Source organism: Marinobacter gelidimuriae (assembly GCF_000372805.1).
Lineage (GTDB): Bacteria > Pseudomonadota > Gammaproteobacteria > Pseudomonadales > Oleiphilaceae > Marinobacter > Marinobacter gelidimuriae.
This window is the reverse complement of the sequence record NZ_KB889877.1, coordinates 1-52,972: the sequence shown is the minus strand read 5'-3', so window position 1 is coordinate 52,972 and position 52,972 is coordinate 1. Positions and strand designations below refer to the sequence as shown.

Here is a 52,972-nt window from a genome sequence, read left to right as displayed (position 1 = left end):
TCGCGGCCTTCGGGTTCAATCACAATGGCACCGTAGGCGCCATCGGGCTCCTGAAAACCAGCGTGACTGTGATACCAGAAGGTGCCCGACTGAGTGATGGGAAACTTATAGGTGAAGGTCTCTCCGGGCTCGATACCCGGAAAGCTGATACCGGGCACGCCGTCCTGAGTAAAAGGCAGGATCATGCCATGCCAGTGAATGGACGTCATTTCATTCAGGTTGTTGGTCACGTTAATCGAGACCTCTTCGCCTTCCTTGAAGCGCATAACCGGCCCGGGGGACGCGCCATTGTAGCCGATGCCCTCTTTGACAAAGTCGCCGGTGTCGATCTGAACTCGGTCGACCGTCAGGTTGTATTCACCCGCCAGGCCAATAGCCGGTAGAAGCAAGCCTAAAGCGCCTGCCAGAAGGGTTGTCTTCATCGTTAAAAGCTCCTAACTACGTGACTGTTTTTGGGGTTTGCCCGCCACGGCGAGCACCCCGTTAATTCAGAATGGGATCAGTTAAAATTAACTTCACCGTACATGCCGGCCTGGTAGTGCCCCGGAACGTTGCAAGCGAATTCAATATTGCCCTTCTCCGAGAACTTCCAAACAACCTCTTGGCTCTCGCCCGCCTCTAACAGCACACTGTTGGGGTCATCATGTTTCATGGACATGCCATTTCCCATGTCCATCTCCATCATGTCGCGATTCAGCTTGCCGCCCTGAATAACGCCGTGCTCTACCATCATCGTCATTTCCTTCTGATGGGATTCATGCATGGCAGGCGTACCAATATTAAATTCGTGCACCAGGCTGCCTTTGTTTTCAACGACAAAGCGCACCGTTTCTCCTGGTTTGACCTCGATAGACTCAGGCTCGTAGTAGTTGTCGTACATCTGCACAGTAATACTGCGCCCGGCGTCCGAGGCTTTACCCGGTTCGCCGCTCTTCGCACCTTGACCGTGCCCGTGCCCGTCTCCGTGAGCACCAGCCCCAAGAGCTACTGCTGAAACTGACATGGCTAATGCTGCGACTACGAACTTTGATACGCTCATCAAACTTTCTCCTGTGATGTGTCATGGCGTGCGTTCAAAACCCACTGGGTTTATCCGGCAACGTGAGCATTCGGCTAAAACGCTTGATACCATCGCTCATCAACCTGAATTCTTTCTGAAAATGCTGAAATATTTTTAGTTCAGGCTGAATTCAGGTTAATAGCGGACACTGCATTAGCCGGTTTAGCCTGAGGAAAGGAACGACAGATGAGATTACTGCTTGTAGAGGATGACCGTTTGTTGGCCGAAGGGCTCGCCAGCCAACTTGAGAAGGCCGGCTTCAGTGTCGATGTCACCGGCACGGCCAAAGAAGCGATGCTTTTGGGCGTGCAGGAAGACTACCGGGCAGCGGTGTTGGATCTCGGACTGCCCGACGGGAATGGTTTAGACGTGTTACGGAAATGGCGGCAGGACAACGCAAACTTTGCGGTATTGATTCTAACGGCGCGAGGCGACTGGCAAGACAAAGTCAGCGGCCTGAAAGCCGGCGCCGACGATTATCTCGGCAAACCCTTTCAGGCTGAAGAACTGATTGCCAGGCTGAACGCCATCGTGCGCCGCAGCGAAGGGCGGGTTCTCTCCTCAGTGAAAGCGGGTCACTTTGAGCTTGACGAGAACCGGCAGTGCCTGAAAATCGACGGTGGTCCGGAACACAGTTTAACCGGCACCGAATTCCGACTGCTCAGGTGTTTGATGAGTCGCCCCGGGCACATTTTCTCCAAAGAACAACTCATGGAGCAGCTCTACAATCTTAATGAGAGCCCAAATGAAAACGTCATCGAAGCTTATATCCGGCGCCTGCGAAAATTAGTGGGCGCGGAGACCATCGCAACGCGTCGCGGTCAGGGGTACGTATTCAATGACGCCGTTTAAAAAACCGGTGTCGGTAAAAGGTGCGCTTCTGACCCTGTTGTTACCCGCGGGCATTGCTCTTATGGCTATCGCCTGGTTTGTTCACGGATTACTTCTGGAGAGGATGTCCCGGGAATTCGTCGAAAGTCGACTGAAAGACGAAGTCGCGTTCCTGGAGCTCAATATCCGGCAAGCCGAAGGCAAGATAGACATGCTGAAAACCGGTGACTATTTTGAGAAGGTATTTCATCATGCTTTTGCCATCCAATCCCCAGATCAAACGGTCATATCGCCGCAATCCTGGCAACCGCTGTTAAACCCTTTGCTGCAATTTGATGGCGACGAAAGTATCCGAGTACACAATGCAAAAATAGCCAACGTACCTTCCGACATTCTCGCTTATCGGAAATCATTTGTTGTAAACGGCGTTCCTATCAAGGTTATCGTTTCAGAAGACATGGGAGCACTGAAAAACAGCCAGGCAGAACTGCATGCGTGGACGGCGATCGTGTCGATCTTGCTGATCATTTTGCTTGTGGGAATTATCTGGTTTGGTATTAACCTGTCAATGCGCCCCGTTGTCTCGCTTCAGGCCGCTCTCAAACGATTACAGAGCGGCGAAATATCGCGGATCAACGCAGACGCCCCGGAAGAGTTTCAACCACTGGTGCAACAGCTCAACCAACTGCTTGATTCCCTGGATCAACGGCTTGAGCGCTCCCGGGAAGCGCTGGCGAACCTGTCTCACAGCGTTAAAACGCCCATTGCGGCGGTTAGACAGGTTCTCGAAGATACCAGCCGACCTCTGGATAACGGCCTGAGGCATGAAATGGGATCGCGCCTGGGCGACATTGACAGGCAATTAGAAGCAGAAATGCGGCGCAGTCGGTTTGCCGGGCCCCAGGTTGGCAAAAGTGCCTTCCCCGTCACGCAAGCCCGCGATCTTTTGTGGATGCTGGGCCGACTTTACCCCGAAAAGTCATTTGAACTGTCCACCTCACTCACCGAGGAATTTCGCTGGCCGATTGAGGAGCATGATCTAAACGAGATATTGGGAAATTTACTCGATAATGCCGGGAAATGGTCTGCAGAATGCGTTGAACTCTCTTTAGAACAGCGTGATGGTTTGGCGCTGATTGTCGTAACAGATGATGGGTCTGGCGTATCAGAAGATGATCAGGTGCACTTGGGTCAGAGAGGGCGACGGCTCGATGAACAAACTCCAGGACATGGACTTGGGCTTGCTATCGTTCGCGAAATAGTCGCTCGGTATGGAGGTGAGACCTGTTTTTCAAATGGGTCAAAAGGAGGTTTGAAAGTACTGATCGAAATCTCTATTTGATGCCTTTCTCAAAGACGAGACTCCGCCCCTGAGCTGCATTCTGGCCTTATGCATTATGGCCTTGAGATACAATCTTAACCTTAACGTTGAAAAATGTCAGGCCGAATTATACCCGTCGCATTCCGCTGTTAACACTGACACAAGCCCACATCGGGTGCCATCAGGCTGGCAGGGCAACCCGTGTGTGCTCTACCATAGAGTCATGACAAACTCCTCAACACCCAAACAACCCTGCGCCATTACCCACCCTGGTGATCCCAGGCCCCAGGAGGCTCTGCAAAGCCACATAGCCCACCTGCAAGTTGCTCTGGAGCACGAGCTGCGCCAAGCACCTGGCGGGCTGAGTGAATATGCCCTGATCAAAAAACTGCAGCAGCCACCCTGGCAACTTCTGGGTGAGGTGCGCTTTGATCAACCCGAGCTGTTATACCAGGTTCACTTCTTGCTGTTTCACACCCTGTATACGCTGCGCGATCAATTGGCCGAAGACGGTCAAACCCTGGCGATATCACCCATGCTGACCCGCCTTGAAAACCGCCCCGAAGAGCCTCGGCATGAGCTGTCTAACCAGAGCCTGCCGGCCCAGGCAGATTCCTTGCGGGCATTCTATCTGGATCTGAACCAATACCGGCTATCCACGGCGCAGATCCACACCATGCTTGACAATTTCTACGCCGGTCATCGGGGTGCCAATAATCATCACGACACATCGGAGGTTGCCGCAGCAGCGAACTGTCTGGGCTATAGCGACAAGCGTTTGCCGGACTGTTTTCACGAGGTAAAACAGCGTTTTCGGCGTGCCGTCATGCAGGCGCACCCCGACAGGGGCGGCAGCACCGAGCAAATCCAGAAACTTAACGCAGCCTTTGCCGTTATCAGAAACCACTATCGCGGGCGCTACTAAGTGCTGCTGTAAGCAACGTGAAGGCAACCCCCTAAAACGAAGGAATTTTACATGCGCCGACAGGATTTTGTAGCCGCCACGCTGGCTATCGCACTGGCATTGCCTGCGGGCGCCAGCGCAGATCTGGCCATATTGCAATACCACCACATCAGCAATAACACGCCGGGCGCCACCAGTACGTCGCCGGCACTGTTTCAAGCCCAACTGCAACTGATTGACCAACTCGGGCTGGCGGTTGAACCACTGTACGAGGCAACACAAAAAGCCTTGGCGGGTAATGGCGGCGATGCCGTTGCCCTGAGTTTTGATGACGCCTACAGTTCCGTGTATTCCAACGCGGCACCCATATTGGCGCGACTAAACTATCCCTACACCCTGTTTGTGAACACTGACACCATCGGCAACAGCGGTTTTATGACGTTACAGCAGCTGCGGGAACTGGCGTCTACGGGCCTGGCGACCATCGCCAACCACAGCGCCGGCCACGGGCACCTGGCCAAAACACCCAACGAGAAAGAAGAGCAGTGGCAAGAGCGTGTTCATCGAGGCCTTGATGGCGCGCAAACGTTGCTTGAACAAGAGTTTGGCAATGCTCCTCCAATGTTCGCCTACCCCTATGGCGAATTTGATACAGCACTGGAACAGCAAATGAACCAGCGCGGCTGGCTGGCCTTCGGGCAGCAATCCGGGCCCGTCGGCGCAACCTCAAGCCGCACCCGACTGCCACGATTTCCCATGGCCAACGCCTATGGGCAGCTACAAGGCCTGGACAACAAGTTGCTGAGCAAAGCTTTACCCGTGCCGGCCAAGGATCTTCCAGACGGTATTGTAAGCGCTAACCCGCCGCACCTGCGGATGACTCTGCCAAGTGGATTCACCCCAGATAAACTGACCTGCTTCGGCTCTGGCCAGGGCCGAATCAAGGTAACCGCCAACGCACAGCAGGCGAATGTTCAGGCGCCCGCTGCATTTAGCAGCCGCCGCTTTCGCTATAACTGCACCTACCCCGCAGGCGACGGACGCTTTTACTGGCTGTCCCAACCCTGGCTGGATTTATCCCGACCAGAAGATTGAGTGCTACGTGCAGGCAAGATGACTATCTGGACATCACAAGCCAAACACCCACCCCATTAGCCAATAACTGGCCACCGTAACCACCACCACACCAGCAACAACATCACCACCGAAACCGGCAGTCCCAACAGCATCCACTGGGCAAAGCCCACCTCAATGCCCTGGGTATCCAGCAGATAAGCCGCCAGCAGGGCGTTGGGAGGCGTACCAATAACGTGGCAATACCACCAGCAGCGCTGTGCCGAAGCGGCGCAGGCCGTCTTCGTTGTCGCTCTGGGTCATGGCGATGATAGACAGGCCGATGGGCAACATCATGCCGCCAGCGGCCCAGGCTTCGACCGACATACCACCAGGCGGCGGTATAATCAGGCACGCCAAAAAGCCCGCCAAACCGACCACCAATCCGATTACCTGACTTCGCGGCAAACCTTCCGGCGGCTCCACTGACAACGGCTGATTGCTCATATCATCTGTTCCATTTTGTTAAGACACCGATGTAAAACCAAACACTGTATACACAACACAAATAGCGACACGTGCTATTGGCAGATCACCCCGTATTGGAGCATACTCGGTCAAATTCTTCTGTAAATTCATGCCTTCAGCATGGCACCGCAAACAGGATTCTATTCGTATGGCACCGCAACTTCTTGTCTCCCGACTGATGCACAGCGGCGCCCTTCTACATTGCGATCCTGATACCACTATAGCCACTGCCGCCGCGATGATGGCGGAGCGAAGTGTCAGTTCCATTCTGGTTATTCGCAATGACGACGTGTTGGGCATCTGGACAGAGCGCGATGCCCTGGCCATTGATTTTGCATCCTCTTCTATCTTTGCCCAGCCAGTCAGTTCGGTAATGAGCTCACCGGTTATCTCCGTGCCCACCTACATGCCCATGCAGGAAGCCGCGGTTAAATTCCGCGAAACCGGCAAACGTCACTTTCTGGTGGTCGACGCCGACGGCAAAGCGGCCGGTATTCTCTCGCAAACCGACATGGCGATAAACCAGGGTATTGAACCCTATCTGCGTTTGCGTGACGTGCGCTCCGCCACCGCCACAATGCCACTGTCTATAGACGGTGATAAGACCCTGGCGGAAGCAGCGGCTAGCATGTACAAAAACCGCGCTCATGCGGCGATTATTGATTGTAAAAAACTGGGATTGGGGATTCTTACCGAGCGCGACATAGTCCGTCTTATCAGCCGCAATACCGGTAATAAAGTAGTCGGCCCCCTGGCCAGCCGCCCATTGAGAACCGTGCACGAGGAAGAGCCGCTTATTCACGCCCGTGATCGCCTTCTGAACCTGCGCATCCATAACTTGGCGGTGGTCAATGACAATAACCAGGTGATCGGCCTGGTGGGCTACGGTCAGATGCTTGCCGGTGTAGACCAGCTGTATATGCAGGATTTGCGCGCCGCGCTGGAGCGGCGTGACTCGGCCCTGGCCCAGTCACGGCGAACCCTGCAACTGGCTGAGCGGGTGATTGCCTCTTCACTGGAAGGCATCATGATTACCGATGCCAAATCGCGCATAGAATTCACTAACCCCATGTTTACCCAACTGACCGGTTACAGCGCGGAAGATGTAATCGGTAAAACGCCGGCGCTGCTTTCATCTGGTCGCCATGACAAAGCCTTTTACGACCAGATGTGGCAAGCCCTGGCGCGGGAAAGCGTATGGCGCGGCGAAATCTGGAATCGGCGCAAAACCGGCGAGCTGTATCTGGAATTGCTGACCATTACTGCGGTAACCGATGATAACGACATCATAACCCACTACGCTGCCCTGTTTACCGACATCACCCAGAACCGCCGCAACGAGGAGCGCATTCGCCAGCTGGCCTATTACGATGCGCTCACCGGTATTCCCAACCGCCGGCTGATGGAAGACCGCCTGGAACACGCCATCCACCAGGCCCACCGCAACCGACTGGGGCTAGCCGTGCTGTTCATTGACCTGGATCATTTCAAACAGATTAACGACACTCTGGGGCATCACGTAGGCGATTCTTTGCTACTTCAGTTCACCGAAAGAGCACAGACCTGCCTTCGCGAGGGCGACACATTAGCTCGCCTTGGCGGCGATGAATTTGTGGTGATACTGCCAGAATTGAACGGTCCCGAAGCGGCAAAAACGATTGCGCAGCGCTTGCTGGACAAGCACCGCGAGGACTATCAAATTGATGGCCATACCCTGAGTGCCGGCGCCAGCGTAGGCATAAGCCTGTATTCGAACGAAGTCGACACCACCCGGCAGCTGCTGGAACGGGCCGACGCGGCCATGTATACGGCCAAACGCGCCGGCCGTAACGCCATTTGCTTATTTACAGACGCCGAAAGCCAAAAAAACGAAACTAGTGGGCAGACAGCGCCTGCTCATGGGCCAACAGCGCTTTTTTGATAGCAACCCCGCCATTGTAGCCACCCAGGTCGCCGTTGCTGCGCAGCACCCGATGGCAGGGCACCAGCACGACCACCGGGTTGGCCCCGCAGGCGCTGGCAGCGGCGCGAACGGCCCTTGGCCGCCCTGCCCTCCGCGCCAGCTCGGCGTAGCTGATGACTTCACCACTGGGGATGCTTTGTAACGCTTGCCAGACTTGCTGCTGAAACTCCGTGCCGCGCACATCCAGAGCCAGGGGTTCCGCGCTGCGGCCGTCTGTCAGCTGGGTTTTCACTTTGCCCAGCCAGCTTGGGCAAGCACTCTCTGCCTGGCATAATTGAGCACGTGGGAAGCGACTGCGCAATCGTTCCATTAGCGGTGGCAGTGTCTGCCCGGTCAGCAGAGCGCACACACCCGTGTCACTGCAGGCCACAAGCACCTGGCCCAGATAGCATTGCGCGGATTGCCAGGTGATGTGCTCTGTGACTTGAGATGATGACATAGCGAACTCCTCTTCTTACGCCAGCGTAGAAACGCAGTATGGCGCAAAATTCGGTCGTCGCGTAATCAGAACAGATAATCCGTGGTCAGAGTTCTGGAATGACGCTCGCGCACAATGTTCGTCAATTTCATCAAGGCTGGCGTTAGCGGAGTTGCTGATTTCGTTTACCTGGCGAGCAACCGACTTACTTACGCTTTCCTGTTCATCCATCCCCAAACGGGTTTGATCGGCTCCCTGATGAATTCGCGCCATGGCACTGCGAATCTTTTCGGCGCCTTCGGAAACACTGGCCATCAGCGTTCTGACCGCCGCCAATTGCGAAAAGTTATTGTTCATTGAACGGACGGATTCCGACGCTTCACCCTGAAGACGCTCTACCAACGTGCGGATGGTCTCGGTGCTTTCAGTAGTTTTCCGGGCCAGGCCCCGAACCTCGTCGGCGACCACCGCAAAGCCCCGCCCGAGATTTTATTCATGTTTTTGTACTCTCACCACTAGCCCAAAATGAACTGAGCAAAAGAGCAGATAAGGCCGACAGGAAAACACGTAGGCCAGAAGAGATAATTTGAATTAATGTAATTGGGGGAAAATAAGAAATCAACCAGACTCACCATGGTAACGGTGAAATGCCTGCCGCAATCGAGAGGTTCGACTACGGCAGGCATCGGTCTTCAGGAATTAGCCCTTACGAGCGTCTTCCCAGGTTTTGAGCAGTTCGTTGTAAGGTACGGTTTCACCTTGTACTTTCTCGTTGGCCAGCTTGGGTTTGGGTGCGCCCGGCTGATCCAACCAGTATTGCGGGTCACGCGGCTCGTTAAGCTTAGGACCACAATTAGAAAGTACGTTGGCACGCTCCAGGCGCTCCATTACGCGATCCTGGGCATCGGCCAGGCCATCCAAAGCTTCCTGAGGAGTCGCTTCGCCACTGGCTGCCCGGGAAACGTACTGCCACCACAGTGCGGCCAGCTTCGGGTAATCAGGAACGTTGGTGCCAGTCGGCGTCCATAGATCACGTGCCGGGCTGCGATAGAACTCAACCAGGCCACCAAGCCTAGGCGCCATTTCCAACATCACGTCAGAGTTAAGGTCAGAATCGCGAATCGGCGTCAGGCCAGCGACGGTTTTTTCCAGAGACACAGTCTTGGAAACCGTGAACTGAGCGTACAACCAAGCCGCCAGGCGGCGCTTCTCAGGAGTGGACTTCATGAACGTCCAGGAACCTACGTCCTGGTAGCCAAGCTTCATGCCTTCTTCCCAGTAAGGACCATGGGGTGAAGGCGCCATACGCCATTTCGGAGTACCGTCTTCATTTACAACCGGCAGTCCTTCTTCAATCATGCTGGCGGTGAAGGCCGTGTACCAGAAAATCTGCTGGGCGATTTCGCCCTGGGCAGGCACTGGGCCAGATTCAGAGAAGGTCATACCCGTTGCTTCGGGCGGCGCGTACTTTTGCATCCATTCAACGTACTTGGTGGTCGCGTAAACCGCTGCCGGGCTGTTAGTTGCACCGCCGCGGGACATGTTAGACCCGACCGGACGACACTCTTCAACCCGAATGCCCCACTCGTCTACCGGCAAGCCGTTAGGTAGGCCTTTGTCGCCGGCACCCGCCATCGAGAACCAGGCATCAGTGAAGCGCCAGCCCAGAGAAGGGTCTTTTTTGCCGTAATCCATGTGGCCGTATACTTTCACGCCATCGATCTCTTTAACGTGAACCGAAAAGAACTCCGCGATGTCTTCGTACGCAGACCAGTTCACCGGAACACCAAGATCATATCCGTAAATTTCTTTGAACTGCTTTTTCAGATCTTCACGCTCAAACCAGTCCGCACGGAACCAGTAAAGGTTTGCAAACTGCTGGGTCGGAAGCTGATAAAGCACACCATCAGGCCCTGTGGTAAAGTCCAGGCCAATGAAGTCTTCAAGATCCAGAGTCGGCAGAGTAAGGTCTTTACCCGCGCCATTCATGATTGCGTCAATGGACTCCACTTTTCCGTAACGGAAATGCGTACCAATGAGGTCTGAATCGTTTACATACGCGTCATAGATGTTACGGCCAGACTGCATCTGGGTCTGCAGCTTCTCGATAACGTCGCCTTCCTGGAGCAGGTTATGGGTCAGTTTGATACCGGTAATTTCGGAGAATGCTTTAGCCAGAACGTTGGATTCATACTCGTGAGTGGCAAGGGTTTCTGAAACCACGTTGATTTCCATTCCGCGGAACTCTTCCGCAGCCTGGGTAAACCAAGCCATTTCCTTCATCTGCTCTTCTTTGCTTAGAGTCGACCTCTTGAATGACTCACTTACCCACTTTTCAGCTGCGTCCGAATATTGATCGGCGTAGGCTTGCAGGCTCAAACTCATACTGGCGGCGGCAATAGCGACACTGAGTATAAGAGTCTTAGGATGTTTGTTATTTTTGAACATACCCAACCTCATTTGCTTTCTTATGGATGGAGCGGGACCAGACTACGCTCCGTTTTACATCAACATCACTTACAGCACTCGAGTCATTAAACGTTATATTCGAGAACCGTTTAATGATCGCTTTCGATCATTAACTTAAATTTAGTTCGTTTCCGAATTCTTTACAACCTTTTTGGCCAACAATTTTCACTATTTCACATCAGGTCATGCTCTCGTCTCATTAGCCCCAGCGTAACAACACCGCCGCCCAGGCCACAGACACCGCCAACGCAACCCATAAGCTGACATCGCTTATTGCCAGAAAAGTCAGATGAATGTAAGCAGTCGACAGCAAGCTAATAAATAGCCTGTCGCCGCGAGTGGTTTCGATAGGCAGAAATCCTTTGCGCTCACGGCAGGGCGAAACAATTTCGTAAACGGTCATAAACGCGAGAATCGAAGCGATCACCGCAAAAAAGATTACGACCGTGGGGGTCCAGTTCATCCAGTCAATCATCAGTGTTCTCCTTATACGCGTCCGAGAGCGAAGCCTTTGGCCACATGGTTACGAACAAACCAAATCACCAATATGCCGGGAATAATCGTCAGAGCACCCGCTGCCGACAGCACACCCCAGTCAATACCGCTGGCCCCTATGGTCCGCGTCATGATGGCGCCAATAGGCTGAGCGTCCACAGATGTCAGAGTGCGGGCAAGCAAGAGTTCTACCCACGAAAACATAAAGGTAAAGAATGCGGTTACGCCGATGCCAGAACGAATCATCGGCAGGAACACTTTGATAAAGAACCTTGGAAAGCTGTAACCGTCAATAAAGGCCATCTCGTCGTATTCACGGGGTACACCTTTCATAAAACCTTCCAGAATCCACACCGCCAGAGGTACGGTGAACAAACAGTGCGCCAGTGCAACGGCAATGTGTGTATCAAACAGACCAATTGACGAGTACAGCTGGAAGAATGGCATCAGGAATACCGCAGGCGGCGCCATCCGGTTACTCAGCAGCCAGAAAAACAGATGCTTGTCGCCCAGGAACTTGTAGCGGCTGAATGCGTATGCCGCGGGCAGCGCCACCAGCAACGTGATGACCACGTTCATGGCCACATACGTCATCGAGTTCAGATAACCGTTGTACCAACTAGGATCACTAAAAATGACCGCATAATTGTCAAGGGTGAACGTTTTTGGAAACAGTGTAAGGCCGCCCAGAATTTCCTGGTTCGTTTTGAACGACATGTTCAACAACCAGTAAACCGGAGTTAGTACAAACGCTATAAAAAGGGTGATCCCTACGTTTTTGGAACGACTTTGTTTCATCTCACTCTCCTTATTGTTCTTTGTCATCTTGAGTGATGGCGGTAAAAAACAGCCACGAAATCACCAGCACAATCAGGAAGTAGATCAGCGAGAAAGCAGATGCGCGCCCCAGGTCGAACTGTTTGATGGCCATGGTGGTCAATGTTTGGCTCAAGAAAGTGGTCGAGCTACCAGGCCCGCCGCCGGTCAATACAAACGGCTCAGTGTAAATCATAAAGCTGTCCATAAAGCGCAACAGCACCGCAATGATCAACACGCTTTTCAACCGTGGCAGCTGGATGTAACGGAACACTGCCCATTTAGAGGCGCGGTCAATTTCAGCTGCTTGATAAAAGGCTTCCGGGATGGCGCGCAGGCCCGAATAGCAAAGCAGCGCTACCAGCGGAGTCCAGTGCCACACATCCATCAACAGAACCGTTAACCAGGCATCAACGGTGTTGCCGGTGTAGTTGTAGTCAAAGCCGAGCTCGTTAAGACCCCAACCAAACAGGCCAATGTCGCCACGGGCGAAGACCTGCCAGATGGTACCCACCACGTTCCAGGGAATCAGCAGCGGAATAGCGATCAGAATCAGACACAAAGAACCTTTAATGCCAGACTTCGGCATCATCAGCGCAACGCCGATACCGAAAGGGATCTGAATCAGCAGCACAGCGCCGGAAAACATGAACTGGCGAATCAGGGAATCCTGCAAACGCTCGTCACCCAGAACCCCTTTGAACCACTCGGTGCCGACAAAAAATGTCTGTCCGGGGCCAAAAATATCCTGCACTGAATAGTTCACAACGGTCATCAGCGGAATCAACGCTGAAAAAGCGACCAGCAAAAATACCGGCAGCACCAGCCACCAGGCGCGATTATTATGGATTTTTTTCATTATTGTTGCTCCTGTACCAGGAATTCATCGACATACAGCTTCAGCCACTGTTGCGGGAACGAAAGGTACGTGCGGCTGCCAATGGCACCCTCAAACTCTTCGTTCATCCGCACTTTCATCTCCTGCTGATCTAACTGCACGGTGATAATTTTGTAGGTACCGAGGTCTTCCATATCCAGGATCTCGGCCTCGTAGGTGTCGTCCGAAGCAGTCGGAGACAACTCGATAAATTCCGGACGGATCCCGATTTTGATGTTTTTGGATTTGAGGCGTTTCAACAGCTCGACCTGCCACGGCGCCAGGTCCACCTGAGTAGACCTGAAACGAACCCCTGCGGCGCTGCGCTCTACTTCAACCAAGTTCATGCCCGGGCTGCCAATAAAGTAACCAACAAAGGTATGGTTGGGCTGCTCGAACAACTCGGTGGGCGTACCGAACTGAACAATCTGGCCGCCGTACATCACCGCAATCTTGTCGGCAAATGTAGACGCTTCCAGCTGATCGTGGGTCACGTACACCATGGTGATCTCAAACTGCTCGTGAATCTGCTTCAGTTTACGCCGCAACTTCCACTTCAACTGGGGATCAATCACCGTAAGCGGTTCATCAAATAGAATGGCCGACACGTCTTCCCGCACCAGGCCGCGCCCCATGGACACTTTCTGCTTTTCGTCGGCGGTCAGATTTTTAGCCTTCTTGTACAGTTTGTCTTCAATTTCCAGCACTTCGGCAATTTCTTGCACCCGCGCCTTGATGCGTGACTTCGGTATTTTGTTGTTCTTTAACGGAAATGCCAGGTTATCAAACACGGTCATGGAGTCGTAAACAACCGGAAACTGGAACACTTGGGCGATGTTACGATCCCGCGGCGACAGCTCGTTGACCCGCTTACCGTCAAACAGCACTTCACCTTCAGAGGGCTGAACCAGGCCGGAAATGATATTCAGCATGGTGCTTTTGCCACAACCAGATGGCCCTAGCAGAGCGTAGGCACCGCCTTCATGCCAAACGTGGTTGAGATGGCGAATCGCATAGTCTTCCGGCCCGCCAGGCGTCTCGCTGTAGCTGTGAGCCAGTGATTTTAATTGAATTTCAGCCATTAGACAGCCCCTCCTGATATCCGCGAGGGTGTGTGCACCAACTTTTCGGCGCTATCGAAAACGAACAGCTTGTTGACTGGCAGGTAAACCTTAACCGGGGCACCGGTGTGGTATTGGTGAACACCCATCAGCTGCATCACCATTTCAAAATGGCTGTTTTCGATGTGTATAAACGTTTCCGAACCGCTGATTTCGCTCAGCGCTACTTCCATCGACATTTCAAGATCGTCGTTGTTGGCCGGCACCAGAGCAATGTGGCTAGGGCGAACCCCGAACCAGTAATCTCCTGGCGTCAGTTTAGACAACTCCTGAGTCAAAGCATGATGGGAGTATTCATCAAACGTTACTTCGGTGTCTGTCACGCGTCCGCGGATCATATTCATCGGCGGTTCACTGAACAGCTGCGCGGCCAGGGTATTCACCGGTGACCGGTAGACATCCATAACCGGACCGTTCTGAATCACACTGCCTTCATGCAACAGCGTGGTTGTGCCGCCCAACGCCAAGGCTTCGTTGGCTTCCGTGGTGGCGTATACCGCAATACACTGGCGTTCACGGAACAGGTCGCGCAGTTCGGTCCGCAGTTCTTCCCGCAGCTTATAATCAAGGTTGACCAAGGGTTCATCGAACAGCACCAATGTGGCATCTTTAACCAACGCCCGCGCCATCGCCGTACGCTGTTGCTGGCCGCCCGAAAGCTCAAGGGGGTAGCGCTTCAGAAGGGGGCTAATCTGCAGCATGGCCGCGGTTTCTTTCACCCGACGGTCAATCTCAGACTCAGCCATTTTCGCCAGGCGCAAAGGCGACGCAATGTTTTCATACACCGTTATGCCTGGGTAATTGATGAACTGTTGGTAGATCATCGAGACGTTCCGGGCTTGCACGCTCTGTCCGGTTACATCCTGGCCGTTGAAGATCAACCGGCCTTCGTTGGGTTTATCAAGTCCGGCCATCAAGCGCATCATCGAGGTCTTACCCGAGAGCGTTCGACCTAGCAGCACATTAAAAGAGCCCGCCTGAAAGGTGAGATTGGCATCCCGGATAAAGTCGACACCGTCGACCCTATGGGAGAGGTTTTCCAGAGTTAAGGACATATCCATTCCTTGTTGTTCTTGTGGAAACACATCTGGGCAAATGATCGCGCCCGATCTTTTGATTGCGAATCAGACAACGCAAAGGCTATACCAGCTTTTCGTAATCCTACGTAAAAATACTTATATTTTTGATTTATATAGAATTTTTTTATACCTGTTCTTTCTAAATCGAAATTAACCATGTTCGTTTAACACTACTTTGTTCAACTTGAACATTGACCTCAACAAAAATTACACAGATGATTGAACAGTATTTCATGCAATAATGAACAATCCGCTTCGCACATCGGCACCGAATAACTACAAAACGAACACAGAGATGCGGCTTAATGAAAAATACCGAATACGAAAATGAACGCAGCCTGGTCGAACAATCCTGGGATCGCTGCATCGCCTGGGGCCTTGATCACGACTTCGAACCCACACCACCGGCACCCGGTGCGGCACAGGTAGAAGAGCTGGAACGCCAATATCACGAACTACTCACCAGTACCGAAGCCGAAGTGCTGCCTTACTATCGCAACGTGCTTTCCAGTAGCCGCTGCCTGATTCTGCTGGCAAACCGACACGCAACGGTGCTTAAAAGCTGGGGTGACGAGCGCATTACTGAGGCACAGTTAAAACCCTGGTTCCAGCAAGGCTCAAACTGGCAGGAAGAGCGCTGTGGTACAAACGCCATAGGCACTGCGATTGCCGCCAACAAAGCGGTGCAGATTCAGCGCAACGAACACTTTCTAAAACTCAATCGCAGCATGATTGGCTCGGCCGCGCCTATTTTTGACGCACACAAGCAGTTGGTCGGTGTACTCAGCGTATTCAGTGACGCCTACCTGCCCCAGGCTCACACTCTGGGCGTGGTTCGGTTGCTGGCGCAGTCGGTAGACAATCGCCTGCTAAAGCGGCAATTTGAGCGCGACCATTTCATGCTGACACTCAGTACCACCGCAGACAACTTCGACAGCCCCTGGTCCGGCATACTGATTTGCGATGACTTGGGACGTGTCGTGGCCAGCAATCAACGTGCCGACCAACTGTTAAGTAAAACGACCGTTGGGGTTCGGCTGGATGACCTGTTTACGACCCATCGCAACCACATTCTTGGGCACCCACCGCAATCTGCATTGCAGCTCAGCACTAAAAATCGGGTGCGCCTGAGTGCAAAGGTCCAGCGACCCACTGTTGCTCAGGTACGTCCGCCCGCCGGGGCTCCTTCAGCAGTAGCACGTCAGACCAAGGCGACAAATACGAACAGCACCGATTTTTCAACACTCGAATACGGCGACGCTACCGTTCGCCGCTGCGCCGAACAAAGCCTGAAAGTGCTGGAGCGCGGCGTGCCAGTGCTGATTACCGGGGAAACCGGGGTTGGCAAAGAAGTGCTGGTTAAAGCGCTGCATCAGGCCACACAGCGCAAAGAGCAGGCGTTGGTTGCGGTTAATTGCGCGGCTATTCCGCTGGAGCTGGTGGAATCGGAACTGTTCGGCTACGAAGCCGGCGCCTTTACCGGAGCACGGGCGCAAGGTTCATTGGGGTTCATTCGTAAAGCTCACAAAGGCATTTTGTTTCTGGATGAAATTGGCGAAATGCCATTATCGGCACAATCCAGGTTATTGCGGGTGCTTCAGGAACGAGTGGTAACACCGGTTGGCGCCACCGACAGTATTGCGGTAGATATTCTGCTGATAACAGCCACAAACCGTGCACCGGCCTTGCACGTTGAGTCGGGGCAATTACGCGCAGACCTTTACTATCGCATCAACGGATTGTGTGTCGAGCTGCCAGCACTTCGTGATCGCACGGACAAACACAAGCTGGTGCAACATATTTACAGCCAATACCGCGACCCCGTGCAAAGCGAGGCGCTGCCGCCTCGGATTCTGGCAGCACTGACCAATCACCCGTGGCCCGGAAATATCCGCCAACTGGTCAATGTGGTCAGGGTAGCTGTTGCCATTGCCGACGGCGAAGATCTCCAGATATGGCATCTGCCCGCCGATTTTCTGGCACAGCTTGATTCCACCGCTACCGGCAACCTGTCAGACGCCGTTAAATCCGCCACCGACGAGAGCGGCTCGGAGGCCACGTTTGGCAAACTGAAAAAAGCCGCGCCAGAACCCCTTGCTCACACATTGCAGGTCTATCAAAAATGCATGGGCAACATTTCCAGCGCAGCGCGGGAGCTATCAATCAGCCGCAACACACTCTATAAGCGCCTGCGGGAACTGGGGGTGCGCTAGCGCGCGCAACCCAGGTTTATAATTTCCGCTTCGTTTAAAGCTTGTGCACCGCCTGAATCCAGCCTGCGTATAATCGGTCGCGATCTGCTTTCGACATCATCGGTTCAAAGCGGCGTTCGCAGCGCCATAAATCGGCGAGCTCTTCCAGCGAACCGTATACACCGGCTTTTAAACCCGCCAAATAGGCTACGCCTAGAGCCGTGGTCTCCACCAACGACGGCCGATCGACGGTAGCGCCCAGAATATCTGCCAAGAACTGCAGAACCCAGTTATTTTTGACCATGCCGCCATCTACCCGCAAAGTGATCGGACGAATACCGTCTTTCTCCATAGCTTTCTGCAGATCTTTGGTCTGATAACACACCGACTGCAATCCGGCGGTCACAATTTCCTTGATGCCGGTGTCGCGGGTCAGGCCAAAAATGGCACCGCGGGCGTCAGGGTCCCAGTAAGGTGCACCCAGCCCGGTAAACGCCGGTACCAGATAAACGCCGTGATCTACCGGCGTGCCTTCCGCCAGCGGTTCAGCCTCGGATGCGTTATTGATCAGTTGCAAACCATCGCGCAGCCACTGAATCGTTGCCCCGGCAATAAAGATACTGCCCTCTATCGCATAGGTCGGTTTACCATTCAGACGGTAGGCGACCGTTGTCAGCAAGCGATGCTCGGATTGCAGCGCTTTATCACCGGTATTGAGCATGAGAAAACAACCGGTGCCGTAGGTGCTCTTCGCCATGCCAACCTCGAAGCAGGTCTGGCCGAACAACGCCGCCTGCTGGTCGCCGGCAATACCTAAAACAGACACGCCGTTCAGCGCACCGCCTTCCGTAATTTTGCCAAAATCGTCTGACGAGTCCATCACCTCGGGCAGCAAGGACGCGGGAACGTCGAATAATTCCAGTAGCTCTTCATCCCACTGCTGGGTATGAATATTAAACAGCAACGTGCGACTGGCGTTGGTAGCGTCGGTGCGGTGTACCTGCCCCCCTGTGAGCTTCCACAACAGAAAACTGTCAACGGTTCCAAAAGCCAGTTCACCACATTCCGCCCGCTCTCGCGTGCCTGGAACATTTTCCAGTATCCAACGGATTTTTGTGGCGGAAAAATAGGGGTCAATCAATAATCCGGTTTTGCTATGCACTGCGTGCTCATGGTTGGACGACTTCATTGTTTTGCAGTAAGCGGCGGTTCGCCGATCCTGCCAGACAATCGCATTAAAAACCGGCTCGCCGGTTTTCCGATCCCATATAATGGTGGTCTCACGCTGATTGGTAATACCCACCGCGACCACTTCGTCATCTACACCGAACTCTTCTGCCATCACTTCGTCGCAGGTACTTTTCACCGTTGACCAGATGTCTGCCGGCTTATGCTCTACCCAGCCACTGTCAGGAAAATACTGGGGAAACTCCTGCTGCCGTACCGCATGAATATTGCCGTGCAAATCAAAAAGAATGGCGCGGGAACTGGTGGTTCCCTGATCTATGGAAAGTATGTATTGACTCATTTTTTGTAGGCCTCGTTTTCTTATTTGTTCGTATTTTTACTTTTTTGAACATGAATGCCAAGAAGTTTCGCCTATATCCGCACGCTACTCACTTCTATTGGACCCGAACAGCTGCATAAACCATCGAAAACGACTAAACTTTCGTAGTATTTTCAATTAAACACACAGTCATATAAAAAGAACCCCAAGTGGAGGATGTTGAATGGCACAGCGGCGCCGACAGGATTTGATTATGGAACTGATCCAGCACAACGGGTTTGTAACCACCGAACAGCTCGTAGACCAGTTCAAAGTAACGCCGCAAACCATTCGCCGGGACTTGAACGAGCTAGCCAAACATAAAAAGCTAAGGCGCCATCACGGCGGTGCGGGCATAGACTCAAGCACCGTCAACACCGATTATCAGGCCCGCAAGATTATGGACCTGGAGGCCAAAGAACGCATCGCCGAAGCTATGGTCAAGCTGATTCCCGACAATTCCTCGATGTTCATCAACATTGGCACCACCACCGAAACCATTGCTAAAGCCTTGCTTAAAAAGAACAACTTACAGATTGTAACCAACAATTTGCATGTCGCCTCTATTCTATCCGCCAAAGACGACTTTCACGTTATTATCGCCGGTGGCGAAGTACGCAGTCGCGATGGCGGCATTGTAGGCGAAGCCACCCGAGATTTTATCAATCAGTTCAAGATGGATTTTGGCATTATCGGCATCAGCGGCATTCACAACGACGGCTCGCTACTGGATTTTGATTACCGCGAAGTTCGAGTCGCCCAGGCAATTATTGCCAATTCCGGTCAAATTTTACTGGCAGCGGACCACTCCAAGTTTGGCCGCAATGCCATGGTTCGGTTGGGCAACATCACCCAGGCCGATCACGTGTTCACTGACCAGACACCACCCCCGGAAATCTCCCGACTGCTCACCGAGCACGATGTCACCCTTCATTTAGTCTGATTTTGGTCGACGAGTTCGCTTGAGGATACATATCTTTTTTTATTTTCGCTTTTTTTCTATTTTTTCCTTTACGAATATATCTCGCTTTCGCATAATACTATTTTTAGCGCGTATGAACTCTGAAAAGTGCGCATAACAAGAAAGCGTCTTTTCCAATGGCATCAGGAGATGACCGACAATGACTGTAGATCACCAACGTTATAACGTCGTCGTAGTTGGCGGCGGTGTAAATGGTACAGGCATCGCAATGGACGCCGCCGGCCGAGGCTTAAAAGTACTGCTTTGCGAAATGAATGATTTGGCTTCGGCGACGTCATCCAGCAGCAGCAAGCTTATTCACGGCGGACTGCGTTACCTGGAACACTATGAATTTCGCCTGGTGCAAAAAGCACTGGCCGAGCGCGAGTCTCTTTTGCGCAATTCTCCTCACATCATGTGGCCCATGCGCTTTCGTTTGCCACACCGGTCGCACTTACGCCCGGCGTGGATGATTCGCGCAGGTTTGTTTCTGTATGACCATTTGGCCAAGCGGGAAATTTTGCCCGGCTCCAAATCCATCCGTTTTGATGAGTCCGGTCCGTTAAAACCGGATATTACCCGCGGCTTTGAATATTCCGATGGCTGGGTAGACGACGCACGACTGGTGATACTGACCGCTAAAAAAGCCCAGCAATCCGGCGCCACCATTTTGACTCGCACCAAGTGCGTGCACGCAGAACGCGGTCGCGACGAATGGCAAATTACCCTTCGTGACACCGACACAAACGCAGATCAGATAATTTCTGCCAAGTGTATCGTGAACGCCTCTGGCCCCTGGGTAAGCTCGTTGTTTGGCGAGAGCCTGTCAATGCCGGCGCCGAAGATGATTCGCATGGTAAAAGGCAGCCACATTGTTGTGCCCCGCCTGAACCAGGAAGAAGAAGCGTATATTCTGCAGAATGAAGACGATCGCATTGTGTTTGTGATTCCTTACGAAGATAACTTCTCGTTGATCGGCACCACCGACGTGGAATACGAAGGTGACCCGAAGAAAGCCAAAATCTCTCCGGAAGAAACCACTTACCTGCTGGACATTGTGAATTCGCACTTCAAGCGACAGCTGGAACCGTCTGACGTGGTCTGGTCTTATTCGGGCGTGCGCCCGCTGATGGACGGTGAAGAAGAGAACGCACAGAAAGCCTCCCGCGACTACACCTTTGAAGTCAGCGAAGAGAAAGACAAAGCGCCGTTGATTTCGGTGTTTGGTGGCAAAATCACCACCTATCGCAAACTGGCGGAAGCGGCCACCGATAAAATTTGCCACTTCTTCAAAAACACCCGGGGCCATTGGACCAAAACGGCCGTGCTTCCGGGTGGCGACTTTGACAACCAGATTAATCTGGCCGCTTCACTCAATCAGGCCTACCCCTGGTTGCCGGAAAAACTGGTCAGCCGGTACGTGCGCACCTACGGCACAACGTCGCGGGATATTCTGAACAACTGCGCTAGCGTCGACGACCTTGGCAAGCACTTCGTGGGCACGCTCTATGAGAAAGAAGTAGAGCACCTGATCAGAAACGAATGGGCCGTGACCTCCGAAGACATCCTATGGCGCCGCACCAAGCAAGGACTTTACGCCTCAGACAGCGAAGTTGAGGCATTGGACAGCTACCTGGCAGACAAGGCAGACAAGGCAGAAGCGTAACGCATTACGGACCCTCACCATCGCCGGCTATGATGTCGTCTTCGCCCTCACCGTAGCTTACGCCCAGCGTGGTCTTGTTGATCTTATACGTTGTCTCAACGTACCACTGTTTCGCTTCTTCTTCATTTTCGTTAAAGCCAATTTCAGACACCCGGCTACGAACGTAGTTTTACGTTCGATTTCTAACATTTTATGGGTTTCAGTGTTCATTTGTTTGCGTTTTGTTGATACATTTACTACATCAGGTGTATTTCCGAATAAAAACCATCCGTTCAGGAGTAAGAGTATGACCATCTTAATCGCAATTAACGGGTTTGGCCGCATTGGCCGCAACACGCTTCGTGCTCTTTATGAGAACAATTATCGCGGGCAAATGCAGGTAGTCGCTATCAATGACCTGGGCGATGCCGAAACCAACGCCCACCTGCTCAAGTATGACAGTGTTCACGGGCGTTTTGCGGCCGACGTAAGCCACGATGCCGACTCCCTCAGCGTGAACGGCGACCGCATTGCCATCAGCGCTATCCGTAATCCGGCCGACCTGCCGTGGAAAGATCTGGGCGTAGACGTGGTGCTGGAATGCACGGGCCTGTTCACGACACGTGAAAAAGCCGCGGACCATTTACAGGCGGGTGCCCGCAAAGTGATTATTTCTGCACCCAGCCCAGACGCAGACGCCATGGTGGTTTCCGGTGTAAACGACCAGATTCTGAACGCCGACCATCACATTATTTCCAACGCCTCCTGCACCACGAACTGCCTGGCACCGATCGCCGAAGCTTTGAACAATGCGGTCGGAATTGAAAGCGGATTGATGACCACCATTCACTCCTACACCAACGACCAGAATTTGAGCGATGTGTACCATTCAGATCTGTACCGAGCGCGCTCGGCCACCCAGTCGATGATCCCCACCAAAACCGGTGCCGCCGCCGCGATTGGTAAAATCATTCCGGCACTGAACGGCAAGCTGGACGGCCTGGCGGTTCGTGTACCCACTATTAACGTATCGCTGGTCGACTTTGGCTTTATTGCAAGCCGCGACACCTCCGTTGAAGAAGTAAACGCAGCGGTAAAAGCCGCAGCTGACAAAAATAGCGTACTGGGATATAACCAGGAAAAACTGGTTAGCGTTGACTTTAACCATGACGCTCGTTCGAGTATTTTTGACGCCAACCACACGCGCGTGATCGGGCGTCATGTAAAAGTCATGGCCTGGTATGATAATGAGTGGGGTTTCTCGAACCGAATGCTGGATAATGCGGCGGCACTTATAAAAGCCAGCCAATGAAGGCACAAGCCGACAACCAGCCAAACCGCATAAGCGAAACACCTTCACCTTCTGAAAGGACACCCACTATGCTCCGGCGCACAAAGATTGTTGCCACCCTTGGTCCCGCTACCGACAGCCCCGAGTCTTTAGGCGCTATTATTGCTGCGGGTGTCGACGTTACCCGTCTGAATTTTTCCCACGGCACTGCTGAAGATCACGAAAAGCGCGCGCGCCTGGTGCGCGACACCGCCAAGGCACAGGGCCGTTTTGTCGCTATTATGGCCGACCTGCAAGGGCCAAAATTGCGCATTGCCCGCTTTTGCGACAATAAAGTTACCCTGACCGCCGGCCAAACCTTTGTGCTGGATGCCACCATGGGCAAAGAAAGTGGCACCTCCGATTGCGTAGGCATCGATTACGAACAGCTGATCCGCGATGTAAAACCCGGTGACATTCTGGTGCTGGACGACGGCCGCATCGAAATGCAGATAGACGCGGTAGACGATCACAGCATCACCTCCACGGTTTTGATCGGTGGACCCTTATCTAACAACAAAGGCTTGAACAAGCGCGGCGGTGGCCTGTCGGCTGAGGCGCTGACCGAGAAAGACAAGCAAGACATTGTTACTGCCGCCAAATTGGGCGCGGATTATGTGGCCGTTTCTTTCGTTCGCAACGCCGAAGACATGCACACAGCCCGTCGTTTGCTAAAAGAGGCCGGATCTGAAGCGGGGCTGGTCGCAAAAATTGAACGCGCCGAGCTGGCCCACAATGACGCCGCTCTGGATGCGGTCATCGAAGCGTCTGACGTGGTCATGGTTGCCCGCGGCGACCTGGCGGTGGAAATCGGCGATGCCGAACTGGTCGGTGTGCAAAAGCACATTATTCAGCGCGCTCGAATTCTCAACCGCGCGGTGATTACGGCCACCCAGATGATGGAATCGATGATCACCAACCCCATGCCCACCCGCGCCGAAGTGTCGGATGTGGCTAACGCGGTGATGGATTACACGGACGCAGTGATGCTGTCGGCAGAAACCGCTGTTGGTGATTATCCGGTGGAAGCGGTAACCGCCATGGTACGAATTTGCATTGGTGCGGAGAAACACCCCTCCATGCACCAGTCCAAACATCGGATGCACGAGTCCATGGAACGGGTAGATGAAGCCATTGCTCTGTCTACCATGTACGCGGCCAATCACCTGAACGGCATAGCCGCTATCATCTGCCTGACCGAAACCGGTGCAACCCCGCGACTGATGTCTCGTATCAAGTCCAGCCTGCCGATTTACGCGTTTTCACGCCATCACACCACCCAGCACCGGGTAGTGATGTACCGTGGCGTGCAAACCGTACCCTTTGATGCTACAAACTTTGCGGCCGAAGACACCAATACCCAGGCGGTTGAGCAACTGGTAAAACAAGGCGTGGTGAAAGACGGCGATCTGGTTATTATCACCAAAGGCAATTTTACCAATGCCCAGGGCGGCACCAACTCCATGCAAATCCTGCGTGTAGGTGAACATCTGCACTAAACCGCAGGTTATTCAGGCACAAAAACGCCAGCTTGCTGGCGTTTTTGTATTGGCTGTTCACTGCCTTCTCGTGTGAACCTTAAGCCTCAGCGGAACCTATTGACGCGTTCAGTTCCGCCAGGCTTGCCCTGGCCAGTTCGCGGACTCTCGCCCAATCGCCGGTGGCCACTGCGTCTTCCGGCGTCAGCCAGGTTCCGCCCACGGTCATCACGTTGTCCAAAGCCAGGTAATCCGCTGCGGTGTTTTGGCGAATACCGCCGGTAGGGCAAAACCGAACCCCGGCAAACGGTCCGCTTAACGCCCGCAAGCCCGCCGTACCGCCGGCCACTTCTGCTGGAAAGAACTTGAAACGGCGGTATCCCAACTGGTAACCACTCATTAATTCTGACGCCGTAGCAATGCCCGGCAGCAGCGGCGCCTGCGCTTGCAACCCGTATTCCAGCAACGGCAGTGTAATTCCCGGTGTTACGACAAACTGCGCGCCCGCCGCCTCTGCCTGCTTATACTGCTCTACCGTTAACACCGTACCCGCGCCTATCACGGCGTCAGGAAGCGCCTTGCGCAGAGCACGAATCGCATCCAGACCGTATTCACTGCGCAGAGTGATCTCGAACACCTTAAGACCACCCTGCATCAACGCCTCGCACAGGGGCACGGCGGTATCGGGATGGTTGATAGTGATCACCGGCAGCAGCGGCGACAGGCTGACGATGTCGTCTAACCGCTGGCGCTGTGCTTGAGCTTGAGCTTGAGCTTGAGCTTGAGCATTCATCAATAAGGTCACTTTGCGGGGCTCCAAAAAATGTGCAAACCCGACCGCAGAAACGCGCGGATTGGCATTTGCGCCCAGTTATCAGGTAATGGCACACCGGACCAGCGCCAGTTATCGATTTCTACTTTCAGGGCGACAAAGGTTTCGGTATCACTGGATTTATCAGCACCTTTTCCATCAAGGTATCCGGGCACCGCGTAATGTTCCATCATGGCGGGCGTAATTTTGCGCAGAGCTTTCAGCACTTTCACTTTCTCATCGCGAATGCTGTCCGCCGACAAATCAGACGGTGGATCCATGGCAATCAGGCACAGCAGTTGCAACAGGTGGTTCTGAATCATGTCACGCAGTTGCCCGGCCTTGTCAAAATAGCCCCAATGCCCTTCAATACCCAAGCTTTCTGCCACGGTGATTTCCACGTGGGAAATGTGGTTCTGATCCCACTGGGAGGCAAAAAGATTGTTGGCGAAACGCAGAGCAATCAGGTTTTGCACTGTCTCCTTACCCAGATAGTGGTCGATGCGGAACAACTCACTTTCAGCGTAGACCTCGCCCAGGGCGCCAAAAATCATCAAATCGCAGCGAGTAGGGTCTGATTTGGTCATTGTAGTAATTTTATCCAATAATCGTCGCTAAAATCGGAGTATCTGGTCATTTAACCCCACTTCCGACACGTTTACTACACCCCAAATCTATCAAACAGGGTATAATTTTTAAAATTTCACATCAAACATTTCGTATCAACCAAAGCAATCAGGGAGCTTCAGGCATGGCTGCAACTACCCTCACCCATTCCCGCAGGGATGATAATCTGCTCGAGGATATTCAGCAGAGGCTGGAGCAGCTCAACAAATCCGAGCGCAAGGTGGCAGAGGCCATCATGCGCGACCCCAGCGCTGCAACGCGTTACAGCATTGCCGCGCTGGCGCGAGCGTCTGACGTTAGCGAACCGACGGTTAACCGTTTTTGCCGGGGGTTTTCCGCCACCGGTTTTCCCGACTTCAAGATTCGCCTGGCACAAAGCATTGCCACTGGCACTCCCTATGTCGGCCAGAACGTTGAGCCCGACGACACAGTGGCAGAGTTTGCCGACAAGATTATACTCAGCACCATGGCGAGCCTGGATAAGGCGCGCCAGACGCTGGATGCCAAGGCCCTGACGCAGGCCATCGATTCGCTAATTCAGGCCAAGCAGATCAGCTTCTTTGGCATGGGTGCCTCGGCGTCGGTGGCGATGGACGCCCAGCACAAATTTTTCCGCTTCAACATACCCGTTACGACTTACGACGACGCCTTGATTCAGCGAATGGTGGCTGCCGGCTCCCACGTGGGCGATGTGATTGTGGCTATCTCTTACACCGGCCGCACCCGGGAAACCGTGGAAATAGCACAAATTGCCCGCGATAATGGCGCCACAGTCATTGGCATTACCAACCCTCAATCGCCCCTGGCGGCAGTGTCCAGCGTGGTATTACCAGTGATTTCGCCGGAAGATACCGAAGTGTATATGCCCATGTCGTCGCGTATTATCCAGCTTACCGTGATCGACATTCTGGCTACTGGGGTGACGTTAAAGCGCGGTCCGGATTTTCTCAGCCACTTAAAAAAGATTAAAGAAAGCCTGCGCCCTACCCGCCTGCCACTGACGCAACCCTGACAGCACATGCCCTAAAGCAACTTTGACGTTAGAAATAAAAAAGCCCGAACCGGATAGCCGGTTCGGGCTTTTTTACTCGCCTTGGGCGTCATCCTGCCCTGGCTTCTCCCTAGCTTTACGCTAGCTGTGTACTAAACTTGTACTACGGGCGCCCCACCTCGGCGTTATTCCGCAGCCACTGCTGGTAGGCCGTATATTCGCGTTGGCCATCCAGTGAGGCCAGAAACTCCTGCAACTGCACGTATTCGGTGCTGTCGGTGTTTACCTCGCCTTCGTTAACCTTACCCAGAGCGATTACAACGGCACTGTTACCAGTAATAGTGTAGCCATAGCTGACGTCACCTGCCTGTGGGCGCGGCAACGCGTAAACCGTCTGCATGACGCCACCGCCTAATTCCGGCGCACTGCGGGGCTGTTCGCTGTAAGCAGTCCAGCTGTCGTCGGCGATATCCGGCAACGATTCGCCGGCCTGTAACTGCGCGGCCATTTCGCTGGCACGGGCCACCAGCGCGGTACGGGTTTGCTCGGCTTCCAGATTGCTGCGAATAGCGTCCTCCACGCCGTCTAGCGGCAACACCTCGGCCTCGCGATAAACCCGCACGCGGGCGACCACAGCGCGATTTTTGGCAACGTCAATCAGCTCGGTGTTATAGCCACCGTTCAATACGTCTTCCGAAAACAACTGGCGCACCAGTCCGGCATGATCAAACGGCTCACCGCCACCGTTACGGGTAATCTTGTCAGCCTGGCGAAGCTCAAGATTCAGGTCTTTCGCTGGCCCTTCCAGATTGTCGGCCGCGTAAGCCGAGTCCGCCAGTGTTGTACGTGCCTGGGCATAAGCTTCACGCGCTTGCTCGCGGGACAGATCGTCACGCAACTGCGCGGCAACGTCGGCCAGGGCGGGCACGTCTGAACGGCGAACGTCGTTCAATTTGATCAGGTGTACACCAAAACTGGTGCGCACCGGGTCTGAAACAGCGCCGGGTTCAAGTCTGAACAGAGCTTCATCGAAGGCCGGGTCGTAAACCCCACGGCCGGCAAAGCCCAGATCGCCGCCCTGCTCGCCAGAAACCGTATCAATCGACAGTTCCTGCGCCAGCGCTGCGAAGTCTTCACCGTCAGCCAGGCGCTGTTGGATACTCTCAACAACGGCGTCCGCATCGGCGGTGTCTTCAATCAGGATATGCGCCGCCCGGCGCTCTTCGCGAGCCAGATCGGCTTCGCGACTTTGGTAATAAGTCAGAAGCTCTTCGTCACTGATGACGATGGCGTCAGCCAACGCGTCCAGCGATAACACAACATAGCTGACATCGACTTGCTCGGCCTGCTGAAACAAGTTTGGGTTGCTGTCGTAAAACGCCTGTATGTCATTGGCGCTGACGTTTACCTGGTCAGCCACGGCGCTGGCAGAAATATTCAGCAGACGGAAGTCGCGGGTCTGATTTTGAATCTGCATCAGCCGCGTAATGCTATTGCTGGTAACAACGCCGCTGGCGACAATACCGGCGCGAATCTGGTTCACCACGGTTTGCTTGCGCATGGCATCGCGGAATTCGCCAACGCCCATACCCACATTGCGGACGGTAGCAACAAACTGATCGCGATTGAACTGGCCGTCTACCTGAAACTGCGGCATCTGGGTGATCAGCGCATCAATATCGGCATCAGACAACGCCAGACCCTGCCGGTCTGCGTCCTGCGCCAACACCTGTTCTTCAATCAGTGCCTGCAGTACGTCAACTCGAATCTGATCTTCGTTCAACAGAGAAGGATCCGGCCGTTCCATACGGGACAGGCGGTTCTGACTTTCCAGCTGCACCACCCGCAAAAATTCGCGCTCGGTAATGTCTTGGCCATTCACCGTAGCCACTTCCGGTTCGCCACCGAAGCCGCCAATAATGGCGTCCATTCCCCAAACGGAAAGCGATAAAATCAGCAAGCCGATAATAACCTTGGCAATGGTGCCCTGGGCGTTTTCCCGCATATCTTGAAGCATGTGTCTCCCGAATCCCTGTTCAAGGTCGTACTGTGCCAGCGAATGCCGGCGAATTTTTTATCGTCGTCAACGCAATTCTGGCGTTGTTAACGTAAAAAGGCGCATTCAGTGTGGAATGCGCCTTTAATATTTCTGGCGCAGCTCCAAAACGCGGAGCTGCCGTCAAAAAACCCGTTACTTAACGGCGTCTTTCAGGGCCTTACCTGCTTTGAAACCAGGCACTTTAGAAGCCTTAATCTGAATCTCGGCGCCTGTCTGCGGGTTACGGCCAGTGCGGGCAGCTCGTTCTTTCACGGAGAAAGTACCAAAACCAATCAACGTTACCTGGTCCTCCTTTTTCAGGGCACTGGTAATGGAGGTGGTCATGGCATCCAGAGCGCGGCCAGCGGCGGCTTTGGAAATATCAGCAGACTCTGCAATTGCATCAATAAGTTCGGACTTGTTCACACTAAACCCCTTCGATTACAGGTTGAAGATGTTATAGGTCGGTGGATCTCAAACGCAGAGACTATTGCACATACGTTTGCAGAATTCCATTCGGCAATTATTTTTATTCCTTGCGGCAACAATCCGTTAGTCGGAGCGGTAAACCGTTAGTCGGAATAGCATTATGAAACGCGGGAGCCCTTGGTACAGGCTGCTTCACGGCGAAACAGTTATACCAATGGGCTCTCCCGTGTGTCAACAATTCATGTCGGTTTTAGTGCGTATTTGGGCGTTCGTTCGATTCTGCGTCGTCACCACAACCGGCCTTGGCGGCTGTTTTTTCGGCAATATCGCCCGCCATTACCTCCGGTGCATACACCAACGCAATGTCTAGTACTTCATCAATCCACTTGACCGGCCGAATCTCCAGTGACTCTTTGATATTTTCCGGTATCTCTTTGAGATCTCTAATATTTTCATCAGGAATAATAACCGTTTTAATGCCTCCTCGATGAGCCGCCAGCAGCTTTTCCTTAAGCCCGCCGATGGGCAAAACACGACCGCGCAAGGTTATTTCACCGGTCATCGCGACGTCACTGCGCACCGGGTTACGGGTTAACGCCGACACCAGTGCCGTACACATACCTATACCAGCACTGGGGCCGTCTTTTGGCGTCGCGCCCTCGGGCACATGCACGTGCAAATCGTGTTTTTCGTGGAAATCGTCGGCAATACCCAGCGCTTTAGCGCGACTGCGCACAACGGTTAATGCCGTCTGGATAGACTCCTGCATAACGTCGCCCAACGAACCGGTTTTCACCACTCGACCTTTACCCGGCGTAAGCGCACATTCGATGGTCAGCAATTCGCCACCTACCTGGGTCCATGCCAGACCGGTCACCTGGCCAATTTCGTTATTTTCTTCTGCCAGGCCGTATTTGAATTTCTGCACGCCAGAGTAGTCTTCCAGCATCGCCGGCGTTATCGTTACCTGGTTCTTATCGCCGCTTGAGACGTGCTCACGCACCACCTTACGGCAGATCTTGGCAATCTCGCGCTCCAGTCCACGTACGCCAGCCTCGCGGGTGTAGTAACGCACCAGGTCGCGCAGAGTTTCTTCCGGAAGATCCAGTTCTTTGCCGCGTAGACCGTTGGCCTTTATCTGCTTGGGCACCAAGTAACGCAGAGCGATATTCACTTTTTCATCTTCGGTGTAACCCGGAATGCGGATAATTTCCATTCGGTCCAGCAGCGCCGACGGCATATTCATCGAATTCGAGGTGCATACGAACATCACATCCGACAGATCGTAATCCACTTCCAGATAGTGATCGTTGAAGGTGTGATTCTGTTCCGGGTCTAGCACTTCCAGCAGCGCAGAGCCGGGGTCTCCGCGTTGATCCATGCCCATTTTGTCGATTTCATCGAACAGGAACAGCGGATTTTTCACCCCGACCTTGGCCAGTTTCTGCAGCAGCTTACCAGGCAAAGCGCCGATGTATGTTTTGCGGTGGCCGCGAATTTCGGCTTCGTCACGCACGCCGCCCAGGGCCATACGGGTGTACTTGCGATTGGTGGCACGGGCAATGGACTGCCCCAAAGAGGTTTTACCCACTCCAGGAGGCCCTACCAGGCACAACACCGGCCCTTTGATCTTCTTCACCCGGGTTTGTACCGCCAGGTATTCCAGAATGCGGGTTTTTACCTCGTCCAGACCGTAATGATCTTCATCGAGTATTTCGCGGGCCCTATCGATATCGTGGCGCACGCGGCTGCGCTTTTTCCAAGGCACCGCCAACATCCAGTCGATATAGCCACGCACCACTGTGGCTTCCGCCGACATGGGCGACATCATTTTCAGTTTGTTCAGCTCGCTTTCCGTTTTTTTGCGGGCTTCTTCCGGCAGACCGGCGTCTTCCAGCTTCTGTTCCAGCTCCTCGAAATCGTTATTACCGTCGCCCATCTGGCCCATTTCTTTCTGAATGGCCTTCATCTGTTCGTTCAGGTAATACTCGCGCTGGCTGCGTTCCATCTGCTTTTTGACCCGGCCACGGATGCGCTTTTCCACTTCAATCAGGTCAATTTCGCCGTCCAGCTTGCCCAGCAGCAGTTCAATTCGCTCACGGGTATCCAGCGCTTCAAGCAGCTCCTGCTTTTGCGGAATCTGCAAGTCCAGATGGGCAGCAATGGTATCCACCAGGCGCTCTACGCCGGTAATTCCATTGAGCGCACCAGAGACCTCGGCCGGCACTTTTTTGGAGAGCTTCACAAACTTCTCGAACTCTTCCATCAAGGTTTTGCTGAGTACTTCTTCTTCACGCTCCGGCAAGGGTTCTTCGTGCAGAATGCGGGCGTGTGCTATCAGGTAGTCGCCATCTTCAATCTGTTCCAGCGCGGTACGTTCGTTGCCCTCTACCAGCACTTTCACGGTGCCGTCTGGCAGTCGCAGCATCTGCAGGATGGTGGCCAGGGTGCCAATGTTGAAAACGTCGCTTACGCCGGGGTCGTCTGTGGCCGCATCACGCTGGGCGACCAGCAGAATTTCCTTGCCGCGTTCCATCGCGGCTTCCAGCGCCTGGATAGACTTCTCTCGGCCCACAAACAGGGGCACAACCATGTGCGGGAACACCACCACGTCGCGCAACGGGAGCAGTGGGTAAACTTTCACGGTTTCTTCGGGTATCCGGGTCATAGGGAATCCTCTGACGGGGTATCAATAAAGAGTTTTAATAAGCATAACATCAATCATTGGGGCCTCTGCGACATAAAAAAAGGGGCTAATCAGCCCCTTTTTCAGTCATTACGCGGATTTAGCAAATCAATCGTCCGGCGCAACTTTGGCCAGGTCGTTGTTGGCGTAAATCTTGAACGGTTCAGAATCACCGCTGACCACGCTTTCATCAACCACCACCTTGCACACATCCTGTTCCGACGGGATCTGATACATGGTGTCTAACAGCGTTGCTTCCATAATCGAGCGCAAACCACGAGCACCGGTATTGCGTTCTTTCGCTTTACCAGCCACCGCGCGCAGGGCTTCCTCACGGAAATCCAGTTCTACACCTTCCATTTCGAACAGCTTCTGGTACTGCTTGGTCAAAGCGTTCATGGGCTCGGTCAGGATCTGAACCAGGGCGTCTTCGTCCAGCTCGGTCAGGGTTGCCACAACCGGCAAGCGGCCGACAAACTCCGGAATCAAGCCAAATCTCACCAGATCTTCGGTTTGAACATCTTTGATGATCTCGCCGGCGGATTTGATGTTGTCCTTGCTCGCCACTTCTGCTGAAAAGCCGATGGACGAACGCGCAGAGCGTTGCTGTATCACCTTCTCCAAACCGGCAAACGCACCACCGCAAATAAACAGAATATTGCTTGTGTCCACCTGCAGGAACTCCTGCTGCGGGTGCTTACGGCCGCCTTGGGGTGGTACCGAAGCCACGGTGCCTTCAATCAGCTTCAACAGCGCCTGCTGCACACCTTCACCAGACACATCCCGGGTGATGGATGGGTTGTCAGACTTGCGGGAAATCTTGTCGATTTCGTCGATGTAGACAATGCCCCGCTGGGCTTTCTCAACATCATAATCGCATTTCTGCAGCAACTTCTGAATGATATTTTCAACGTCCTCCCCCACATAACCGGCTTCGGTCAGGGTGGTAGCGTCGGCAATGGTAAAGGGTACATTCAGCACCCGCGCCAACGTTTCAGCCAGTAGGGTCTTGCCGCTGCCAGTAGGACCAATCAGCAGAATGTTGCTTTTGCCCAGCTCGACTTCGGCCTTGCCCTCACCATAACGCAAACGCTTGTAGTGATTATATACAGCAACTGCCAGCACCACTTTAGCCCGGTCCTGGCCGATCACGTACTCGTTCAGTGTTTCACGGATCTCGGCCGGTGTCGGCAGACGATCGCTGGCCTCTTCCTGAGCATTTTCCTGAATTTCTTCACGGATAATGTCATTGCAAAGGTCAACGCATTCGTCGCAGACAAACACCGAAGGCCCTGCTATGAGCTTCCGGACTTCGTGCTGGCTCTTTCCACAAAACGAGCAGTACAGCAACTTGCTGCTATCGTCACCTCTGCCGTTTCTTTCGTCTGCCATTGAAATACCTCTGATCTCTGTTTGCCTGCGCCGGTTAAAACGAACCGCCACGCCGGCCACGGATGGAGCGTGTTACCCAAGTATTATTTATTCGGTACGCGCTTATCAAGTACTGAATCAATCAGACCATAGGCCTTAGCCTGGGTCGGATCCATAAAATTGTCACGATCGGTATCGCGTGAAATGGTTTCCAGATCCTGGCCGGTATGGTGCGCCAGAATGGAATTCAGGGTGTGGCGAATCTTGAGAATCTCGCGGGTGTGAATCTCTATATCCGTTGCCTGGCCCTGATAGCCACCCAGCGGCTGGTGAATCATCACCCGCGAGTTCGGCAGGCAGGCGCGTTTGCCCGCAGCACCGCCCGCCAACAGGAATGCACCCATGCTGGCCGCCTGGCCCACGCACAAAGTCGCAACATCGGGTTTGATAAACTGCATGGTGTCGTAAATCGACATACCGGCGCTTACCGAACCGCCCGGACTATTGATATAAAGATGGATGTCTTTGTCCGGATTTTCTGATTCCAGAAACAGCAACTGTGCCACCACCAGGTTGGCCATGTGATCTTCCACCGGGCCTACCATAAATATGACCCGCTCTTTCAACAGGCGGGAATAAATGTCAAACGAACGCTCGCCGCGCGCCGTTTGCTCAATAACCATCGGCACCAGGGCGGCACTGGGTGACATTGCGGAACCATCAATTGGTTTTTGCATCATGATGCGCCTGAACTCCTTATGAACAATGGGCATGGGCTGTCTTAGAAAAAACAGCCAGACATGCCGGCTGCTAACGTTTGCAACCGGCCTACTATCAACGCTGGGTTTGACCCGCCTGAATGGCCTCTTCGTACGTCATGGCCTTTTCAGTTACTTGGGCCCGACTCAGCACATATTCAACCACTGCATCTTCCAGAACGGTAGATTCTATCTGGGACTTCTCCTCTGGACTGCTGTTGAAGTGTGCAATCACTTCCTCAGGTTGTTCATACGTAGACGCAATTTCCTGGATCTTTTCTTCTACTTTTTCCGCGTCGGCGGTCAATTCATTCTTCTTGACCACTTCCTGGAATAACAGCCCGGTTTTCACGCGACGCGTGGCCTGCTCTTCGAAGATTTCTTTAGGCAGTTGCTGGAAATCCATCTGGCCGCCGAAGCGTTTAACCGCGTCCTGACGCAGACGGTCAATTTCCTGATCAACCAAGGACGCCGGAACGTCAAGCTCTGTGCTGTTCAGCAGCGCGTCCACAACGTCGTTTTTGACCTTGTTGGAAATCGCCTGTTTGAGCTCACGCTCCATGTTCTTTTTCACTTCTACGCGGAACGCAGCTTCGTCTTCGGCCTCAATGCCGAACTTCTTGAAGAACTCGGCATCCAGTTCTGGCAGCTGCGGCTCTTCCACTTCGTGGATCGTGACCTGAAATTTGACTGGTTTACCTTTCAACTCTTCGTTGTGGTAGTCCTCGGGGAAAGTCACGTCGATTTCCAATTCCTCGCCGGCCTTACTGCCCACGATGGCTGTCTCGAAGCCTGGAATCATCTGGCCAGAGCCGAGGGTCAAGCGATGCTTTTCAGCCGCGCCGCCTTCGAATTCTTCACCGTCGATAGTGCCTTTGAAATCAATAACGGCTATGTCTTTGTTCTTGGCCTTGCGCTTGACCGACTTCATGGTGGCCTGCTGGGTGCACAGGTTGTCAATCATGGTGTCGATGTCTGCATCGGTTACATCAGCCTGGGGCCTCTCGATGGTAACCGCAGACAGGTCGCCCAGCTCGATTTCCGGCAGCACTTCGAAGATGGCCACAAATTCGAGGTCTTTGCCTTCTTCCATGGTCTTGGGTTCGAAGCGTGGCCAGCCAGCGGGATTAAGGTCCTGCTCCTGCAACGCCTTAACGTAATTGTCGCGCATGATTTCGCCCACAATTTCCTGACGCACGCTGTCACCGAAACGACGCTTTGCCACGCTCATAGGCACTTTGCCCGGGCGGAAACCATTCAGGCGTACCGTGCGCGCAGTTTCCTGCAGGCGCTTCTGAACCGCCTGGTCAATTTCCTGGGCGGGCACACCAATCGTCATGTGACGTTCGATGTTGGAAGTCGTTTCAACAGACACTTGCATGGAGAATCCTCAAAATCAGGTTCGGACTATGGATGAATTTAAAGCTCAAAAGCTCTCAGCGACACGCCGCCGCAAAAGCACTGAAAATCAAAAGCCGGCAGTTTATCACGGTTTGCCGTGCCGAGAGAATCACCTGTTTGCAACAAGCAACTGTTGACCGCACAAACGCCCATCAGGCGCCACCGGGAACACCCAGGTCTGCAATCATTTTTCGGGCCTGACCCCGCACCCGAAGCTAACGCCCAATTATTTAGAAAGCCGTTACGATACGAAAAACCCGTTTTTTTATATCCGAAACGTTAGTCTATATAACTTTTTTCTGAAGCCAGAAAAAAGCCCTGCAGGCGCAAACCTGCAGGGCTTTCAAATAATGGTGCGGGTGGAGGGACTTGAACCCCCACATCTCTCGATACCAGAACCTAAATCTGGCGTGTCTACCAATTCCACCACACCCGCATAATTCTTTTGCGCCCGCCAAAATTTGGCTGCTGCTAAACCAACACTTCTACTGAAACAAAAAAACCGGAAACCCGCTGTTGCAAAGTCCGGATCTGGCTCGAAGCGGTAAAATGGGGTGGACGAAGGGGATCGAACCCTCGACCGCAGGAGTCACAATCCTGAGCTCTACCAACTGAGCTACGCCCACCATATACACACGCCGAAGCGTGAAACACCATCAAAACCACTAGGAAGACTTTGCTGCCCCGGACCAAGGCTGAATGGTGCGCCCGGCAGGACTCGAACCTGCGACCACCGGCTTAGAAGGCCGGTGCTCTATCCAGCTGAGCTACAGGCGCATTAACCGCTTGCCCACCTGAACAGTCAGAAAGTGGTCGGGGTAGAGAGATTCGAACTCCCGACATCCTGCTCCCAAAGCAGGCGCGCTACCAGGCTGCGCTATACCCCGTCTGAACTGCACAACACGTGTGTCAGCAAAGTTGGCGCAGATATTAGCGGCGGCGGAGGCCTTCGTCAACCATCATTTGAAAAGTTTGTTAAAAAATCGCGTCGCAGCTGCTCTCAAGCCTTTAGAATTTGGGCACTAATTGGCCTGAACCCGGAAGCGTGCGACAATAGGGCGCCTTTTTTAGTGACCAATTCACGCCCAACCCATAAAGACGAACCATGAGCGCCGAACTGATAAATGGAAAACAGATTGCCACCAAGGTTCGCCGGCAGGTGGCCGAAGGTGTACAAGCCCGCCTCGACAAAGGTCTTAGGGCGCCTGGCCTGGCGGTGGTTCTGGTGGGCAGCGATGCCGCATCACAAGTTTACGTGGGCAACAAGCGCAAAGCCTGCGAAGCGGCAGGCATTGTGTCGCTGTCTTACGATTTAGCGGCAGACACCTCGCAACAAGCTCTGGAAAGCCTGATCGACGAGCTGAACGACAACCCCCTGGTAGACGGCATATTGGTGCAACTGCCCTTGCCAGCCCAGCTGGATGCCGACCCCATCTTGCTGAAGATTCGACCGGACAAAGACGTTGACGGCTTTCACCCATTCAACGTTGGCCGCCTAAGCCAGCGCAAACCCACCATACGTCCCTGCACACCAGCCGGTATCATTACTCTGCTCGACAGCATAGGCACCCCTTACAAAGGCCAACACGCGGTCATTGTAGGCGCCTCCAACATCGTCGGCCGCCCCATGAGCATGGAACTGCTACTGAAAGGCGCAACCATTACCGTGTGCCACCGTTTTACAGCGGATCTGGAGCGTTTCGTGCGTGACGCCGATATATTGATAGCCGCGGTGGGCAAACCCGGGCTGATCAAAGGCGAATGGGTAAAGCAGGGTGCGACAGTGATTGACGTCGGCATCAACCGGATGGTGGACGGCACTCTGCAGGGCGATGTGGATTTCGCCGCTGCATCGGAGCGCGCCGCCTACATCACTCCGGTACCGGGTGGCGTGGGCCCTATGACCATTGCTACTTTGCTGGAGAATACATTGCACGCAGCAAACATTCTGGATCCTATTGCCAAAAGGGGACAGACCTAAGGTCTGTCCCCAGAGCCTGTCCCGAGAATAGAAAAAGCAGCCGAAAATAATATGCGTGAAATGGCATTTCGTCGACCTTCTTAAATGCAACTCCACGTTGTCGTATACGCTTCAAAACACAGAGCCCTTGCCTGCACTATTCCGTGTATTGACCGCTTAGCAGGCGGCCAGCGTTGGGCACGATGGGCGCCAGACCCAGCGCTTTTAACATCTGAAAAGTGGTGCAGGTTGCCGCCGACACCACAGGTAAACCAATGCTGTCTTCAACCTGCTGAATGGCAGCCAGTGAGGGCATTTGAACACATGCGGACAGCACCACTGCGTCTGCCCCGGCCCACTTTAGCCGCTTGACAATCTCCAATAATGCCAGCGGATCTTGACGCCCAACCTCAAGGTTGTCGGGGATTTCCAGCGCAATACTGTCGACCACCTCAATGCCTTCAGATTGAATGTAATCCACTACCATTTGCGTCAGTGGCCTCATGTAGGGCGTAATGACCGCCACTTTTTTGGCCCCTAATGTCGCCAAACCTTCCATAAGGGCACCTGCACTGCTAGTCACCGGAGTCAGAAAACCATTGTCAACGGTTGCTTCGTGCAACCGTCGCTCAGACTCCCGATGGTAACCCGCACCACGACTCATAATCGCGATCAGGCAGGCGTAACCCATCACGTCCACTTGAGCGTCAGATAGCTCCAGTGCGCAGCGATCGGACTCATCGTCCATGGCAGCAAGCTCCTCACGGGTTACCTTCTTCATCCGCATTCGACTGGAGTGAAACGTAAAGCGCTCCGGCGCGACCGCTTCACGGGCGCGAAGCATGGCAGGAATTTCCGTTTCCATAGTGGTATTGGAGCTCGGTACGATCTGGCCGATACGGTAGCTTTTACTGGTCATGGACATCTCTTTGCGTTAAATATGGATTAGATGTCGGCGTAAATGTCTTTGTATTGGTCCCGCAACTGATTTTTCTGGACTTTGCCCATTGTGTTGCGGGGCAGGCTGTCGACAAAAAACACCCGCTTCGGCTGCTTGTACTTGGCCAGTTTGTCAGTCAACCCGGACAGCACATGTGCTTCTTCAACCTTGGCACCTGGCTTTAAAACCACTACAGCCGTAACACCCTCACCGAAATCGGGATGCGACACACCAATCACCGCCGACTCCACAACGCTGTCCATTTCGTCGATGACCTGCTCGACTTCCTTCGGGTAAACGTTGAAACCACCTGAAATCACCAGGTCTTTATCGCGACCAACTATGTGGATGTAACCGCGGTCATCGGTCATGGCGAGATCGCCGGTCACGAAAAAACCATCATCAAGAAGTTCGGCGCGGGTTTTCTCGGGCATACGCCAATAGCCGCTAAACACGTTAGGGCCGCGAACTTCCAACATACCGATATCGCCCGGCGCGACTATCTTGTGAGTTTCCGCATCGGTAATTCGGACCTCGACGCCGGGTAAGGGCATGCCAACGGTGCCGGCAAGACGATCACCGTCGTAGGGATTTGAGGTAATCATATTGGTTTCAGTCATACCATAGCGTTCAAGAATGGCGAACCCAGTACGCTGTTGGAATGCGTTATGAGTGTCCGCCGTCAGGGGCGCAGAACCGGAGGTAAACAAACGCACATTAGCGGTAAGCTCAGGGGTCAGGCGCGGGTCCTGCAACAAGCGGGTATAGAATGTTGGCACTCCCATGAGCACGGTGCCAGTCGCCATCGCGCCAATAACGCTGCCGACGTCAAACCGGGGCAAAAAGTACATGCTGGCGCCGGACATCAGCACAACGTTGCAGGCTACAAACAAACCGTGGGTATGGAAGATAGGCAGGGCATGAATCAACCGGTCGGTTTCGGTAAAACACCATACCTCTGCCAACGTTTTGGCGTTAGAGCCCAGGTTCCCGTGGGTCAACATAGCGCCCTTCGAGCGTCCAGTGGTGCCAGAGGTATAAAGGATGGCCGCCAGATCACTATCAGCCCGGGCTTCAATACTTGAAAAAGGTGTCACGCCAGCGGTTTTATCCATCAACGTGCCGTCACCCTCTGTACCCAGAGTGACTACCTGAGGGCAGTCAGTATCTGCCGCAATCTGGTTGGCTGCTTCAAAGGAGTCGGGCCTGCAAACAAACAGAGCTGGCTCTGCATCGCCTAAAAAATATCCGATTTCTGACGCGGTGTAACCTGTATTCAAGGGCAAATACACACCACCCATGCGCAAACAAGCCAGGTAGAGCAATATGGCCTCCGGGCTTTTTTCGACCTGCACAGCCACCCGGTCGCCTAGACTAACCCCCAGGGATACCAAGGTAGCGGCCAGAGTGGCGCTCATATCGAGCGCCTGGGCATACGTGTAGTTGCGCCCAGCTGGTGTGACGATAAAATTCGCATCTTGGCGAGCGCGCATACGGGTTGAGAAGGTATCGAACAGGTTATGACTCATTTTTCAGACTCTCCTTTGAGCAGCTTGCGGCTCCGGCGGCTAAGATCACGAACGCCGGATGAGCACACAATGGTGCCACTGGTGCTGTATTGCTCATGATTGCGTTCAATATTGTCAAGTACATACAGGTAATTAACCATGAGCCCGGCAGATTGCTTCATACCTTTGGCCGAGGTGTCGCCGAGCCAATTGATGCGGTGCAGCTCAGCCCCGTTACCCAGATGAAAGCGGGCAACCGGGTTCAGTGGCTGGCCGTTAGTGGTTTTTTCTTTTAGTAGGTAGCGTGCCGCCAACGGTTTAATTAGGCTACCGAGACGCTCCGCAAGCTCTTCGTTCTTATGCCAGTCAGGATCATCCAAATGTTTGAGTGTCTCCCGGGCTTCCGGGCTTAGCATGCACGCATCATCGGAGCAGGTCGTTTCCAGCCATCTGCGAAAATTGGGTACCGGTGACAAAGTCACAAAGTATTTCAAGTTAGGTAACTCTTGCTTCAGCTCCTGTACCACCTGCTTTATCAGAAAATTACCGAATGAAATGCCCCGCAGCCCGACTTGGCAATTACTGATACCAAAGAACGCCGCCGTATCGGCAGACTCAGGGTCGTCAATATCGTAGCTGTCACGATCCAAAATAGGCTGGATCTGGCTGGGCAATCCTTTGTTGAGCGCAACTTCCACAAAGATAAGCGGTTCATCCCCGATAGCGGGGTGGAAAAAACCGAAACAGCGGCGGTCTCGGGCATCCAATCGGCGTCGAAGATCATCCCAGTCCTGGATTTCATGCACCGCTTCATAGCGAATGATTTTTTCCAGAATATTGGCGGGCGTATTCCAGTCAATGCGCTTCAGTACCAGAAAGCCTCGGTTAAACCACGAACCAAAAAGATGGATAAAGTCCGCGTTAATGGCTTTAAAATCTGCAGAATCCGCCATCAGGGCGAGCAAATCTTCACGCATCTTCACCAGCTTGTGGGTGCCACCGCTGGACAGGTTGAGCCGTCTCAATAACTCCTGCCGCCGTGGCTCGCAAGATTCAAACAAAGTCTCAAGGTTTTCATTGGTACGTGCCGCCTTATAGGCGAGGTAAGCCTGATCAATCTGATCCGGCTCGGCCGAAAAAAGCGCTGCCAGCTGCTCAAAAAAAGCACGCTTTTCGTCATCGTCTAAACGGGCATAAATTTCCAGCGCTCGACTGGCAAGGCTTATACTTGAGGCCTCACCGTCACTTTTAAGCAGTGCCTGACAGGCTGTGACCAGCTGGCTATGGTCGCAATGGTCGAGATTGCCGATGCGCCGCCATAGGGAAGCCTCTCGCTGGGTAATGTTGTTAAACAACTCTTGTAAAAAACTCATATTCATAATGCCTTTCCTCAGAGGTGTCGGAAATTTAAAGGGCGAATCAGGACTCCATAATCAAGTCCGGCAGCCAAGTGACAATGTCAGGGAAAAAGCACAACAGCAGGATGCCCAGCACCATGCAGAGGGCATAAGGCAAACTGCCCAGCAATATGTCGCGCAGCGCAATATCGGGCGCTATGCCTTTTATAATGAACAGATTCAAACCAACCGGCGGCGTGATCAGACCGATTTCCAAGTTGATGGTCAGGATCACTGCAAACCAGTAAGGGTCAAAATTTGCTGCCAATATAATGGGCAACAAAATAGGAGCCGCCATCACGATAACGGCCACTGGCGGCAGGAAAAAACCCGACACCAACAAGAACAGATTAATAATGCCCATCAGCACCCATCGATTAACTTCAAGGTCGGCGATGGCGCCAGCGACGGTTTGAGTGATGAACAAAGACGACAACGCAAAAGCAAAAATTTCGGCGCAAGCAATGATCAACATGATCATCACGCTTTCACGCAGCGCGTCCCGCATAATTGTAACGATCGGTTTGGCCTGCCACATTCTGTACACAATGATGGCGAGCGCCAGACACAGAAATGCACCCACGCCGGCCGCCTCGGAAGGTGTCGCGACGCCGCCATATAAAGCAAACAAAATACCTGACACCACAACCATGAAGGGCAGCACCCGAATCAGGGCTTTCACATTGCCTTCAACGTTCTCTTTCATTTGGGCGGCAGCTTGGGCGACGGGGTTGGCGCTGCTATAACCACCGTGAAGTTTGCACGCAATCAGCGTCCAAACCATGAAAAGACCGGCCAACATAAGGCCCGGGATGGCGCCTGCGATGAATAACCGACCAATGGATGTTTCAGTGGAAATGCCATACACAATCATTGTGACCGAGGGCGGAATCAGAATGCCCAGGGTGCCACCTGCAGCAATACAGCCTGCAGCCACACCGTCTGGGTAGCCACGCTTGCGCATTTCTGGAATACCAAGCTTACCGATCGCTGCACTTGTGGCGGGCGACGAGCCGGACAAAGCCGCGAAGATTGAGCAAGCGGCAATATTTGAAATTGCCAGTCCTCCCGGCAGTTTACCCATCCACAAGTCCAGTGAGCGATATAGATCGCGACCGGTCGGGGAAGAGGCAACAGCCGCCCCCATCAAGATAAACATGGGAATAGCAACAAAACCAAACGAGGCCATGTTGCCAAAAAAAGTTTCACCAAAATAAATCAACTCACCAACGCCGCGGTCCAACATCAATGCACCCAGAGCAACTGCACCTAAAGCAAACGCAATGGGCGTACCTATGGCCATCAGAACCAACAGCGCTATAACAACCAGAATGCCACTTGTAACGGGATCCATGATCAGGCCTCTCCACGAAGAATTTCTGCTACGTATTGCAGTGATAGCAAGCTTGCACCAACGGCCATAGGCAACACTGCAGGCCACAGAGGAGGATTCCACACCGTGCCGGTGGTCCAGGCCATGGTGTATGCTTCGTAGACGTAGTACCAAGAACCATAAGCCAGGGCGAGGCAGAAGCTCAGCCCGACAAGCGAGGCCGTCAAGCGCATGATGCGTTTTGGCAGTCCATGCAGAGCGTCGGGCAGAACGGTTACCGCTACGTGCCCGCCGGTTTTCAGAACGTAAGGCGTTGCTAGCAACATAGCTGCGGTAATGGCATAGGTCGTAAACTCTGTCTGCCATATGGTGCTTTCACCGAGCACATAGCGCGTGAAAACCATTTGCACAACAGCCAGAACGCCAAGCGCGAGCAGAATGGCAGCGATCACGGCGGTAACAATCGCAAGCGTGTCCATAACGCGGATATAACCTGCAATAACGCTATTGCGAGATGCTATTGAGTGGGTCATAGGCTGAGACATAGAATCCCTAAGGTCGAATGATGTAGGCATCGCCCCAGCAATGAGACGTCACGAATGGATACCAGAGTCACCGGGGACGTAACGCCCCGGTCAATTGAGGGTTAACGGCCTATTCGACAGCGAGTGCTGCGTCAATCAGGGCTTGGCCGTTAGGGACATTCTCAGCAAACGTCTTGTAGGAACTCTTTTTGGCAATATCAAGCCAGGCTTGATAGTCCTCGGGTGACATGCTGACAACTTCAACACCGTTCTCGGCGAAAACGTCGGCCATCTTCTGGTCAAGGCCTGCAGCCTCTTTGGCAAAGTAGGTCTCGGCTTTCTCGGCGGCCGCCATCAGAGCGCTCTGCTGAACTTCGTTGAGCTTGCTCCAGCTTTGTTCCGAAATCAGAATTGGCTCATACATAAACCAGAGGGCGTTTTCCCCGGGCGCCGTCAAGCAGGTGACTTGTTCATATATGCGGTAGGAGACGAACGAACCTGACGATGTGTTGGCACCGTCTAATACACCGGTTTGCATGGCAGTATATATTTCGGACGATGGCATAGAGGCAATTGAGGCGCCCGCGACGGCAAGCATCTCATCAAATGCGGGGCCAGCCGCTCGCATGGTCTGGCCCTGAACAGTATCCGGCGAAGTGACACATTGCGCGTTAGACGCAAAACCACCAGCCAACCAGGCATCTGCAAGAACCCGGACACCTGCATCGTTAATAACGGTTTTGATCATGTCCATAAATTTGGAATCGTTCAGCCGCTGAGCGCGTTCATGGCTCCGCACCAGACCAGGCATCAAGGTTGCCGAAAACTCAGGGTGACGCCCGCTAGCATAGTCTAAAGGCAAAGATGTCATATCCAGCCGACCGCGAACGAGCGCACCCCACTGCTCTTTTGCTTTGAACAGTGACTGACCGGGGTAAATTTGTAGTTCCAGACCAACATCGGCGGCTTTTACTTCACGGGCCATGAGCTGGACCATTTCATCCCTGACGTCACCTTTGCCGCCTGGGAACTGATGCGACACTCTTAATGTCGTATCGGCTGCGGCTGCACCAATGAGTGAAAACGAGAGGCTGGCAGCGATGGCCAGTTTTGCGAAAGGCAGTTTCATAGTGATCTTCTCCGAAGCTTTTGTTTTTGTAATATCCATCAGGCATTGCTGATATATATATCATTACCTTTTATGTGTACTATTGTCAACGTGGCGTGATAAACAGCGAGAAACCTCGAGGCAAAATCTGTGTTGACAACCGCCGGAGCAAAGCCAGCATGAAGCGTCCAAATACTCAAAAGCTCAAAGATTTCCTGGAAGACGCCATCATTAATGGCCGCCTGCTACCCGGGGAGAAGTTGGATCCCGAAGCACTTTCAAAACAGTTCGGCGTGTCCAGAACCCCTATCCGAGAGGCGATTCAGCAGCTTTCTGCCAGTGGCTTGGTGGTGGTATTACCGAAAAAAGGCACCTTTATCGCGAAGGTGAGTTTCGATCAGCTCATCGAAATGTTCGAAGTGATGGCGGAGTTCGAAGGGATGTGCGGACGGTTGGCCGCCCGCCGCATAACGGAAGATGAGCTGATTGTGTTGAAGGCGGCGTTACTGCGCTGTGAAGACCCGGCTATTCGAGCAAACCCGGACGACTACTATTACGAAAATGAACACTTTCATAATTGTATTTACAACGCCAGTCATAACGCATTTCTTGCAACCGAAGCGCGTCAACTCAAACAGCGCTTGAAGCCATACCGTCGCTTGCAGCTTCAAATTCGTGGTCGCGTAACAGACTCCATTCAAGAGCATCGCAATATCTATTCAGCAATTAATGCGGGGGATGCCGCGCTAGCGGAGGAGAGACTTCGGCAACACGTGCTGATTCAGGGCGAGAATTTTGGCGATTTTGCGGTACGGGTTAAGGCGTACAGCGACTTGTCACGGGAACCGATTCAAAATGCCCGCAACTCAATAACCAAATGAAATCAAACAAAATGCAGTTTCTACCACATAGACTTCTGAGCGGTAGAAACTGCATCGACGGCGAATTACTGTCCGTATTTCGCTTTTGCTTTCAACCGGTATGCGTGCAGTAACGGTTCTGTGTAGCCATTAGGCTGCTCGGCGCCTTTCAGAACCAAATCCATAGCCGCCTGAAACGCAATGCTGTCGGCAAAGTTATCGGCCATTGGGCGATAGGTTGCGTCACCGGCGTTCTGCTTGTCCACGATCAGTGCCATGCGCTTCATGGTCTCTTCAATCTGGTGCGTGTTGCAGATACCGTGATACAGCCAGTTCGCCAGCAACTGCGACGAAATCCGCAGGGTAGCGCGGTCCTCCATCAGGCCCACGTTATTGATGTCGGGCACTTTAGAGCAACCTACGCCGCTGTCGATCCAGCGCACCACATAGCCCAAAATACTTTGGGCGTTGTTATCCAATTCCTCTTGAATTTCCGCCGCGGTCAGGTCTTTCGAATTCAGATTGATAGGCACCGTGAGAATATCATCGAGGCTCGCGCGCTCGCGACTTTCCAGCTTCTGCTGGATATCCGCCACATTCACCTGATGATAATGCGTGGCGTGCAGGGTGGCTGCGGTGGGTGATGGAACCCAGGCGGTATTGGCACCGGCTTTCGGATGGCCAATTTTCTGTTCCAGCATATCGGCCATCAAGTCCGGCATGGCCCACATGCCCTTGCCAATTTGCGCGACACCGCGAAACCCGGCTTCCAGGCCGATGTCTACGTTCCACTGTTCGTAAGCACCAATCCACGTGGCCTGCTTCATCTGACCCTTGCGGATAAACGGTGCGAGCTTCATGGAGGTGTGAATTTCGTCACCGGTGCGGTCCAAAAAGCCGGTGTTAATAAACGCCACGCGATCTTTCGCGGCGTGAATGCAGGCTTTCAAATTCACCGTGGTACGGCGCTCTTCATCCATAATGCCCACTTTCAGGGTAAAGCGCGGTAGGCCCAGAACGTCTTCTACCCGGCCGAAAAACTCGTTAGTAAACGCGACTTCTTCCGGGCCGTGCATCTTCGGCTTAACAATATACACCGAGCCCTGGGTGCTGTTCTGTAAACGGCTGTTGCCTTTCAGGTCGTGCATGGCCATCAGCGATGTCATCACGCCATCCAGCAGGCCTTCCGGTACTTCGCTGCCGTCTGCCAGCAGAATCGCCGGGTTGGTCATCAGGTGGCCCACGTTACGGATGAACATCACGCTGCGGCCCTTCAGTTGCAGTTCGCTACCATCGGCGGCGGTGTAAACGCGATCCGCGTTCATCTTGCGGGTTAACTGCTTACCACCTTTTTCAAAGGTTTCTTCCAGACTGCCATTCATCAGTCCCAGCCAGTTGCGGTAGGCCAGAACTTTGTCGTCTGCGTCTACTGCGGCTACCGAGTCTTCACAATCCATAATGGTGGTCAGCGCCGATTCCATCAACACGTCTTTAACGTGGGCACCATCGGTTTTGCCGATGGGATGGGTAGCGTCAATCTGGATTTCAAAGTGCATGCCGTTTTTAACCAGCAGAATGCCTGTCGGGGCGTCTGCCGAACCGGTGTAACCGACAAAACCGGTTTCATCTTTCAAACCGATGCTGTCGCCGTTTTGCAGGTCCACCACCAGCTTGCCACCGGCAACGTGATAGAGCGCTGCGTCTTTGTGACTGCCAGAGGCCAAAGGCGCTGAACTGTCCAGAAGGTCACGGGCAAATTCGATAACGCGTTCACCGCGCTTTGGGTTGTAACCGGCGGTTTTTTCGGCGCCACCTGTTTCAGGAATCGCGTCGGTGCCGTAAAGCGCATCGTACAAACTGCCCCAACGGCTGTTGACTGCGTTCAGGGCAAAGCGGGCGTTCATGATCGGCACAACAAGCTGTGGCCCCGCCATGATGGCTACTTCAGGATCTACGTTAGCAGTGGAAATGCTGAAATTAGCGGGCTCGTCGACCAGATAGCCGATTTCTTTCAAGAAATCTTTATAAACGTGCATATCCGGAGTCTGGTGCTGGTGGTTATGGTTCCAGGCGTCCAGTTTTTCCTGCAAGGAATCGCGTTTGGCTAGCAGCTCACGATTGCGGGGCGCAAGATCGTTGACGATTTTGGCGAAGTCTGCCCAGAATTTGTCTGCATCCAGACCCGTTCCAGGGATCGCTTCATTATTAATGAAGTCGTATAAATTCCCGGCAACCTGAAGACCGTCAAGCTGTACGCGTGATGTCATCGTATTTCCCTCAGTAAGTTAAGAAATTCCCGAACGCAATATTCTACGTGATAGCGCGTATCGGATCATACCCCAAATAAATCCTTCACTTGGGGTATTTCCCTAATAAACTATGGCTTATACAGCGTTTTAAGCGGCTTAACCGCGCCGCCAGCTGGTACCCTCGCGGGAATCGTCCAGAATAACTCCCCGCGCTAACAGCTCGTCACGAATCTGATCTGCGCCGGCGAAGTCGCGGGTTTTGCGGGCGTCCGCGCGGGCCTGAATCATCGTTTCGATTTGCTCGGCACTCAACTCATCGCCCTGCCCGCTGCCGCTGTCACCCTGGAAAAACAGCTCCGGGCCTTGCTGTAACAAACCCAGCACAGAGCCCAGGCGTACCAGCACCGTAGCGCTGGCCGCAGCGGCTTGCTCGTCACCGTCACGGCGCTGCTGATTCATTTCGCCGGCGATGGCGTGCAAAATCGCCATGGCGCCCGCGCAGTTGAAATCGTCATCCATGCGCTCGGCGAACAGCGTGTCGTGTGCAGTCCGCGCCACCGCATCGCTGGCCAGCGGAGTGACACCGCGCAGCGCATTGTAAAGCTTGGTCAGGCTACGACCGGATTCAATCAGATTGTCTTCTGAGTAATCCACCTGGCTGCGGTAATGGCTGGACACTAAAAAGTAGCGCACCACTTCCGCCGGATAGGTTTCCATAATCTCGCGAACGGTAAAAAAATTGCCCAGTGATTTGGACATCTTTTCTTTGTCCACCCGAATGGCGCCGGCGTGCATCCAGGTATTCACAAACGTGTGACCCGTGGCGCATTCTGACTGGGCAATTTCGTTTTCGTGGTGGGGGAACAACAGGTCTGGCCCACCACCGTGAATATCAAAGGTGTCACTCAGGCAGTGATTGGCCATGGCCGAGCACTCAATGTGCCAACCCGGGCGACCATTGCCCCAGGGCGACGGCCAGAACACGTCATCAGGCTTTGCCGCTTTCCACAGGGCAAAATCCGCCGGGCTGCGCTTTGCCTGTTCTACGTCTACCCGAGCGCCCGCCAGCAGGTCTTCCAGCTTTTTCCTGCTGAGTTTGCCGTAATCTGCAAACGACGATACCGAAAAATACACGTCGCCGTTGCCCGCCGCGTAGGCGTGGCCACCGGCAATCAGAGTTTCAATCATCGCGATCATGTCGCTAATGAATGCGGTAGCACGGGGTTCAGCGTTAGGCAACAGCACACCCAGACAGGCTTCGTCTTCGTGCATGGCGGCAATCATGCGCTCAGTCAGGTCGGTGTACACCTCGCCGTTTTCAGCGGCGCGGCGCAGAATTTTGTCGTCTATGTCGGTAATGTTGCGCACGTAGTTCACATCAAAACCACTGTGGCGCAAATATCGGGTGATCACATCAAACGCTACCAACATCCGAGCGTGGCCCAGATGACAGTAGTCGTACACGGTCATGCCGCACACGTACAGGCCAACTTTACCCGGCTCGATGGGTTTGAACTCTTCTTTTTTCTGGCTGAGGGTGTTGTAGATTCTGATCACAAAATGCTCTCGTTTACCGTTTCATTGCAGGCCTGAACGCAACGAGCCGCCCTTTTAAAGGGCCGGCTCGTCGTGAATTATTTACCCCAGGAATCGCGTAGGGTGACGGTGCGATTGAACACCGGCTTGCCGGCGTTTTCCGTCAGCTTCTGGTCGAAGAAAAAATACCCTTCGCGCTCGAACTGATACGGCAGAGCGCTCGCCGGCGACGCCAGATTGCGTTCGGCGCGGGCGCCTTTCAAAACCACCAAAGAGTGCGGGTTCAGGTGGTCCAGCATATCGCCTTCTTTATCGCTGTCTGGCGTTTCCGCGTTGAACAGGCGGTCGTAAACGTTGATGTCACACTCCACACTGTCCGTTGCAGATACCCAGTGAAGCACACCGTTGGGCTTGTAGCCTTCAGGGTTCACACCCAGAGTGTTTTCGTCGTATTCGCACTTCAGCTCGACAATTTCGCCGCTGTCATCGCGGATGATTTCGCGGCAGGTCATCACATAACCACCGCGCATGCGTACAGCCTGATCCGGGGCCAGTCGCTTCCATTTACGTGGCGCTTCCAGGGCGAAATCTTCGCGATCAATAAACAGGGTTTGGCTCCAGGTCACTTCGCGACTGCCCATGTCCGGATTTTGCGGATGCACCGGCAGCACCAGGGTTTCCGTTTTGTCAGCCGGGTAGTTGGTCAGAGTGACCTTCAATGGACGCATCACGCACATAGCGCGGGGCGAACGGATGTTCAAATCTTCGCGAATAGCGAACTCCAGCATGCCCACGTCTACGGTGCCGCCCGCTTTGTTCACGCCGATCATGTCGCAGAAGGTGCGCAAAGACTCAGGCGTGTAACCGCGACGGCGCAACCCTGAAATGGTGGGCATGCGCGGGTCGTCCCAACCGTCAACGATGTGCTCGTCCACTAAACGTTTGAGTTTGCGTTTGCTGGTAATAGTGTAGTTCAGGTTCAGCCGCGCAAATTCAATCTGGCGCGGGTGACAAGGTACGCTGATGTTGTCCAGCACCCAGTCATACAGCGGGCGGTGGTCTTCGAATTCCAGCGTACACAGGGAATGGGTAATGCCTTCCAGCGCGTCTGAAATCGGATGGGTATAGTCGTACATCGGGTAGATGCACCATTTATTGCCGGTCTGGTGGTGTTCGGCGTAGCGGATGCGGTACAGAATCGGGTCACGCATATTGATGTTGGGCGACGCCATATCAATTTTCGCCCGCAGCACCATTTCGCCGTTCTGGAAATCACCGTCGCGCATCTGGCGGAACAGTTTCAGGTTTTCTTCCACCGCGCGTTCGCGATAAGGGCTGTTGCGGCCAGGCCCTTTAAGGCTGCCGCGGTAGCCCGCCATTTCGTCGGCGCTGAGGGCACACACGTAAGCATTGCCGCGCTCAATCAACTCCTCCGCAAAGTTGTACAGGGCATCAAAATAGTCCGAGGCAAAGTGAACCTTTCCTTGCCATTGATAACCGAGCCATTCCACATCCGCTTTTATCGCGTTGATGTATTCCTGGCTTTCTTTTTCCGGGTTGGTATCGTCAAAACGCAGATTGCATTCACCGCCAAAAGTATTGGCAATGCCAAAATTCAGGCAAATGGCTTTGGCGTGGCCAACGTGCAGGTAACCGTTAGGCTCCGGCGGAAAACGGGTCACGACCGTGCCTGTGTGCGCGCCTTTGGCGACGGCGTCTTCAATCAGGCTCTGAATAAAGTTATGGGCTTTCTTGGGCTCGGCGCTCATACAATCTCTGCAAAAAGGAGGTGGATCTGAGCGGGCTATTATACGCATAAAAGCACAGCAGACTCATGCACCGCGCCAAACTCTTGCGTACAATGGCGAACAAGATGCGCATTGCGCGCAACCTTCCCCCTCACAAAACAGGAAAACCCTATGATTCTGCTGACAACCAACCACGGCCCTATCAAGCTGGAACTGGATTATGACAAGGCACCGGAAACCGCTAAAAACTTCGAACAGTATGTGCGCGAGGGCTTTTTTGACGGCCTGATATTTCACCGGGTGATCAGCAACTTCATGGTCCAGGGCGGCGGCTTCAAGCCGGACATGAGCCCGCGCAAAACCCGCGCGCCCATCCAGAGCGAAGCCGATAACGGCCTGAATAACATGGCCGGCACCGTTGCCATGGCTCGCACCATGGACCCGCACTCCGCAACCGCGCAGTTTTTCATCAACGTTGAAAACAACGGTTTTCTGGACCATTCCGCCAAAACCGCGGAAGGCTGGGGCTATTGCGTCTTTGGTAAAGTGGCTGAAGGCATGGACATCGTCGACAAAATTCGCGCAGTGCGCACCACGATGAAAGCCGACCACCAGGATGTTCCTGCTGAAGACGTGATCATCGAAAAAGCGGAAGTGCTTGAGGACGGAGACGCAGCGTGACCACGCTGTTCATTTCCGATCTGCATTTGGAAGAGTCACGCCCGGACATTACCCGGGCGTTTCTTACCTTTTTACAAGATCGCGCGGTGAGTGCTCACACACTGTACATTCTGGGCGATTTCTTTGAAGCCTGGATTGGCGACGATGAGCACACGCCCTTGCAGGAACAGATTGCTGCAGCATTGAAGCAGGTCAGCGACGGCGGCACCGCTGTGTATGTGATGCACGGCAACCGGGACTTTTTGCTGGGCCAGGATTATTGCCAGCGTATTGGGGCAACCCTGTTGGACGACCCGACCGTGATTGATCTGTACGGCACCCCCACCCTGCTGATGCACGGCGACAGCCTGTGCACCGCCGATGTGGAATATCAGAAATTCCGCGCCAACATGCGCAACCCGAAAACCCAGCAAATGCTGCTGGCTCGCCCACTGAAAGACCGCCAGCTGATGGCTCGCCAACTGCGCGAACTGAGCATGGCCAAGAACAAGGGCAAGACCCAAGCCATTATGGATGTGACGCCAGAAGAAGTGGTGCGGGTGATGGAACAGCATAACGTGCCGCAGCTGATTCACGGCCACACCCATCGCCCGGCCCGGCATGCGTTGCAAGTGAATAATCAGCCGGCTGAACAGATTGTGCTGGGGGATTGGGGCAGCCACGTTTGGTGGTTGGAAGCCGCAGCGGACCAGCCGCTGCGGCTGAACAAACAGGCGCTTTAAATCATACCGGGCGGTTATCGACCCTATTGGTGGCGTAACCCTCGGCAACCACTTTGCCATCGACCGTGCACACGGTTTTCAGCTTGACCCGGCGCCGTCTCAGATCAACTTCCTCTACTTCCGCGCTCGCCACAACGGTGTCACCAATGAACACTGGGGCCTTAAAGCGCAACTGCTGATCAATATAGATCGCACCCGGCCCCGGTAACCTCGTGCCAAGCACCGCAGAGATCAGCGCTGCGCTGAACATACCGTGAACAACGCGGGCTTTGAACGGAGTGGTTTTGGCGTAATCGTCGTTCAGGTGAACCGGGTTGTTATCGCCGCTTAACTCGGCAAACTGCACAACGTCTGCGTCGGTGATGATTTTGGTCACGCTGGCTGTCATGCCTACTTCCAAATCTTCCAGATAATAACCGTGTAACTCGTCCATCGTGATCTCTTTTTTGGTCAGCAAAATCCGGGGCAACCGCACACCGGCGCAAACACACACGTAAAGCGTTCCACCAACAAAACAGGTGTTCAACTAAAGCCCAACAGCGCTTTCATATCGCCCTGCTACACTACAAATGTAACCTGATTTTCATCGTTGAAACAGACGACTAAAATACCAACCGGCAGACACACAAACTATTGCCGGGCTGAATTAACGGAATATGAAATAAACCCCAATGGAGAATTATATGCCAAATCGCGTCGCCGTTGTGACGGGTGCGATCGGAGCCCTAGTGTCCCGACTGGTTAATTAGCTTATTTATTATCAATGGCGCTGAGTTTTGCTCGCGTTACCGATGTCATAATGGATTCCGCACTTTTATGCCAACGGAATGGCTTTGCCAGCTTCTCGTTATGGACCTTGATGTATCGACGAATGGCCTTCTTGAGTTCGTCGACGCTGGTAAAAATACCCCGGTATAGCGCTCGTCGCTCCAGTTGGCCAAACCAACCTTCGACAGCGTTCAACCACGAGGCGCTGGTGGGTGTAAAATGAAGCTTAAAACGAGGATGCTTCTCCAGCCAGGCTTTCACGNCGGGTNTTTTATGAGTCGAACTGTTGTCCAAAATCAGATGGAGGTCCTGCTCGCTCGGCGTTTCTCTGTCGATTTGCCGTAGAAAGTCGAGAAACTCCCTGGCTCGATGACGTTGGGTGAGCCGTCCGATCACCTCACCGTTCAGGATGTTAAAAGCCGCATACAAACTGGTGGTG

The 52,972-nt window shown here is 53.6% G+C and carries 47 protein-coding genes, 4 tRNA genes and 2 pseudogenes; 16 read left to right on the top strand and 37 right to left on the bottom strand.

What is annotated here, in order from left to right; translation table 11 throughout:
• Positions 1 to 422 (bottom strand): multicopper oxidase domain-containing protein (locus A3OI_RS0107605; protein ID WP_026224064.1); only part of this gene is annotated, 422 nt, incomplete at its 3' end.
• A 77-nt stretch (positions 423 to 499) separates the two neighbouring features.
• Positions 500 to 1,039, bottom strand: coding sequence for a cupredoxin domain-containing protein (locus A3OI_RS0107600; RefSeq protein WP_018403699.1), 540 nt, complete (start codon positions 1,037 to 1,039; stop codon positions 500 to 502).
• 207 nt (positions 1,040 to 1,246) lie between these two features.
• Between A3OI_RS0107600 and A3OI_RS0107595 the strand changes: the two genes are divergently transcribed.
• From A3OI_RS0107595 to A3OI_RS0107580, 4 genes are all read left to right on the top strand, one after another.
• The gene (locus A3OI_RS0107595; protein ID WP_018403698.1) at positions 1,247 to 1,912 is read left to right on the top strand and encodes a response regulator transcription factor; all 666 of its coding nucleotides are present in this window, start codon (positions 1,247 to 1,249) and stop codon (positions 1,910 to 1,912) included.
• A complete protein-coding gene (locus tag A3OI_RS0107590; protein ID WP_018403697.1) occupies positions 1,899 to 3,233 on the top strand; it encodes a sensor histidine kinase in 1,335 nt (444 codons plus the stop codon). Before A3OI_RS0107595 ends, A3OI_RS0107590 begins: the two co-directional genes overlap by 14 nt.
• 202 nt (positions 3,234 to 3,435) lie before the next feature.
• Positions 3,436 to 4,137: a DNA-J related domain-containing protein gene (locus A3OI_RS0107585; RefSeq protein WP_018403696.1), complete on the top strand. Its 702-nt coding sequence runs from the start codon at positions 3,436 to 3,438 to the stop codon at positions 4,135 to 4,137.
• A 51-nt stretch (positions 4,138 to 4,188) separates the two neighbouring features.
• Positions 4,189 to 5,211 (top strand): polysaccharide deacetylase family protein, encoded by a 1,023-nt coding sequence (locus tag A3OI_RS0107580; protein ID WP_018403695.1) that lies wholly within the window; start codon positions 4,189 to 4,191, stop codon positions 5,209 to 5,211.
• A 56-nt stretch (positions 5,212 to 5,267) separates the two neighbouring features.
• Here A3OI_RS0107580 and A3OI_RS23755 read toward each other — a convergent pair whose 3' ends face one another.
• Together A3OI_RS23755 and A3OI_RS22660 are read right to left on the bottom strand one after the other, a co-directional pair.
• Positions 5,268 to 5,423, bottom strand: coding sequence for an anion permease (locus A3OI_RS23755; protein WP_228702923.1), 156 nt, complete (start codon positions 5,421 to 5,423; stop codon positions 5,268 to 5,270).
• Positions 5,365 to 5,676, bottom strand: coding sequence for a hypothetical protein (locus A3OI_RS22660; protein ID WP_018403694.1), 312 nt, complete (start codon positions 5,674 to 5,676; stop codon positions 5,365 to 5,367). Before A3OI_RS22660 ends, A3OI_RS23755 begins: the two co-directional genes overlap by 59 nt.
• Before the next feature lie 169 nt (positions 5,677 to 5,845).
• Here A3OI_RS22660 and A3OI_RS0107570 point away from each other — a divergent pair, with 169 nt between their 5' ends.
• Complete coding sequence (locus tag A3OI_RS0107570; protein ID WP_018403693.1) at positions 5,846 to 7,618, top strand: diguanylate cyclase domain-containing protein; 1,773 nt, start codon at positions 5,846 to 5,848, stop codon at positions 7,616 to 7,618.
• Here the strand turns inward: A3OI_RS0107570 and A3OI_RS0107565 are convergent.
• The 8 genes and pseudogenes from A3OI_RS0107565 to A3OI_RS0107530 all read right to left on the bottom strand — a co-directional run bounded on the left by A3OI_RS0107565 (position 7,572) and on the right by A3OI_RS0107530 (position 14,911).
• Positions 7,572 to 8,099 carry a methylated-DNA--[protein]-cysteine S-methyltransferase gene (locus A3OI_RS0107565; RefSeq protein ID WP_018403692.1) on the bottom strand — a complete coding sequence of 176 codons (528 nt, stop codon included), beginning with the start codon at positions 8,097 to 8,099 and terminating at the stop codon, positions 7,572 to 7,574. The two genes, A3OI_RS0107570 and A3OI_RS0107565, sit on opposite strands and share 47 nt — an antisense overlap.
• 15 nt (positions 8,100 to 8,114) lie before the next feature.
• Positions 8,115 to 8,549, bottom strand: a pseudogene (locus tag A3OI_RS0107560) (methyl-accepting chemotaxis protein); the annotation flags it as partial.
• A gap of 228 nt (positions 8,550 to 8,777) precedes the next feature.
• Positions 8,778 to 10,526 carry an ABC transporter substrate-binding protein gene (locus A3OI_RS0107555; RefSeq protein ID WP_018403690.1) on the bottom strand — a complete coding sequence of 583 codons (1,749 nt, stop codon included), beginning with the start codon at positions 10,524 to 10,526 and terminating at the stop codon, positions 8,778 to 8,780.
• A 220-nt stretch (positions 10,527 to 10,746) separates the two neighbouring features.
• Positions 10,747 to 11,022, bottom strand: coding sequence for a DUF2160 domain-containing protein (locus A3OI_RS0107550; protein ID WP_018403689.1), 276 nt, complete (start codon positions 11,020 to 11,022; stop codon positions 10,747 to 10,749).
• Positions 11,023 to 11,033: 11 nt separating this feature from the next.
• The gene (locus tag A3OI_RS0107545) at positions 11,034 to 11,840 is read right to left on the bottom strand and encodes a carbohydrate ABC transporter permease (RefSeq protein ID WP_018403688.1); all 807 of its coding nucleotides are present in this window, start codon (positions 11,838 to 11,840) and stop codon (positions 11,034 to 11,036) included.
• A gap of 10 nt (positions 11,841 to 11,850) precedes the next feature.
• Positions 11,851 to 12,717: a carbohydrate ABC transporter permease gene (locus A3OI_RS0107540; RefSeq protein WP_018403687.1), complete on the bottom strand. Its 867-nt coding sequence runs from the start codon at positions 12,715 to 12,717 to the stop codon at positions 11,851 to 11,853.
• Positions 12,717 to 13,817, bottom strand: coding sequence for an ABC transporter ATP-binding protein (locus tag A3OI_RS0107535; protein ID WP_018403686.1), 1,101 nt, complete (start codon positions 13,815 to 13,817; stop codon positions 12,717 to 12,719). Before A3OI_RS0107535 ends, A3OI_RS0107540 begins: the two co-directional genes overlap by 1 nt.
• On the bottom strand, positions 13,817 to 14,911 hold the full coding sequence (locus A3OI_RS0107530; protein WP_018403685.1) for an ABC transporter ATP-binding protein: 1,095 nt from the start codon (positions 14,909 to 14,911) through the stop codon (positions 13,817 to 13,819). The genes A3OI_RS0107535 and A3OI_RS0107530 overlap by 1 nt, the downstream gene beginning before the upstream one ends.
• A 329-nt stretch (positions 14,912 to 15,240) precedes the next feature.
• On the opposite strand from A3OI_RS0107530, the gene A3OI_RS0107525 reads away from it, so the two are divergent.
• The gene (locus A3OI_RS0107525; RefSeq protein WP_018403684.1) at positions 15,241 to 17,148 is read left to right on the top strand and encodes a sigma-54-dependent Fis family transcriptional regulator; all 1,908 of its coding nucleotides are present in this window, start codon (positions 15,241 to 15,243) and stop codon (positions 17,146 to 17,148) included.
• Positions 17,149 to 17,182: 34 nt separating this feature from the next.
• On the opposite strand, the gene glpK is transcribed toward A3OI_RS0107525, so the two are convergent.
• The gene (gene glpK, locus A3OI_RS0107520; RefSeq protein ID WP_018403683.1) at positions 17,183 to 18,655 is read right to left on the bottom strand and encodes a glycerol kinase GlpK; all 1,473 of its coding nucleotides are present in this window, start codon (positions 18,653 to 18,655) and stop codon (positions 17,183 to 17,185) included.
• A gap of 202 nt (positions 18,656 to 18,857) precedes the next feature.
• Here glpK and A3OI_RS0107515 point away from each other — a divergent pair, with 202 nt between their 5' ends.
• Positions 18,858 to 19,616 carry a DeoR/GlpR family transcriptional regulator gene (locus A3OI_RS0107515; RefSeq protein ID WP_018403682.1) on the top strand — a complete coding sequence of 253 codons (759 nt, stop codon included), beginning with the start codon at positions 18,858 to 18,860 and terminating at the stop codon, positions 19,614 to 19,616.
• A 178-nt stretch (positions 19,617 to 19,794) separates the two neighbouring features.
• Positions 19,795 to 21,300, top strand: a complete 1,506-nt coding sequence (gene glpD, locus A3OI_RS0107510; RefSeq protein WP_018403681.1) for a glycerol-3-phosphate dehydrogenase — start codon at positions 19,795 to 19,797, stop codon at positions 21,298 to 21,300.
• Between the two features lie 4 nt (positions 21,301 to 21,304).
• Here the strand turns inward: glpD and A3OI_RS22655 are convergent, their stop codons facing one another.
• Positions 21,305 to 21,451, bottom strand: coding sequence for a hypothetical protein (locus A3OI_RS22655; protein WP_018403680.1), 147 nt, complete (start codon positions 21,449 to 21,451; stop codon positions 21,305 to 21,307).
• Positions 21,452 to 21,586: 135 nt separating this feature from the next.
• Between A3OI_RS22655 and gap the strand changes: the two genes are divergently transcribed.
• Positions 21,587 to 22,591 carry a type I glyceraldehyde-3-phosphate dehydrogenase gene (gene gap / locus A3OI_RS0107500; RefSeq protein WP_018403679.1) on the top strand — a complete coding sequence of 335 codons (1,005 nt, stop codon included), beginning with the start codon at positions 21,587 to 21,589 and terminating at the stop codon, positions 22,589 to 22,591.
• Between the two features lie 68 nt (positions 22,592 to 22,659).
• Positions 22,660 to 24,108 carry a pyruvate kinase gene (gene pyk / locus A3OI_RS0107495; protein WP_018403678.1) on the top strand — a complete coding sequence of 483 codons (1,449 nt, stop codon included), beginning with the start codon at positions 22,660 to 22,662 and terminating at the stop codon, positions 24,106 to 24,108.
• Positions 24,109 to 24,187: 79 nt separating this feature from the next.
• On the opposite strand, the gene A3OI_RS0107490 is transcribed toward pyk, so the two are convergent.
• Together A3OI_RS0107490 and A3OI_RS19575 are read right to left on the bottom strand one after the other, a co-directional pair.
• Positions 24,188 to 24,880, bottom strand: a complete 693-nt coding sequence (locus tag A3OI_RS0107490) for a bifunctional 4-hydroxy-2-oxoglutarate aldolase/2-dehydro-3-deoxy-phosphogluconate aldolase (protein WP_040474969.1) — start codon at positions 24,878 to 24,880, stop codon at positions 24,188 to 24,190.
• Positions 24,881 to 24,969: 89 nt separating this feature from the next.
• Positions 24,970 to 25,503, bottom strand: a pseudogene (locus tag A3OI_RS19575) (glucose-6-phosphate dehydrogenase); the annotation flags it as partial.
• A gap of 146 nt (positions 25,504 to 25,649) precedes the next feature.
• On the opposite strand from A3OI_RS19575, the gene A3OI_RS0107480 reads away from it, so the two are divergent.
• Positions 25,650 to 26,537 (top strand): MurR/RpiR family transcriptional regulator, encoded by an 888-nt coding sequence (locus A3OI_RS0107480; protein ID WP_018403675.1) that lies wholly within the window; start codon positions 25,650 to 25,652, stop codon positions 26,535 to 26,537.
• 142 nt (positions 26,538 to 26,679) lie between these two features.
• Here A3OI_RS0107480 and A3OI_RS0107475 read toward each other — a convergent pair whose 3' ends face one another.
• The 6 genes from A3OI_RS0107475 to tig all read right to left on the bottom strand — a co-directional run bounded on the left by A3OI_RS0107475 (position 26,680) and on the right by tig (position 35,179).
• The gene (locus A3OI_RS0107475) at positions 26,680 to 28,533 is read right to left on the bottom strand and encodes a SurA N-terminal domain-containing protein (protein ID WP_018403674.1); all 1,854 of its coding nucleotides are present in this window, start codon (positions 28,531 to 28,533) and stop codon (positions 26,680 to 26,682) included.
• 174 nt (positions 28,534 to 28,707) lie between these two features.
• Positions 28,708 to 28,980, bottom strand: a complete 273-nt coding sequence (locus tag A3OI_RS0107470) for an HU family DNA-binding protein (protein ID WP_018403673.1) — start codon at positions 28,978 to 28,980, stop codon at positions 28,708 to 28,710.
• 253 nt (positions 28,981 to 29,233) lie between these two features.
• Positions 29,234 to 31,651 (bottom strand): endopeptidase La, encoded by a 2,418-nt coding sequence (gene lon / locus A3OI_RS0107465; protein ID WP_018403672.1) that lies wholly within the window; start codon positions 31,649 to 31,651, stop codon positions 29,234 to 29,236.
• Between the two features lie 126 nt (positions 31,652 to 31,777).
• Positions 31,778 to 33,061 carry an ATP-dependent Clp protease ATP-binding subunit ClpX gene (clpX, locus tag A3OI_RS0107460; RefSeq protein ID WP_018403671.1) on the bottom strand — a complete coding sequence of 428 codons (1,284 nt, stop codon included), beginning with the start codon at positions 33,059 to 33,061 and terminating at the stop codon, positions 31,778 to 31,780.
• 83 nt (positions 33,062 to 33,144) lie between these two features.
• On the bottom strand, positions 33,145 to 33,780 hold the full coding sequence (gene clpP, locus A3OI_RS0107455) for an ATP-dependent Clp endopeptidase proteolytic subunit ClpP (RefSeq protein WP_018403670.1): 636 nt from the start codon (positions 33,778 to 33,780) through the stop codon (positions 33,145 to 33,147).
• A 94-nt stretch (positions 33,781 to 33,874) separates the two neighbouring features.
• Positions 33,875 to 35,179: a trigger factor gene (gene tig, locus A3OI_RS0107450; RefSeq protein ID WP_018403669.1), complete on the bottom strand. Its 1,305-nt coding sequence runs from the start codon at positions 35,177 to 35,179 to the stop codon at positions 33,875 to 33,877.
• Between the two features lie 28 nt (positions 35,180 to 35,207).
• Between tig and A3OI_RS24270 the strand changes: the two genes are divergently transcribed.
• Complete coding sequence (locus A3OI_RS24270) at positions 35,208 to 35,336, top strand: hypothetical protein (RefSeq protein WP_267283288.1); 129 nt, start codon at positions 35,208 to 35,210, stop codon at positions 35,334 to 35,336.
• A 214-nt stretch (positions 35,337 to 35,550) separates the two neighbouring features.
• Here A3OI_RS24270 and A3OI_RS0107440 read toward each other — a convergent pair.
• From A3OI_RS0107440 to A3OI_RS0107425, 4 genes are all read right to left on the bottom strand, one after another.
• A tRNA-Leu gene (locus A3OI_RS0107440) sits at positions 35,551 to 35,635 on the bottom strand.
• 114 nt (positions 35,636 to 35,749) lie between these two features.
• Positions 35,750 to 35,825 (bottom strand) — tRNA-His (locus tag A3OI_RS0107435).
• Between the two features lie 74 nt (positions 35,826 to 35,899).
• Positions 35,900 to 35,976 (bottom strand) — tRNA-Arg (locus tag A3OI_RS0107430).
• Positions 35,977 to 36,009: 33 nt separating this feature from the next.
• Positions 36,010 to 36,086, bottom strand: a tRNA-Pro gene (locus A3OI_RS0107425).
• A 218-nt stretch (positions 36,087 to 36,304) separates the two neighbouring features.
• On the opposite strand from A3OI_RS0107425, the gene folD reads away from it, so the two are divergent.
• Positions 36,305 to 37,180, top strand: coding sequence for a bifunctional methylenetetrahydrofolate dehydrogenase/methenyltetrahydrofolate cyclohydrolase FolD (gene folD, locus A3OI_RS0107420; protein WP_018403667.1), 876 nt, complete (start codon positions 36,305 to 36,307; stop codon positions 37,178 to 37,180).
• Between the two features lie 136 nt (positions 37,181 to 37,316).
• Here folD and A3OI_RS0107415 read toward each other — a convergent pair whose 3' ends face one another.
• From A3OI_RS0107415 to dctP, 6 genes are all read right to left on the bottom strand, one after another.
• Positions 37,317 to 38,078, bottom strand: a complete 762-nt coding sequence (locus A3OI_RS0107415; RefSeq protein ID WP_018403666.1) for a maleate cis-trans isomerase family protein — start codon at positions 38,076 to 38,078, stop codon at positions 37,317 to 37,319.
• Positions 38,079 to 38,104: 26 nt separating this feature from the next.
• Positions 38,105 to 39,628 (bottom strand): malonate--CoA ligase, encoded by a 1,524-nt coding sequence (locus A3OI_RS0107410; protein WP_018403665.1) that lies wholly within the window; start codon positions 39,626 to 39,628, stop codon positions 38,105 to 38,107.
• Positions 39,625 to 40,980, bottom strand: a complete 1,356-nt coding sequence (locus A3OI_RS0107405) for a malonyl-CoA decarboxylase (RefSeq protein ID WP_228702922.1) — start codon at positions 40,978 to 40,980, stop codon at positions 39,625 to 39,627. The genes A3OI_RS0107410 and A3OI_RS0107405 overlap by 4 nt, the downstream gene beginning before the upstream one ends.
• Positions 40,981 to 41,026: 46 nt before the next feature.
• Positions 41,027 to 42,358, bottom strand: coding sequence for a TRAP transporter large permease (locus A3OI_RS0107400; protein WP_018403663.1), 1,332 nt, complete (start codon positions 42,356 to 42,358; stop codon positions 41,027 to 41,029).
• 2 nt (positions 42,359 to 42,360) lie between these two features.
• Complete coding sequence (locus tag A3OI_RS0107395) at positions 42,361 to 42,882, bottom strand: TRAP transporter small permease subunit (RefSeq protein WP_026224061.1); 522 nt, start codon at positions 42,880 to 42,882, stop codon at positions 42,361 to 42,363.
• Between the two features lie 109 nt (positions 42,883 to 42,991).
• Positions 42,992 to 43,990 (bottom strand): TRAP transporter substrate-binding protein DctP, encoded by a 999-nt coding sequence (gene dctP / locus A3OI_RS0107390; protein ID WP_026224060.1) that lies wholly within the window; start codon positions 43,988 to 43,990, stop codon positions 42,992 to 42,994.
• A 158-nt stretch (positions 43,991 to 44,148) separates the two neighbouring features.
• Between dctP and A3OI_RS0107385 the strand changes: the two genes are divergently transcribed.
• A complete protein-coding gene (locus A3OI_RS0107385) occupies positions 44,149 to 44,850 on the top strand; it encodes a GntR family transcriptional regulator (protein WP_018403660.1) in 702 nt (233 codons plus the stop codon).
• 65 nt (positions 44,851 to 44,915) lie between these two features.
• On the opposite strand, the gene A3OI_RS0107380 is transcribed toward A3OI_RS0107385, so the two are convergent.
• The 3 genes from A3OI_RS0107380 to A3OI_RS0107370 all read right to left on the bottom strand — a co-directional run bounded on the left by A3OI_RS0107380 (position 44,916) and on the right by A3OI_RS0107370 (position 50,383).
• Entirely contained in the window at positions 44,916 to 47,096 is a 2,181-nt protein-coding gene (locus tag A3OI_RS0107380; RefSeq protein WP_018403659.1) for a malate synthase G, read from the bottom strand.
• 138 nt (positions 47,097 to 47,234) lie between these two features.
• Positions 47,235 to 48,635, bottom strand: a complete 1,401-nt coding sequence (gene cysS, locus A3OI_RS0107375; protein WP_018403658.1) for a cysteine--tRNA ligase — start codon at positions 48,633 to 48,635, stop codon at positions 47,235 to 47,237.
• Positions 48,636 to 48,712: 77 nt separating this feature from the next.
• Positions 48,713 to 50,383 (bottom strand): glutamine--tRNA ligase/YqeY domain fusion protein, encoded by a 1,671-nt coding sequence (locus tag A3OI_RS0107370; protein WP_018403657.1) that lies wholly within the window; start codon positions 50,381 to 50,383, stop codon positions 48,713 to 48,715.
• A gap of 150 nt (positions 50,384 to 50,533) precedes the next feature.
• Between A3OI_RS0107370 and A3OI_RS0107365 the strand changes: the two genes are divergently transcribed.
• Both A3OI_RS0107365 and lpxH read left to right on the top strand, forming a co-directional pair.
• Positions 50,534 to 51,043: a peptidylprolyl isomerase gene (locus A3OI_RS0107365; RefSeq protein ID WP_018403656.1), complete on the top strand. Its 510-nt coding sequence runs from the start codon at positions 50,534 to 50,536 to the stop codon at positions 51,041 to 51,043.
• On the top strand, positions 51,040 to 51,765 hold the full coding sequence (gene lpxH / locus A3OI_RS0107360; protein ID WP_018403655.1) for a UDP-2,3-diacylglucosamine diphosphatase: 726 nt from the start codon (positions 51,040 to 51,042) through the stop codon (positions 51,763 to 51,765). Before A3OI_RS0107365 ends, lpxH begins: the two co-directional genes overlap by 4 nt.
• Before the next feature lies 1 nt (position 51,766).
• Here the strand turns inward: lpxH and A3OI_RS0107355 are convergent, their stop codons facing one another.
• Both A3OI_RS0107355 and A3OI_RS0107350 read right to left on the bottom strand, forming a co-directional pair.
• Positions 51,767 to 52,198, bottom strand: coding sequence for a MaoC family dehydratase (locus A3OI_RS0107355; RefSeq protein WP_026224059.1), 432 nt, complete (start codon positions 52,196 to 52,198; stop codon positions 51,767 to 51,769).
• Between the two features lie 317 nt (positions 52,199 to 52,515).
• Positions 52,516 to 52,972: IS630 family transposase (locus A3OI_RS0107350; protein ID WP_018403653.1), on the bottom strand; the 457-nt coding region annotated here is incomplete at its 5' end.

Excerpts from the sequence above, each read along its gene's own strand:
- A3OI_RS0107555 (WP_018403690.1), bottom strand. The coding sequence starts at position 10,526 with ATGTTCAAAAATAACAAACATCCTAAGACTCTTATACTCAGTGTCGCT.
- glpK (WP_018403683.1), bottom strand. The coding sequence starts at position 18,655 with ATGAGTCAATACATACTTTCCATAGATCAGGGAACCACCAGTTCCCGC.
- A3OI_RS0107530 (WP_018403685.1), bottom strand. The coding sequence starts at position 14,911 with ATGTCCTTAACTCTGGAAAACCTCTCCCATAGGGTCGACGGTGTCGAC.
- A3OI_RS0107480 (WP_018403675.1), top strand. The coding sequence starts at position 25,650 with ATGGCTGCAACTACCCTCACCCATTCCCGCAGGGATGATAATCTGCTC.
- A3OI_RS22660 (WP_018403694.1), bottom strand. The coding sequence starts at position 5,676 with ATGAGCAATCAGCCGTTGTCAGTGGAGCCGCCGGAAGGTTTGCCGCGA.
- A3OI_RS0107540 (WP_018403687.1), bottom strand. The coding sequence starts at position 12,717 with ATGAAAAAAATCCATAATAATCGCGCCTGGTGGCTGGTGCTGCCGGTA.
- dctP (WP_026224060.1), bottom strand. The coding sequence starts at position 43,990 with ATGAAACTGCCTTTCGCAAAACTGGCCATCGCTGCCAGCCTCTCGTTT.
- A3OI_RS0107600 (WP_018403699.1), bottom strand. The coding sequence starts at position 1,039 with ATGAGCGTATCAAAGTTCGTAGTCGCAGCATTAGCCATGTCAGTTTCA.
- A3OI_RS0107410 (WP_018403665.1), bottom strand. The coding sequence starts at position 39,628 with ATGAGTCATAACCTGTTCGATACCTTCTCAACCCGTATGCGCGCTCGC.
- A3OI_RS0107405 (WP_228702922.1), bottom strand. The coding sequence starts at position 40,980 with ATGAGTTTTTTACAAGAGTTGTTTAACAACATTACCCAGCGAGAGGCT.
- A3OI_RS0107585 (WP_018403696.1), top strand. The coding sequence starts at position 3,436 with ATGACAAACTCCTCAACACCCAAACAACCCTGCGCCATTACCCACCCT.
- A3OI_RS0107355 (WP_026224059.1), bottom strand. The coding sequence starts at position 52,198 with ATGGACGAGTTACACGGTTATTATCTGGAAGATTTGGAAGTAGGCATG.
- clpX (WP_018403671.1), bottom strand. The coding sequence starts at position 33,061 with ATGGCAGACGAAAGAAACGGCAGAGGTGACGATAGCAGCAAGTTGCTG.
- clpP (WP_018403670.1), bottom strand. The coding sequence starts at position 33,780 with ATGATGCAAAAACCAATTGATGGTTCCGCAATGTCACCCAGTGCCGCC.
- A3OI_RS0107370 (WP_018403657.1), bottom strand. The coding sequence starts at position 50,383 with ATGAGCGCCGAGCCCAAGAAAGCCCATAACTTTATTCAGAGCCTGATT.
- A3OI_RS0107395 (WP_026224061.1), bottom strand. The coding sequence starts at position 42,882 with ATGTCTCAGCCTATGACCCACTCAATAGCATCTCGCAATAGCGTTATT.
- A3OI_RS0107570 (WP_018403693.1), top strand. The coding sequence starts at position 5,846 with ATGGCACCGCAACTTCTTGTCTCCCGACTGATGCACAGCGGCGCCCTT.
- A3OI_RS0107525 (WP_018403684.1), top strand. The coding sequence starts at position 15,241 with ATGAAAAATACCGAATACGAAAATGAACGCAGCCTGGTCGAACAATCC.
- A3OI_RS0107595 (WP_018403698.1), top strand. The coding sequence starts at position 1,247 with ATGAGATTACTGCTTGTAGAGGATGACCGTTTGTTGGCCGAAGGGCTC.
- lon (WP_018403672.1), bottom strand. The coding sequence starts at position 31,651 with ATGACCCGGATACCCGAAGAAACCGTGAAAGTTTACCCACTGCTCCCG.
- A3OI_RS0107565 (WP_018403692.1), bottom strand. The coding sequence starts at position 8,099 with ATGTCATCATCTCAAGTCACAGAGCACATCACCTGGCAATCCGCGCAA.
- tig (WP_018403669.1), bottom strand. The coding sequence starts at position 35,179 with ATGCAAGTGTCTGTTGAAACGACTTCCAACATCGAACGTCACATGACG.
- A3OI_RS0107550 (WP_018403689.1), bottom strand. The coding sequence starts at position 11,022 with ATGATTGACTGGATGAACTGGACCCCCACGGTCGTAATCTTTTTTGCG.
- A3OI_RS0107415 (WP_018403666.1), bottom strand. The coding sequence starts at position 38,078 with ATGACCAGTAAAAGCTACCGTATCGGCCAGATCGTACCGAGCTCCAAT.
- A3OI_RS24270 (WP_267283288.1), top strand. The coding sequence starts at position 35,208 with ATGGATGAATTTAAAGCTCAAAAGCTCTCAGCGACACGCCGCCGCAAA.
- A3OI_RS0107590 (WP_018403697.1), top strand. The coding sequence starts at position 1,899 with ATGACGCCGTTTAAAAAACCGGTGTCGGTAAAAGGTGCGCTTCTGACC.
- folD (WP_018403667.1), top strand. The coding sequence starts at position 36,305 with ATGAGCGCCGAACTGATAAATGGAAAACAGATTGCCACCAAGGTTCGC.
- A3OI_RS0107380 (WP_018403659.1), bottom strand. The coding sequence starts at position 47,096 with ATGACATCACGCGTACAGCTTGACGGTCTTCAGGTTGCCGGGAATTTA.
- A3OI_RS0107385 (WP_018403660.1), top strand. The coding sequence starts at position 44,149 with ATGAAGCGTCCAAATACTCAAAAGCTCAAAGATTTCCTGGAAGACGCC.
- A3OI_RS0107490 (WP_040474969.1), bottom strand. The coding sequence starts at position 24,880 with ATGAATGCTCAAGCTCAAGCTCAAGCTCAAGCTCAAGCACAGCGCCAG.
- A3OI_RS0107515 (WP_018403682.1), top strand. The coding sequence starts at position 18,858 with ATGGCACAGCGGCGCCGACAGGATTTGATTATGGAACTGATCCAGCAC.
- A3OI_RS0107365 (WP_018403656.1), top strand. The coding sequence starts at position 50,534 with ATGATTCTGCTGACAACCAACCACGGCCCTATCAAGCTGGAACTGGAT.
- A3OI_RS0107545 (WP_018403688.1), bottom strand. The coding sequence starts at position 11,840 with ATGAAACAAAGTCGTTCCAAAAACGTAGGGATCACCCTTTTTATAGCG.
- gap (WP_018403679.1), top strand. The coding sequence starts at position 21,587 with ATGACCATCTTAATCGCAATTAACGGGTTTGGCCGCATTGGCCGCAAC.
- A3OI_RS0107400 (WP_018403663.1), bottom strand. The coding sequence starts at position 42,358 with ATGGATCCCGTTACAAGTGGCATTCTGGTTGTTATAGCGCTGTTGGTT.
- A3OI_RS0107475 (WP_018403674.1), bottom strand. The coding sequence starts at position 28,533 with ATGCTTCAAGATATGCGGGAAAACGCCCAGGGCACCATTGCCAAGGTT.
- glpD (WP_018403681.1), top strand. The coding sequence starts at position 19,795 with ATGACTGTAGATCACCAACGTTATAACGTCGTCGTAGTTGGCGGCGGT.
- pyk (WP_018403678.1), top strand. The coding sequence starts at position 22,660 with ATGCTCCGGCGCACAAAGATTGTTGCCACCCTTGGTCCCGCTACCGAC.
- A3OI_RS0107535 (WP_018403686.1), bottom strand. The coding sequence starts at position 13,817 with ATGGCTGAAATTCAATTAAAATCACTGGCTCACAGCTACAGCGAGACG.
- A3OI_RS0107580 (WP_018403695.1), top strand. The coding sequence starts at position 4,189 with ATGCGCCGACAGGATTTTGTAGCCGCCACGCTGGCTATCGCACTGGCA.